The sequence below is a fragment of the Rhizobium sp. WYJ-E13 genome (genome assembly GCF_018987265.1).
Lineage (GTDB): Bacteria > Pseudomonadota > Alphaproteobacteria > Rhizobiales > Rhizobiaceae > Rhizobium.
The window spans coordinates 3,127,501-3,184,868 of sequence record NZ_CP076853.1; the positions used below are offsets into that span (position 1 = coordinate 3,127,501).

At 60.1% G+C, this 57,368-nt stretch carries 50 protein-coding genes, 1 tRNA gene, 1 pseudogene and 1 riboswitch (2 of these 53 only partly in view); of the genes and pseudogenes, 28 read left to right on the forward strand and 24 right to left on the reverse strand.

Features of this window, described 5'->3' with window-relative positions; all coding sequences use genetic code 11:
* The 15 genes from KQ933_RS15705 to KQ933_RS15775 all read left to right on the forward strand — a co-directional run.
* Window positions 1-414, forward strand: the 3' portion of a protein-coding gene (locus tag KQ933_RS15705; protein WP_216755747.1) for a pseudouridine synthase. Its footprint begins 393 nt before the window's first position; 414 of the gene's 807 nt are visible here — the last part of the coding sequence; its start codon lies off the left edge, out of view; its stop codon occupies window positions 412-414.
* 11 nt (window positions 415-425) lie between these two features.
* Window positions 426-1,109 carry a phosphoribosyltransferase gene (locus KQ933_RS15710; protein WP_216758923.1) on the forward strand — a complete coding sequence of 228 codons (684 nt, stop codon included), beginning with the start codon at window positions 426-428 and terminating at the stop codon, window positions 1,107-1,109.
* A 108-nt stretch (window positions 1,110-1,217) separates the two neighbouring features.
* A complete protein-coding gene (locus tag KQ933_RS15715; protein WP_216755748.1) occupies window positions 1,218-2,960 on the forward strand; it encodes an SLC13 family permease in 1,743 nt (580 codons plus the stop codon).
* 78 nt (window positions 2,961-3,038) lie between these two features.
* Window positions 3,039-3,983: a phosphoribosylaminoimidazolesuccinocarboxamide synthase gene (locus KQ933_RS15720; RefSeq protein WP_216755749.1), complete on the forward strand. Its 945-nt coding sequence runs from the start codon at window positions 3,039-3,041 to the stop codon at window positions 3,981-3,983.
* Window positions 3,984-4,078: 95 nt separating this feature from the next.
* Window positions 4,079-4,681 carry a TetR family transcriptional regulator gene (locus tag KQ933_RS15725; protein ID WP_216755750.1) on the forward strand — a complete coding sequence of 201 codons (603 nt, stop codon included), beginning with the start codon at window positions 4,079-4,081 and terminating at the stop codon, window positions 4,679-4,681.
* 151 nt (window positions 4,682-4,832) lie between these two features.
* A complete protein-coding gene (locus KQ933_RS15730) occupies window positions 4,833-6,050 on the forward strand; it encodes an efflux RND transporter periplasmic adaptor subunit (protein WP_216755751.1) in 1,218 nt (405 codons plus the stop codon).
* 50 nt (window positions 6,051-6,100) lie between these two features.
* Window positions 6,101-9,211, forward strand: coding sequence for an efflux RND transporter permease subunit (locus tag KQ933_RS15735; protein WP_216755752.1), 3,111 nt, complete (start codon window positions 6,101-6,103; stop codon window positions 9,209-9,211).
* A gap of 154 nt (window positions 9,212-9,365) precedes the next feature.
* The gene (locus KQ933_RS15740) at window positions 9,366-10,799 is read left to right on the forward strand and encodes an efflux transporter outer membrane subunit (RefSeq protein WP_216755753.1); all 1,434 of its coding nucleotides are present in this window, start codon (window positions 9,366-9,368) and stop codon (window positions 10,797-10,799) included.
* 167 nt (window positions 10,800-10,966) lie between these two features.
* Entirely contained in the window at window positions 10,967-12,010 is a 1,044-nt protein-coding gene (locus tag KQ933_RS15745) for a LacI family DNA-binding transcriptional regulator (protein ID WP_216755754.1), read from the forward strand.
* A gap of 1 nt (window position 12,011) precedes the next feature.
* On the forward strand, window positions 12,012-13,034 hold the full coding sequence (locus KQ933_RS15750; RefSeq protein ID WP_216755755.1) for an ABC transporter substrate-binding protein: 1,023 nt from the start codon (window positions 12,012-12,014) through the stop codon (window positions 13,032-13,034).
* A gap of 64 nt (window positions 13,035-13,098) precedes the next feature.
* Window positions 13,099-13,926: an ABC transporter permease gene (locus KQ933_RS15755; protein WP_216755756.1), complete on the forward strand. Its 828-nt coding sequence runs from the start codon at window positions 13,099-13,101 to the stop codon at window positions 13,924-13,926.
* Window positions 13,923-14,702 (forward strand): ABC transporter permease, encoded by a 780-nt coding sequence (locus KQ933_RS15760; protein WP_216755757.1) that lies wholly within the window; start codon window positions 13,923-13,925, stop codon window positions 14,700-14,702. Before KQ933_RS15755 ends, KQ933_RS15760 begins: the two co-directional genes overlap by 4 nt.
* Window positions 14,695-15,720, forward strand: coding sequence for an ABC transporter ATP-binding protein (locus KQ933_RS15765; RefSeq protein ID WP_216755758.1), 1,026 nt, complete (start codon window positions 14,695-14,697; stop codon window positions 15,718-15,720). The genes KQ933_RS15760 and KQ933_RS15765 overlap by 8 nt, the downstream gene beginning before the upstream one ends.
* A 4-nt stretch (window positions 15,721-15,724) precedes the next feature.
* Window positions 15,725-16,645: a nucleoside hydrolase gene (locus tag KQ933_RS15770; RefSeq protein WP_216755759.1), complete on the forward strand. Its 921-nt coding sequence runs from the start codon at window positions 15,725-15,727 to the stop codon at window positions 16,643-16,645.
* Window positions 16,642-18,429, forward strand: coding sequence for an adenine deaminase (locus KQ933_RS15775; protein WP_216755760.1), 1,788 nt, complete (start codon window positions 16,642-16,644; stop codon window positions 18,427-18,429). Before KQ933_RS15770 ends, KQ933_RS15775 begins: the two co-directional genes overlap by 4 nt.
* 6 nt (window positions 18,430-18,435) lie before the next feature.
* Here the strand turns inward: KQ933_RS15775 and KQ933_RS15780 are convergent, their stop codons facing one another.
* The 7 genes and pseudogenes from KQ933_RS15780 to KQ933_RS15810 all read right to left on the reverse strand — a co-directional run bounded on the left by KQ933_RS15780 (window position 18,436) and on the right by KQ933_RS15810 (window position 26,361).
* On the reverse strand, window positions 18,436-19,611 hold the full coding sequence (locus tag KQ933_RS15780; protein ID WP_216755761.1) for a M20 aminoacylase family protein: 1,176 nt from the start codon (window positions 19,609-19,611) through the stop codon (window positions 18,436-18,438).
* 93 nt (window positions 19,612-19,704) lie between these two features.
* Window positions 19,705-21,210, reverse strand: a complete 1,506-nt coding sequence (locus KQ933_RS15785; protein WP_216755762.1) for a tripartite tricarboxylate transporter permease — start codon at window positions 21,208-21,210, stop codon at window positions 19,705-19,707.
* Window positions 21,211-21,219: 9 nt separating this feature from the next.
* Window positions 21,220-21,681 carry a tripartite tricarboxylate transporter TctB family protein gene (locus KQ933_RS15790; protein WP_216755763.1) on the reverse strand — a complete coding sequence of 154 codons (462 nt, stop codon included), beginning with the start codon at window positions 21,679-21,681 and terminating at the stop codon, window positions 21,220-21,222.
* Between the two features lie 101 nt (window positions 21,682-21,782).
* Window positions 21,783-22,766, reverse strand: a complete 984-nt coding sequence (locus KQ933_RS15795) for a tripartite tricarboxylate transporter substrate-binding protein (protein WP_216755764.1) — start codon at window positions 22,764-22,766, stop codon at window positions 21,783-21,785.
* Window positions 22,767-22,970: 204 nt separating this feature from the next.
* Window positions 22,971-23,090 (reverse strand): annotated as a pseudogene (locus KQ933_RS15800) (ATPase); the annotation flags it as partial.
* Window positions 23,091-23,134: 44 nt separating this feature from the next.
* Complete coding sequence (locus KQ933_RS15805) at window positions 23,135-24,490, reverse strand: sigma-54 dependent transcriptional regulator (protein ID WP_216755765.1); 1,356 nt, start codon at window positions 24,488-24,490, stop codon at window positions 23,135-23,137.
* Window positions 24,487-26,361: a sensor histidine kinase gene (locus tag KQ933_RS15810; RefSeq protein ID WP_216755766.1), complete on the reverse strand. Its 1,875-nt coding sequence runs from the start codon at window positions 26,359-26,361 to the stop codon at window positions 24,487-24,489. The genes KQ933_RS15805 and KQ933_RS15810 overlap by 4 nt, the downstream gene beginning before the upstream one ends.
* A 108-nt stretch (window positions 26,362-26,469) precedes the next feature.
* On the opposite strand from KQ933_RS15810, the gene KQ933_RS15815 reads away from it, so the two are divergent.
* Window positions 26,470-27,132: a sulfite oxidase-like oxidoreductase gene (locus tag KQ933_RS15815; RefSeq protein WP_216755767.1), complete on the forward strand. Its 663-nt coding sequence runs from the start codon at window positions 26,470-26,472 to the stop codon at window positions 27,130-27,132.
* Here KQ933_RS15815 and KQ933_RS15820 read toward each other — a convergent pair.
* The 3 genes from KQ933_RS15820 to KQ933_RS15830 all read right to left on the reverse strand — a co-directional run bounded on the left by KQ933_RS15820 (window position 27,117) and on the right by KQ933_RS15830 (window position 28,766).
* Window positions 27,117-27,722, reverse strand: a complete 606-nt coding sequence (locus KQ933_RS15820) for a hypothetical protein (RefSeq protein WP_216755768.1) — start codon at window positions 27,720-27,722, stop codon at window positions 27,117-27,119. The genes KQ933_RS15815 and KQ933_RS15820 overlap by 16 nt on opposite strands.
* Before the next feature lie 86 nt (window positions 27,723-27,808).
* Complete coding sequence (locus KQ933_RS15825; protein ID WP_216755769.1) at window positions 27,809-28,543, reverse strand: CbtA family protein; 735 nt, start codon at window positions 28,541-28,543, stop codon at window positions 27,809-27,811.
* 13 nt (window positions 28,544-28,556) lie between these two features.
* A complete protein-coding gene (locus KQ933_RS15830; RefSeq protein WP_216755770.1) occupies window positions 28,557-28,766 on the reverse strand; it encodes a CbtB-domain containing protein in 210 nt (69 codons plus the stop codon).
* A 50-nt stretch (window positions 28,767-28,816) separates the two neighbouring features.
* Window positions 28,817-28,891, reverse strand: a riboswitch (cobalamin riboswitch).
* A gap of 103 nt (window positions 28,892-28,994) precedes the next feature.
* Between KQ933_RS15830 and KQ933_RS15835 the strand changes: the two genes are divergently transcribed.
* Complete coding sequence (locus KQ933_RS15835; RefSeq protein WP_216755771.1) at window positions 28,995-29,540, forward strand: histidine phosphatase family protein; 546 nt, start codon at window positions 28,995-28,997, stop codon at window positions 29,538-29,540.
* A 337-nt stretch (window positions 29,541-29,877) separates the two neighbouring features.
* Here KQ933_RS15835 and KQ933_RS15840 read toward each other — a convergent pair whose 3' ends face one another.
* Complete coding sequence (locus KQ933_RS15840) at window positions 29,878-30,231, reverse strand: hypothetical protein (protein WP_216755772.1); 354 nt, start codon at window positions 30,229-30,231, stop codon at window positions 29,878-29,880.
* Window positions 30,232-30,643: 412 nt separating this feature from the next.
* Between KQ933_RS15840 and KQ933_RS15845 the strand changes: the two genes are divergently transcribed.
* The 3 genes from KQ933_RS15845 to KQ933_RS15855 all read left to right on the forward strand — a co-directional run bounded on the left by KQ933_RS15845 (window position 30,644) and on the right by KQ933_RS15855 (window position 36,063).
* Window positions 30,644-32,215: a bifunctional diguanylate cyclase/phosphodiesterase gene (locus KQ933_RS15845; protein WP_216755773.1), complete on the forward strand. Its 1,572-nt coding sequence runs from the start codon at window positions 30,644-30,646 to the stop codon at window positions 32,213-32,215.
* A gap of 212 nt (window positions 32,216-32,427) precedes the next feature.
* Complete coding sequence (locus tag KQ933_RS15850; protein ID WP_216755774.1) at window positions 32,428-33,606, forward strand: acetate/propionate family kinase; 1,179 nt, start codon at window positions 32,428-32,430, stop codon at window positions 33,604-33,606.
* Between the two features lie 69 nt (window positions 33,607-33,675).
* Window positions 33,676-36,063 carry a phosphoketolase gene (locus KQ933_RS15855; RefSeq protein ID WP_216755775.1) on the forward strand — a complete coding sequence of 796 codons (2,388 nt, stop codon included), beginning with the start codon at window positions 33,676-33,678 and terminating at the stop codon, window positions 36,061-36,063.
* Window positions 36,064-36,243: 180 nt separating this feature from the next.
* Here KQ933_RS15855 and KQ933_RS15860 read toward each other — a convergent pair whose 3' ends face one another.
* Window positions 36,244-36,636, reverse strand: a complete 393-nt coding sequence (locus tag KQ933_RS15860; protein WP_253958248.1) for a hypothetical protein — start codon at window positions 36,634-36,636, stop codon at window positions 36,244-36,246.
* Window positions 36,637-36,794: 158 nt separating this feature from the next.
* Between KQ933_RS15860 and KQ933_RS15865 the strand changes: the two genes are divergently transcribed.
* Both KQ933_RS15865 and KQ933_RS15870 read left to right on the forward strand, forming a co-directional pair.
* Window positions 36,795-37,697: a LysR family transcriptional regulator gene (locus KQ933_RS15865; protein ID WP_216755776.1), complete on the forward strand. Its 903-nt coding sequence runs from the start codon at window positions 36,795-36,797 to the stop codon at window positions 37,695-37,697.
* Window positions 37,698-37,895: 198 nt separating this feature from the next.
* Window positions 37,896-38,084 carry a hypothetical protein gene (locus KQ933_RS15870; protein WP_216755777.1) on the forward strand — a complete coding sequence of 63 codons (189 nt, stop codon included), beginning with the start codon at window positions 37,896-37,898 and terminating at the stop codon, window positions 38,082-38,084.
* A 6-nt stretch (window positions 38,085-38,090) separates the two neighbouring features.
* Here the strand turns inward: KQ933_RS15870 and KQ933_RS15875 are convergent, their stop codons facing one another.
* Together KQ933_RS15875 and KQ933_RS15880 are read right to left on the reverse strand one after the other, a co-directional pair.
* A complete protein-coding gene (locus KQ933_RS15875; RefSeq protein WP_216755778.1) occupies window positions 38,091-38,528 on the reverse strand; it encodes a universal stress protein in 438 nt (145 codons plus the stop codon).
* Window positions 38,529-38,648: 120 nt separating this feature from the next.
* Window positions 38,649-38,900: a hypothetical protein gene (locus tag KQ933_RS15880; protein WP_216755779.1), complete on the reverse strand. Its 252-nt coding sequence runs from the start codon at window positions 38,898-38,900 to the stop codon at window positions 38,649-38,651.
* 205 nt (window positions 38,901-39,105) lie between these two features.
* Between KQ933_RS15880 and KQ933_RS15885 the strand changes: the two genes are divergently transcribed.
* Entirely contained in the window at window positions 39,106-39,369 is a 264-nt protein-coding gene (locus KQ933_RS15885) for a DUF982 domain-containing protein (protein ID WP_216755780.1), read from the forward strand.
* 595 nt (window positions 39,370-39,964) lie between these two features.
* Here KQ933_RS15885 and KQ933_RS15890 read toward each other — a convergent pair.
* Window positions 39,965-40,041 (reverse strand) — tRNA-Met (locus KQ933_RS15890).
* Between the two features lie 134 nt (window positions 40,042-40,175).
* Complete coding sequence (gene mnmA, locus KQ933_RS15895; RefSeq protein WP_216755781.1) at window positions 40,176-41,375, reverse strand: tRNA 2-thiouridine(34) synthase MnmA; 1,200 nt, start codon at window positions 41,373-41,375, stop codon at window positions 40,176-40,178.
* Between the two features lie 267 nt (window positions 41,376-41,642).
* Between mnmA and KQ933_RS15900 the strand changes: the two genes are divergently transcribed.
* Window positions 41,643-42,599, forward strand: coding sequence for a DMT family transporter (locus KQ933_RS15900; RefSeq protein ID WP_216755782.1), 957 nt, complete (start codon window positions 41,643-41,645; stop codon window positions 42,597-42,599).
* A gap of 326 nt (window positions 42,600-42,925) precedes the next feature.
* On the opposite strand, the gene KQ933_RS15905 is transcribed toward KQ933_RS15900, so the two are convergent.
* Window positions 42,926-44,050 carry a TDT family transporter gene (locus tag KQ933_RS15905; protein ID WP_216755783.1) on the reverse strand — a complete coding sequence of 375 codons (1,125 nt, stop codon included), beginning with the start codon at window positions 44,048-44,050 and terminating at the stop codon, window positions 42,926-42,928.
* Between the two features lie 106 nt (window positions 44,051-44,156).
* Between KQ933_RS15905 and KQ933_RS15910 the strand changes: the two genes are divergently transcribed.
* Window positions 44,157-45,035 (forward strand): LysR family transcriptional regulator, encoded by an 879-nt coding sequence (locus KQ933_RS15910; protein ID WP_216755784.1) that lies wholly within the window; start codon window positions 44,157-44,159, stop codon window positions 45,033-45,035.
* A 304-nt stretch (window positions 45,036-45,339) separates the two neighbouring features.
* A complete protein-coding gene (locus KQ933_RS15915; protein ID WP_216755785.1) occupies window positions 45,340-46,338 on the forward strand; it encodes a 2-hydroxyacid dehydrogenase in 999 nt (332 codons plus the stop codon).
* A gap of 135 nt (window positions 46,339-46,473) precedes the next feature.
* Here the strand turns inward: KQ933_RS15915 and KQ933_RS15920 are convergent, their stop codons facing one another.
* On the reverse strand, window positions 46,474-48,555 hold the full coding sequence (locus tag KQ933_RS15920) for a bifunctional diguanylate cyclase/phosphodiesterase (RefSeq protein WP_216755786.1): 2,082 nt from the start codon (window positions 48,553-48,555) through the stop codon (window positions 46,474-46,476).
* Between the two features lie 273 nt (window positions 48,556-48,828).
* Here KQ933_RS15920 and KQ933_RS15925 point away from each other — a divergent pair, with 273 nt between their 5' ends.
* The gene (locus KQ933_RS15925) at window positions 48,829-49,047 is read left to right on the forward strand and encodes a hypothetical protein (RefSeq protein WP_216755787.1); all 219 of its coding nucleotides are present in this window, start codon (window positions 48,829-48,831) and stop codon (window positions 49,045-49,047) included.
* A 76-nt stretch (window positions 49,048-49,123) separates the two neighbouring features.
* Here KQ933_RS15925 and serA read toward each other — a convergent pair whose 3' ends face one another.
* From serA to KQ933_RS15940, 3 genes are all read right to left on the reverse strand, one after another.
* Window positions 49,124-50,719 (reverse strand): phosphoglycerate dehydrogenase, encoded by a 1,596-nt coding sequence (gene serA / locus KQ933_RS15930; RefSeq protein WP_216755788.1) that lies wholly within the window; start codon window positions 50,717-50,719, stop codon window positions 49,124-49,126.
* Window positions 50,720-50,799: 80 nt separating this feature from the next.
* A complete protein-coding gene (locus KQ933_RS15935; RefSeq protein WP_216755789.1) occupies window positions 50,800-51,978 on the reverse strand; it encodes a phosphoserine transaminase in 1,179 nt (392 codons plus the stop codon).
* A gap of 139 nt (window positions 51,979-52,117) precedes the next feature.
* Window positions 52,118-52,738, reverse strand: a complete 621-nt coding sequence (locus KQ933_RS15940) for an NAD(P)H-dependent oxidoreductase (protein ID WP_216755790.1) — start codon at window positions 52,736-52,738, stop codon at window positions 52,118-52,120.
* A 93-nt stretch (window positions 52,739-52,831) separates the two neighbouring features.
* Between KQ933_RS15940 and KQ933_RS15945 the strand changes: the two genes are divergently transcribed.
* A complete protein-coding gene (locus KQ933_RS15945) occupies window positions 52,832-53,452 on the forward strand; it encodes a TetR/AcrR family transcriptional regulator (RefSeq protein WP_216755791.1) in 621 nt (206 codons plus the stop codon).
* A gap of 53 nt (window positions 53,453-53,505) precedes the next feature.
* Here KQ933_RS15945 and KQ933_RS15950 read toward each other — a convergent pair whose 3' ends face one another.
* The 3 genes from KQ933_RS15950 to ftsH all read right to left on the reverse strand — a co-directional run.
* Window positions 53,506-54,351 carry an outer membrane protein gene (locus tag KQ933_RS15950; RefSeq protein ID WP_216755792.1) on the reverse strand — a complete coding sequence of 282 codons (846 nt, stop codon included), beginning with the start codon at window positions 54,349-54,351 and terminating at the stop codon, window positions 53,506-53,508.
* A 406-nt stretch (window positions 54,352-54,757) separates the two neighbouring features.
* Window positions 54,758-56,110: a phosphoglucosamine mutase gene (glmM, locus tag KQ933_RS15955; RefSeq protein WP_183735159.1), complete on the reverse strand. Its 1,353-nt coding sequence runs from the start codon at window positions 56,108-56,110 to the stop codon at window positions 54,758-54,760.
* A 242-nt stretch (window positions 56,111-56,352) separates the two neighbouring features.
* Window positions 56,353-57,368: the 3' portion of an ATP-dependent zinc metalloprotease FtsH gene (ftsH, locus tag KQ933_RS15960; RefSeq protein ID WP_183735160.1), read on the reverse strand. The gene runs 916 nt beyond the window's last position; only the last 1,016 of its 1,932 coding nucleotides appear in the window; its start codon lies beyond the right edge, outside the window; the stop codon is at window positions 56,353-56,355.

Below are 57,368 nucleotides of genomic sequence, written 5' to 3' on the forward strand. Positions count from 1 at the left end.
GGGCTTCTGCTCTTTACCAACGACACGGAGTTTGCGCAGGCACTGCTCGATCCGATCACGCACGTCCCCAAGTCCTATCACGTGCAGATCGACCGGATCGCCGACGACAGCATGCTATCGGCCATGACATCAGGCCTTCGGCACGACGGTGAATTGCTGCGCGCCACATCTGCGCGAAAGCTGCGCGAGGGCGACCGTAACTCCTGGATCGAAGTGGAGCTGCAGGAAGGCCGCAACCGGCAGATCCGCCGGATGTTGGAAGCACTCGATATCGCCTGCCTGCGGCTCGTACGTGTGGCTATCGGCGGGCTGGAGCTCGGCGACCTGCCAAGGGGATCGGTCAGGGCGCTCAACGAGGCCGAACTGAAGGATCTTCGCCGGAAGGTCAGTGCCAGCAAGAAAATACGGGATTGAGAATGAACGAAATGATGCCGCATGATTTCTGGCAGCAAATCCATCCACCCGGCAGTTTCGAAACAGGTGGCGACTTCACATCCTTCTTCGTAGCGGAGCTGGAAGATGGCAGGCAATTGCGGCTGCCGATCCGCGTGCTCGCTGATGGCGAGCATGCGTTGGCCTCGCTGATCATCAATCAGGCGAGCTTCGCGGTGCTGGATGCGCTCGCTGAAAACCTCGCAGCAAAGATAGAACCTTTCGCCATCGACGTGATCGCCGGCCTGCCGACACTCGGTCTCACACTTGCGGCGGCAGTGGCCCAGAAGCTCGGCCATCACCGTTATGTGCCGCTCGGTACCTCCCGCAAATTCTGGTATCGCGAAGAACTGTCGGTCGCCCTCTCATCGATCACCACACCGGAGCAAGAGAAGCGCCTGTACGTCGATCCGCGCATGCTGCCTCTTCTGGAAGGCCGCCGTGTCGCGCTGATCGACGACGTTATATCGAGCGGAACCTCTATTGTCGCCGGGCTCGGTCTGCTGGCAGGCTGCGGCATAGAACCCGTCGTCGTCGGTGCGGCCATGCTGCAATCAGACCGTTGGCGCGCGGAACTCGACAGCGCGGGACCTCAATGGCAGGCACGCACGAAAGGCGTTTTCGCAACGCCTATCCTCGAGCGGACAGCCGAAGGAAAATGGTGTAAACCGGCCTGACCAACGGCAGGACCGCGCATGAGTACCATTCATTCTTTCATCTGAACGGACTATACAGCATCGGACGAAGAGCTACATTCCGCGTGTGATCGAATACAGGAACCGCCGATGACGCCTGAGCAAGCAGCCCTGCTGATCCTGCTGGTGGCGATGCTCTTTCTGTTCTCCCTCGATCGCTTGCGCATCGAAGTTATCGCGATCGGCGGATTGCTTGCGGGCTATGTGCTCGGTCTTTACCCCGCCGACGGCATTTTTGCCGGCTTCGCAAGCCCCGTTGTCATCACCGTCGTGGAAATCCTGCTGATCGTCCAGGTCCTGGCGCGAACCAAACTCTTTGATAGCCTCGCCGAGCGCTTCGTCGTATCGCGCCTTTCGCATTTTCAGGTGATATCTGGTGTCTCCGCCTTCAGCGGTTTCGTCTCGATCTTCATGAACAATATCGGCGCTTTCGCGATTACCCTGCCGCTGGTGCTGCGACTGAGCGCCGTCATGGGCATTCCGCGTCGGCAGCTCGTGATGCCGGTCTCCTTCGCCGCTCTTCTCGGCGGTCTCGTTTCGCTGATCGGCACGCCTGCCAATCTTCTCGTCAGTGATGCGCTTGAAAAAGCCACGGGCAAAGGTTTCCGCTTCTTCGATTTTGCCTATGTCGGCCTGCCAGTCGCCATTCTGGGCATTCTGCTGATTACGCTGATCGCACAGCGATTGTTTTCCGAGCCGGACGAACCCGCGGCAGCGCCCCATCCCCCCGCCCGTCGCATCGTCGTCGAGCGCAGCATTCCCGAACATTCGCCACTCGTCGGCGCAACACTTGCTCAATGTCCGGAACGTTTCGGCATTCAGCCGCATGCCCTCGTCCGCGACGGGGCCTTCGTCTTCGGCCCACTCGAACAGTCAGTCATCCAGCCGGGCGACGTTCTCCTGGCCCAAGGTGCGGATTTGATCTTCGCGAATCTGGCCGCCTGCCAGGCGCTGGTGCCGGAAGCCCATCCGCACGGGCTGCAGCCGGATTTCGCCAGCATCGAAGCCGTCGTCATGCCGGAAAGCACCGTCGTCGGCTCGCGTATCGCATCGCTGGAGGTCTTCCGCAATCGCGGGGTCACTGTCTCGGCACTGTCGATGCGCTCTCCCCGTATTGAAGGACGTTTTGCCGATCTGCAGCTTTCGATCGGCGATATCCTGGTGCTGGAAGGCCCGAAAGCGGCAATCGCGGAGGCGCTCGAGGAGTGCGAATGCCTGCCGCTTGCCTCCGCAGTGCCCTTCCCGACATCGTCGGCCTCGTGGCGACCCTTCGCGATCTTTGCCTGCGGCGTCGGTGCCTCCGCCTTCGGTCTTCGCCCCGATATCGCCCTTGCCTTCGTGGTGCTGGCGCTCGCCCTGGTCGGTTATCTCAATATTCGCCATGCGATGGCGGATCTCAACTGGCCGATCATTATCATGCTCGGAGCGATGATCCCGATCGGTCAGGCGGTGGTGACAACGGGCACGGCCGAGACCATTGCGGCATGGCTAGGCCTTGCCTTCCCGATCGGCCATCCCTTGTGGGGCATCGCGCTGGTTCTGTTTCTCGCCATGGCACTGACACCCTTCGTCAACAATGCGACGGTTGCGATCGTTCTGGCTCCGATAGCGCTGGAGTTCGCACGCGTCGGTCAGCATGCGCCGCAGGCCTATCTGATTGCGGTGGCGGCTGGCGCATCGCAGGATTTCCTGACTCCCTTTGGCCATCACAACAATACGCTGTCGATGAGCATCGGCAGCTATCGCTTCGGCGATTTCCTGCGCGCCGGCTGGCCGCTAACGCTCGCCGGCTATATACTCACGCTCATCCTCATTGCCCTCTTCTGGCTTTGAATGAGCCTTTGCTTGACTTCCCCGGCAATGAAACTAGAGCAGAGACAGTCTCAGACGATAGAAGGACAGCCAAGCGCCGTGCGTATTCTCTCCGAAGCCCATTTCCCGGAACTGCCGAACTACTACCGTGGCAAGGTGCGCGAGAATTACGATCTTGCGGATGGGCGGCGCATCATCATCAGCACTGATCGGCTGAGCGCCTTCGACCGCATTCTGACCTGCATCCCCTACAAGGGACAGGTGTTGACGCAGACAGCCCGCTACTGGTTCGAAGCGACGAAGGACATCTGCCCCAACCACGTTCTCGACTATCCCGATCCGAATGTCGTCATTGGCAAGCGGCTCGATATTCTTCCCGTCGAGATCGTCGTGCGCGGCTATCTCGCCGGCACGACCGGCACGTCGATCCTCACACTCTATAAGAAGGGCGAGCGCGAAATGTACGGCATGCGCCTGCCCGACGGCATGCGCGACAACCAGATTCTTCCAGAACCGGTCATCACGCCGACCAGCAAGGAATTTGACGGCGGTCACGACGAACCGCTGACGCCGGCTGAAATCGTCAGCCGCGGGCTATTGACTGGAGAACAGTGGGAAACGCTTTCCAAGTATGCGCTGGCGCTTTTCGCTCGCGGCCAGGAAATAACGGCAAAACGCGGCCTGATCCTCGTCGACACCAAATATGAATTCGGCACGGACGAGAACGGCAACATCATTCTCGCCGACGAGATCCATACGCCCGACAGCAGCCGCTACTGGGTAGCAGAAACCTATCCCGCTGCTTTCGCAGCGGGCAATCGCCCGGAAAGCTTCGACAAGGACTTTGTCCGCGCCTGGGTAGTCGAACGCTGCGATCCCTACAAGGATGCGATTCCGGAAATTCCGGTCGCGTTGATCGAGCAAACCTCGGCCGTCTATATCAAAGCCTATGAGTGGATCACCGGTGAACACTTCGTACCCGACGACCGCGGCGAAACGCCCGCCGCGCGTGTCCGCACAAATCTCGCGCCCTATTTCCCCTGAACCGCGTGACTAGGCTGGGAGTCGGCTTGCAGCCTTTCGGCCAAACGCGCTAGCATTGAAAAAAGGGGTGTCGGGCCAAGCCCGGCGGGGGACAAATGGCACGCAGGCCCAGACGCAAGGCCGAAGAGACCCGGGAGGATATCCTCTCGATGGCGGAGACGCTGTTTCGCCAGCACGGATTTGTGGCGGTTTCCATCGCCGATATCGCCGCCTCGCTACACATGTCACCGGCCAACGTCTTCAAGCATTTCCACTCCAAGGCGGTCCTCGTCGATGCGATTGCCGAGCGCCATCTCGGCAATGCAACAGAGCGCTTCGCCGCAGTCGACACCAGCCTGCCGCCGAAGGAGCAGTTGCTGAGCTTCGTCCTGCGCCTCCTCGACAGCCATCTGCAGGACATCCAGCAGAACCCCTACATCTTCGAAATGGTGATCTCTACTATCGATGCCAAGCTCGACGCTGGCCATCGCTATCGCGAGCGAATAGAGCAGAAACTCGGCGAGATCATCCGTGAAGGTGTGGCTGTAGGCAATTACCATTGCGACAATACGGACGCGGCAGCCCGCACCGTTGCAGACGTTCTCGCCTGTGTTCTGCATCCCATTCTCATTGCCAAGGACGACAAAAACACGCTTGTCCATCGTGCGGAAACAATCGTGTGTTTCGTGGATGCCGCACTGCAAAATAACCCTTGCTAAGTGACGATTGCTGAATTACGTCACTTCATAAAGCTTTTCTTAATATCGGATAACGGCACCTGTTTCCGGATCAATCATCACTCCTATATAGAGCGGCGCCTCCTAGGGCCGGCGATTGAACCGCTACTGCCAACCGCACAGGAAATTCAGCATGACCAGGCGCGCCCTCATCGTCTCCTCGGCCCTCTTGCTCGTTTTGGGCCTCGCCGCCTGCAACGACAGCGGCAGCAAGCCCGCCGGCAATCCAGGCGCTGGCGGTGCCGCCCAGCAGGCCGCCCCGGTCGGTGTGGTCACGCTGAAGAAGGACACCTATCCGATCACCACGATCCTGCCCGGCCGCGCCGAAGCCTTCCAGGTGGCCGATATCCGCCCGCAGGTGAGCGGTATCATCCGCGAGATCGCCTTTAGGGAGGGCGGTGAAGTCAAGAAGGGCGACCTGCTCTATCAGATCGACGATGCGGCCTATCGCGCCGCTGTCGAGCAGGCCCAGGCGGCCATCTCCAAGGCTCAGGCAAGCGTGCCGAGCGCCCAAAGCAATTTCGACCGCTACCAGCGGCTTGTCGGCAGCGGCGCGACGCAGATCGAGTTCGAAACCGCCCGCACAGCGCTGGCCCAGGCAAATGCCGAAGTCGAAGCGGCCAAGGCCGCGCTGACATCGGCGCAGATCGACCTTGACCACACGAAGATCGTTGCGCCCTTCGACGGCATTATCGACCAGACCGCCTATAATGTCGGCAACCTCGTTGCCGCCAACCAGTCGACCGCGCTGACCACGATCCGCCAGCTTGATCCGATCTATATTTCGCTGACGGAATCGAGCACCAACCTTTTGAAGCTGCGCGATGCGATCGCTGCCGGGGAGGTCAAGGGCGAGGACAACAATGTTGCCTTCCGCCTGATCCTCGAAGATGGCCGCGAATATAATCAGAAGGGCAAGCTGGACATGTCGAAGCAGGTCGTCAGCGAAACGACCGGTACCTTCATTATCCGCGTTGTCTTCCCGAATCCGGACCGTGTCGTCCTGCCGGGCATGTATGTGCGCGCGACGGTCGAGCTCGGTGCCGAGACAGGATATTCCCTGCCGCAGCTTTCGACGACCCGCGATGCCAACGGCCGCCTGACCGCACAGTTCATCTCCGCCGAGGGCAAGGTCGAGACCCGCGTCTTCCAGAATGCTACGCCCTCCAACAATTCCTGGCTCGTAACCGAGGGCGTGAAGGACGGCGATCAGCTGATCGTCAGCGGCCTCCAGTCGATTGTATCAGGCATGCCGGTGAAGCCGGTTCCGATGAAGATCAATGATAACGGCGTGGTTGTCCCTGCCGATCAGCCCGTGGCCGGAGGCGAACCGAAGCCCGCAGCAAAGTGATGCGCAGGCGCTTCCGTTTCGTCACCGTCCCAGCCGCACAGGAATAACTGATGGCCAAGTTTTTCATCCGACGACCGATCTTCGCCTGGGTCATTGCGATCACCATCATGCTCGCCGGTCTGCTCGGCATCTTCACGCTGTCGATCTCCCAATATCCCGACATTGCGCCGACCACGGTCCGCATCAACGCCAGCTATCGCGGTGCAAGCGCCGAAACGGTCGAAAAGTCAGTGACAACCCTCATCGAAGACGGCATGACCGGTCTCGATGACCTGACCTACATGACCTCGACCTCATCGACGGGCTCGGCCAGCATCTCGCTGACTTTCGGAACGAGCATCAATCCTGACATCGCGCAGGTGCAGGTGCAGAACAAGCTGCAGCTCGTCCAGTCGCAGCTTCCGGGCGACGTCATCGATGCCGGTATCAGCGTCACGCGTTCCACCTCGAGCATTCTCCTCGTCGGCTCGCTTGTCTCGACAGACGGCAAGCGCAGTTCCGTCGACCTCGGCAACATCATGTCGACCTCGATCGAAGACCAGATCCAGCGTCTGGAAGGCGTGGGCAGCATCAATGTGTTCGGCTCCGGCTACGCCATGCGCGTCTGGCTGGATCCGTTCAAGCTGCAGAAATACCAACTCACCCCCGGCGACGTGACCTCGGCCATCCAGGCACAGAACACCCAGGTCTCCGTCGGCTCGCTCGGCGCCCAGCCGGCCGTCCCGGGCCAGCAGATCAACGTCACCATCACCGCCCAGAGCCAGCTCACCACGGTCGCCGATTTCGAGCACATCATCCTGAAGGTCGAAAAAGACGGTTCGACGGTACGGCTCAGCGACGTCGCTCGCGTCGAGATCGGCCAGGAAAGCTATGGCGGCAGCTCTCGCTACAACGGCCTGCCATCGTCTGGTTTCGCCATCAACCTCGCAATCGGCGCGAACGCCATCGATACCGCCGCCCGTGTCCGCACCGCTCTCGAAACGATCGGTCGCGGCCTGCCGGAGGGCGTCGAGATCACCTATCCCTACGACACGACCCCCTTCGTCGAGCTGTCGATCGAAAAGGTCGTGCATACGCTGATCGAGGCGATCGTGCTCGTCTTCGTGGTTCTGCTCATCTTCCTGCAGAACCTGCGTGCAACACTGATCCCGACCATCGCCGTTCCCGTCGTACTTCTGGGCACGTTCGGCATCCTCGCGATAACAGGGTACTCAATCAATACGCTGACCATGTTCGCCATGGTGCTGGCGATCGGCCTTCTCGTCGACGATGCCATCGTCGTCGTCGAAAACGTCGAACGCATCATGTCAGAGGAAAAGCTCTCGCCGCTGGAGGCGACCGAGAAGTCGATGGGCGAAATCACCGGCGCCATCGTCGGCATCGCTCTCGTACTGACCGCCGTCTTCATCCCCATGGCTTTCTTCGGCGGCTCGACCGGTATCATCTATCGCCAGTTCTCCATCACGATCGTGTCGGCCATGTTGCTTTCGGCCCTCGTCGCTATCGTGCTGACGCCGGCGCTCTGCGCCACGATGTTGAAGCCGGTCAACGAGCACAAGAAACATCGCATCGGCGACTGGTTCAACCGCAACTTCACCCGCTCGACCAACGGCTATGTCCGCACCATCGGCTACCTGTTGAAGCGGCCGGTCCGTGTCATGCTGGTTTTCCTGCTGGTCGGCATCGGCTGCGCGTATCTCTTCACCCGCCTGCCGAGCTCGTTCCTGCCGCAGGAAGACCAAGGCGTGCTCCTGACCATCGTCACCACGCCGCCTGGGTCCACCACGCAGCAGACCCAAGCCGTCGTTGAAAAGGTCGAAAAATACTACCGTGAAAACGAGAAGGATGCGGTGGAATCCGTCTTCGGCGCGCTCGGCTTCGGATTCAACGGTTCGGGTCAGAACAGTGCCATCGTCTTCACCAAGCTCAAGGACTTCTCGCTGCGCACTGATCACAACCTTAGCGCGCAGTCGGTGGTCAGCCGGGCGCTCAAGAGCTTCTTTGCGATCCGCGAGGCTCAGGTCTTTGCGCTGCTGCCGCCCGCGATCCAGGGTCTCGGCGTATCGAGCGGCTTCTCAATGTATCTGGTGGATACCGGCGGCCACGGCAATCAAGCCCTGACCGCCGCTTCTAAGCGGTTGATCCAGATGGCTGGCGCCACCGGCAAGGTCGTGGCACTTCGCTCGAACAACAAGGAAGTCGAGCCGCAAATGAAGATCCTGATCGATCAGGAGAAGATCGGCGCCATGGGTGTCGATCTTGCCTCGGTCAATTCCATGCTGTCGATCATCTTCACCGGCCGCGACGTCAACGATTTTACGCTGAATGGCGAGATCAAGCCGGTCTACGTGCAGGGCGACGGCCCCTTCCGCATGCAGCCGACCGATCTGAACCACTGGTATGCCCGCAACAACGCCGGCGAGATGGTGCCTTTCTCCGCCTTCACCACCACCCAATGGGTTGACGGCGCGCCGTCTCTTGCCCGCTTCAACGCCGTCAGCGCCATTCCGCTGGATGGTGGCGCCGCACCAGGCGTCTCCTCAGGTGAAGCGATGAACGAGATGGAATCCCTGACTGAACAGCTTGGCGGCGGCTATACGGTTGCCTGGCAGGGTATCTCCTATCAGGAACGCCTCTCGGGCTCGCAGGCGCCGATGCTCTACGCGATCTCGGTTCTCGTCGTCTTCCTGTGCCTGGCCGCGCTCTACGAAAGCTGGTCGATCCCGTTCTCGGTCATTATGGCAGTGCCGGTCGGCGTGCTCGGAGCGCTTACCGCGGCAACGCTCTTCGGGCAGGCGAACGACGTCTATTTCAAGGTGGGCTTGCTCACGACCATCGGCCTTGCGGCGAAGAACGCGATCCTGATCGTGGAATTCGCCAAAGACCGGATGGAAACAGGACTGGGCCTCTTCGAGGCGACGCTGGAGGCAGCAAGGCTGCGCCTGCGTCCCATCATCATGACCTCTCTGGCATTTATCCTCGGCGTCGTGCCGCTGGCGATCGCAACGGGCGCGGGTTCCGCTGCGCAGAACGCGATCGGCATCGGCGTCCTCGGGGGCATGCTTTCTGCGGCGATGCTGGGCATTTTCTTCGTGCCGAGCTTCTTCGTCGTCATCCGCCGCATCTTCGCCACACGGCAAAAAAATGAGGCGGGAGTGTGATATAAATGCACTGTGAGAAAGCTTTTCAGATTGCTACATTGCGCCCGGACTGCTTCGGCATGATGTTTGGCGTAGAGAACGAGGCGCGTTAGCCGATAGTGAAGCATGACGCTTCGGACAAGAATTGACTTGCTCGAGTTACAGGATGAAATGCATGGTACCCCTTCGTTATGCCACACCGGCGCTATTATTATTGCTTTCGGGCTGCGTCTTAGGCCCTGACCACGTACCTCCTGAAATGTCGCTTCCTGGAAAATTCAGCGAAGGTGGCAAAACGAACATCGGCGATGTCGCTACCACGGCCTGGTGGACCGCCTATAACGATCGCAAGCTCGACAGCCTCGTCCAGACCGGCCTTAGCCAGAACCTGACGGTTCAGCAGGCCATTGAGCGCATCAATTCCGCTTCTGCCAACGTGACCATCGCCGGCGCCGGCGCCTTGCCTGCCCTTGATGTCGGTGCGTCCCACACCATCAGTGGCCAGAGCGGCGAACTGCGCACTCAGTTTGACACCCGCAACACCAGCGCCGGACAGCTTTCCCTGTCCTGGCTGCTCGATCTGTTCGGCCTCTACAAGCGCAACAAGGAAAGCGCCCTCGCTTCGCTTGACTCCGCTTATGCAGCAGCCGATGTCGCCAAGCTGTCCTACATTTCGGACCTTGTCTCAACCTATATCGATCTGCGCTTCTTCCAGCAGCGCCTGGCGCTTTCGAAGGCCAACCTGAAGTCCCGTCAGGAAACCTACGACCTCACCAAGTTCCAGCTTGAGGCAGGCGCGGCGTCCCGCCTCGACGTCGTACAGGCTGAAGGTCTTGTCCAGTCGACGCTCGCAGAAATCCCCGGCCTCGAAACCAACATCCGCGTTTCGGCCCATCATATCGCCACCCTCGTCGGCCAGCCGGCCGGTTCGATGGTCGATGAACTGCTGCGTGGCTCCGGCCAGCCGACCTTCCGCGGCGGCATCAATTCCGGCATCCCAGCCGACCTGATCCGCAACCGTCCGGATATTCGCCAGGCTGAGCGTAACCTTGCGGCCGCCACCGCCCAGATCGGTGTCGCAGAGGCTCAGCTCTATCCGTCGATCTCGCTGTCCGGTTCGATCTCGCCGAGCTACATCAACCAGCGCGGCTTGCACGGCGGGCTGTCGGCATGGTCCTTCGGCCCGACCCTAAATCTGCCGATCCTCGACGGCGGCCGCTTGCGCGCCAACGTCGAAGTTTCCAAGTCCGACGCAGCGGCATCCTACCTCGCCTGGAAACAGACCGTCCTGACGGCGGTCGAGCAGGTCGAGAATGCCCTGTCGTCCGTCCGCCGCGATGCCCAGACGGTCGATGCGCTCCGCGCCCAGGTCAGGACGACGCAGGAAACTCTCGAACTTTCGACGGCGTCCTATAAGGACGGCGCTTCCTCGCTGCTCGACGTTCTCGACGCCCAGCGCCAGGTTTCGCTTGCTCAGGCAAGCCTCGCTGCTGCTGTTCAGCAGATGGCCAAGGACTATGCTGCACTCAACATCGCAGTCGGCGGGGGCTTCGCTCCGGGCGGCAAGACCACCGCTCCGGCACCGGCCAAAGTTGCCAAGGGCATGTGAAATCGTCGCCCATTGCTTGTTCAGGCCCCGCGGTTTCCGCGGGGCTTTTTGTTTGCGCTGATGCCGCCAGGACAGATAATCCGCCCACTGAGTAAATTTGGATTCGACAAGCCCTAACCGCTACGCTATGCAATTGCTTAAACGATTAAGCGCAGCGCCTCGAAATCATGGCTTCACAACGCCCGGGTCCCAATCTCAGCAGGATAGCGACGTCGCTCGGCGTCTCCGTTGCTACGGTCTCGAATGCGCTCTCCGGCAAGGGCCGAGTTTCCAATGCCCTGATCGAGAGAATTCGTACGCATGCTGCCGAACTCGGCTATGTGCCGAGCCAGGCCGGACGGGCGCTGCGCACGGGCCGCAGCGGCGTGCTGGGCCTCGTCCTGCCTGATATCGCCAATCCGCTCTTCCCGAAGATTGCGCAGGCCATCGAATTTGCTGCCTCCGCCGCCGGTTATGGGGTACTGATCGCAGACTCCCGCGGTGACATCACGGCGCAGACCGAGGCAATCAACCGGCTGGTGGAACGTGGTGTCGACGGCATGGTTGTCGTGCCTCGCCGCGCCACCCGCATTTCCGCCGCAAGCTGCCCGGTCGCAGTCATCGATACTGCCTCCACGCCCGGCAATACGGTCGCCGCCGACCATTGGCAGGGCGGCAGGGAGATCGCCGCCCATCTCGCCGGCCTCGGCCACAAGCAGATCCTGATCATCGGCAACAATCAGGAATCCAATGTCCAGAATGACCGAGCCGGCGGCATCAGGGCCGGCCTGCAGCCCGGCATGCGCTCTGAAATGCTGTGGATCGAACGCCTGGAGCACGAGATGGGCGCCGGCTGCCGGTTGGGCCTTGCGGAAAAGACGCGTCAGGGCTTCACCGCCTTTGCGGCCCTTTCCGACCTGCAGGCCCTGCGGGCGCTGACCGAACTGCAGCAGGATGGCATCAGCGTTCCGACCGATGTCAGTGTCACCGGCTTCGATGATCTCATCTGGTCGCCTGTCGTCACGCCGTCGCTGACGACGGTGAGGATGGACATGGACACTATCGCCGAAATCGCCATCTCCGCGCTGGTCGACAGAATAAACGAAAGCGGCACTCGGGAGGGCGTGCTGGTCACGGCGGAGACCGAACGCGTGCCCATGCAACTCATCATCCGCCAGTCATCCGGGCTCGCGAACCCGGCACCAAAAACCTCAGAGATGGAGAACATGTAGAATGAAGAAAACCCTCATTGCATCGGCAGCCCTGGCCGCGCTTTTTCCCCTTGGCGCCGCGGCACAGGATCGGACGCTGACCATTTCCGTCTATGCCTTCGCGCAGGATGACTACAAGTCGATCGTCTACGACCCCTTCGAAGCCAAATGCGGCTGCAAACTCGTTGTCGAAACCGGCAACAGCGTCGAGCGCATCGCCAAGATGGAAGCGAACAAAGCCAATCCGGTGGTCGATCTTGCCGCCGTCTCCATGGCTGACGGCCTTGCCGCCGCCCGCGCCGGCCTGATCGACAAGGTCGATACTTCCAAGCTCGAAAATTTCTCCAAGCTCTATGATATCGCCAAGGATCCGAACACCGACGGCATGAGTGTCGGCTACACCTTCTACGCCACCTCGATAGCCTATCGTTCCGACAAGATGAAGATCGAGTCCTGGGCCGATCTCTTGAAGCCGGAATATGTTGGCCACGTTGCCTTCCCGAACGTCACGACCAATCAAGGTCCGCCGGCGCTCTATATGCTGGGCCTTGCACTCGGCAAGGACGCGCCCGACCTCACGGCGCCGATCGAGGCACTCGGCGAAAAGAAGGGCGAGATCGTCACCTTCTACGAAAAGTCTTCCCAGCTCGTGCAGCTCATGCAGCAGGAAGAAATCTGGGCCGCTCCGATCGGCCGCTTCTCCTGGGCAGGCTTCACCAAGCTCAATGTTCCCGTTGCCTGGGCAACGCCGAAGGAAGGCCAGACCGGCGGCATGAACGTGCTGGTCATGACCAAGGGATCGAAAAACCAGGATCTCGCCCTGCAGTTCATGGATTTCTGGCTGTCGACCGAAGTCCAGACCAAGCTCGCCGAAAAACTGATCGACAGCCCGGCGAACAAGGAAGTGAAGGTCTCCGACGAGGTCGCCAACAACATCACCTATGGCGAAGACACCGCCAAGAGCCTGAAGCTCATCCCCGCCGCAGCCGCTCTCGACAATCGCAATGGCTGGCTGAAGGAATGGAACGAAAAGGTCGGCCAGTAAGCCGCTGCCGATAACGGTCCCGGCGCCGGCCGGGACGACCCTTCCTCCGCTCGAAAGGCGTTACATGTTCCAGAACCGCGCCGAAGCACTGGCACTTGCCCTGCCGGCAGCGATCTTTGCAGCCGTGGTCTTTCTGCTGCCTGTCGCGATCCTGCTCTCCGAAGGTTTTCGTAGCGGCGGCGCGTGGACACTTGCTGCCTATACGGATTTCTTCTCCGAAACGCTGAACCGCACCGTCTTCTTCCGCACCTTCCGGCTTGGCCTCGAGGTCACGGCGGTTTCAGCCATCATCGGCTACGCCGCCGCCTTTGCGATCGTCAATCTGCCGCCGAACGGCAAGGGCCGCATGATCGGCCTCGTCACCCTGCCGCTGATGATTTCGCCGGTTGCCCGTACCTACGCCTGGATCGTTATCCTTGGCCGCACCGGCATCGTCAATGAAGCCATTACAGGTCTCGGCTTGAGCGCGGAACCTCTGCGCCTGCTCTTTACCGAGACCGCCGTCTTCATCGGTCTGCTGCAGCTCTTCCTGCCACTGATGATACTGTCGCTCATCAGTGCGCTCGAGAACATACCGAAGGATGCCATTCCCGCCGCACGCGTCCTCGGCGCCAACTGGTTTCAGGTCTTCTGGAAGGTCATCCTGCCACTGACGAAGGAAGGTCTCGTCGTCGGCGGCACGTTGGTCTTCACCGGCTCACTGACTGCCTATATCACGCCTGCCATCCTTGGCGGCTCCAAGGTGCTGATGCTGGAAACGCTGTTGTACCAGCAGGTGTCTGTCGCCAACAATTTCGTTTCGGCGAGCGTCATCGCCTTCATCTTGATCGTCATGAGCTTCGCCGCCAATATCTTGCTCAAACGGCTCGCAACCGCGAGGAACCGCCGATGAGCATCCGCCTCCTCTCACCTGTCGTGCTGTTCTTATTGCTGGTCTTCCTGATCGGCCCCTTCCTGATCATCATCGCCGCCTCGCTTTCGGCCGGAGATACGCTGGCCTTCCCGCCGCAGGGCCTGTCGCTGCGCTGGGTCGCCAAGGTCTTCACCATCGACAGCTTCCGCGACAGCTTCGCCATGTCGATGTTTCTTGCCGTCTTCGGCACACTGGCGGCGCTCGTCCTCGGTGTTCCCGCCGCCTATGCGCTATCGCGCTACAGGCTTCCGGGTTCCGAGACGGTGAGAACCATCGTCTCGCTGCCGATCATCGTGCCCGGCATCATCGTCGGTCTGGCGCTGCTGCGTTATCTGGTGGTTCCTTTCGGCTTCAATATCACGCTGGCGCTCTTCTTTGCCCATACCGCGCTGGTACTGCCCTATGCCGTGCGCGTGGTGTCCGCGAGCCTCGGGAACCTGCGCTCCGATATCGAGGAAGCAGCCGTCTTGCTCGGCTCCTCGCGGCTCGGCGCTTTCCTCCGGGTCGTCATGCCGAATATCCGCGGCGGCATTCTCGCCGCCTTCATTCTCGGCTTCGTCACCAGCTTCAACCAGGTGCCGGTGTCGCTCTTCCTCTCCGGTCCGGGCGTGCGCACGCTGCCGATCGACATGCTGGGTTACATGGAAACCACCTACGATCCGTCCATTGCCGCGCTCTCGGCGCTGCTCGCCTTCCTTTCGATCGGCATCGTCTTTCTCGCCGAACGCTTCCTGGGATTCTCTCGCTATGTCTGACGCATACCTTCAACTCGACAAGCTGACGCTCGCCTATGGCGATATGGTTGCGGTGAAGGACCTCGACCTGTCGATTGCCAAAGGCGAACTGGTGGCACTCCTCGGCCCCTCCGGCTGCGGCAAGACGACAACCATGCGCGCGATTGCCGGCCTGCTCAATCCCGCCTCTGGCCGCATCAACCTTGATGGCGCCGATATCACCCGCGTCTCCGCCAATAAACGCGCCGTCGGCCTTGTCTTCCAGTCCTATGCGCTTTTCCCGCATCTGAGTGTCTATGAGAACGTCGCCTTCGGCCTTCGCCTGAAAGGGCTGCGCGGCCAGGATCTTGACAACAAGGTCAATGCCGGCATCAAATCCGTCGGCCTCACAAAATTCGCCGGCCGCAAGCCCGGCGAGCTCTCCGGCGGCCAGCAGCAACGCGTAGCACTGGCCCGCTCCATGGTCATGGAACCGAAGGTGCTGCTGCTCGACGAGCCACTCTCCAATCTCGACGCCCGACTGCGTCTGGAAATGCGCGCCGAGTTGCAACGCGTCCAGAAGGAAACAGGCGTGACGATGATCTTCGTCACCCACGACCAGGCGGAAGCCCTTGCCCTTGCCGATCGCATCATCGTCATGCTGAACGGCGGTATCGAGCAGATCGGCACACCTGAGGACATCTATAACAGGCCGGTTTCCTCCTTCGTCGCTGATTTCGTCGGCTTCGAGAATGTCTTTGCGCTGAAGGACGGAAAGCTTGCGATGCCGAACGGCCCAGTCGCGCTTTCCGCACCTGCCCCTGAAGATGCGGCGGGCCTGGCATGGCGACCCCGCGCGGTTGTCCTTGGTTCCGGCCCGTTTCAGGGCAGTGTGCGCGGCACGTCTTTTGCCGGCAACAGCCGCGAATACCTGCTGGACAGCGCGCTTGGCCCGATCAAGGCGGAAGTCGACGCTGCCCTGCCGCAGCACGAACTCGGCAGCACGATCGCCTTCGACCTGCCGGTTGCAGCCGCCGCAAGCCTCAAGCGGTTCGGGTGAGATCATGGGCGTTTGGATCGACACAGACATGGGTTTCGACGACATCGCCGCCATCATGGTGGTGATGAACGCCGAGCACGACATCGATGGCGTCTCGTTGGTTTTCGGCAATGCGCCGCTGCCGCAGGTACGCACCAATGCAGCGGGTGCGGCAAAGGCCTTCGGCTGGAAATTTCCCATTCACACCGGCCGGGATATGCCCGTGCTCGGCAAACTTGAGACGGCGCAGGCGATCCTCGGCGAAAGCGGTATTCCGACAACGGGAAAACACCTGCCGCCGGCCCCGATCCTGCCAGACAGCGATGCCTTCCTCGCCCTCTGCCGCTGGCTGGAGCTGGAAGGCCCGCATCGCATCCTGGCGCTTGGTCCGCTGACGAATATCGCCGCGCTGGCGCTCGCCCGGCCCGAACTAGCAACCCGCATCACCGAACTCGTCTGGATGGGCGGCGGCGTCACCTCGGGCAACCACACGGCCTCTTCAGAATTCAATTCGCTCGCCGATCCGGAAGCGCTGGCGATCGTCATCGGCCACAAGCTGCCGCTACGCATGGTCGATCTCGATCTCTGCCGCAAGGTGCTTGCCAAGCCTGAGGATGACGATCCAGTGCGCGCTGCCGGCGGCGCAAATGCCGAACTGATCGCCGACATGTTCGCTGGCTATATCAGAATCGGCACCAGCCGCGGTCGCCCCGCCATGGCGATCTACGACCCTTCGGCTGCCGTCGCCTTCGTCGCTCCGCAGGTGGTGAGCTTCCGCCCTGCCCGCATCGATGTGGAATTACAGGGACAGCACACGCGTGGGCGTACGGTCGTTGAAACCCGTGCCACCCATGCAACGTTCAATGCGCAGTTCGCTGCCGACATCGACGCCGACATGGCGCGTGTCATCATTCTCGCCGCCCTGGTCAACGAGGCCCGCAAATGACCGCCAACTCGCGCCATGAACCTGCCGACCTCAACGAACCGGCCTTACGCGCCCGCGCGGTGGCTGCCGCTCGCGGTGACAGCCCCTTCGATACGCTTATTGCCGGCGGCCGCGTTCTCGATGCCGTCACCGGCCTGATCCGCGAGGCCGATATCGGCCTCGTCGGTGCTTTGATTGCGAGCGTGCACGCGCCGGCAAGCCGCACCGATGCCGCTGATGTAATCGACGCGACCGGCAGCATCATTTCTCCCGGCCTTATCGATACGCATATGCATATCGAAAGCTCGATGGTCACGCCGGCCGAATATGCTGAAGCCGTGTTGCCGCGCGGCGTCACGACGATCGTCTGGGACCCGCACGAGTTCGCCAATGTCCATGGTCTCGACGGCGTGCGCTGGGCGATCGAAGCTTCGCGCAATCTGCCGCTGCGCATGATCCTGCTTGCTCCCTCCTGCGTTCCCTCTGCCCCTGGGCTTGAACTGGCCGGCGCGGATTTCGATGCCGACCTCATCACCGAGCTGCTGCGCTCTCCAGCGATCGGCGGTGTCGCCGAGGTGATGAACATGCGCGGCGTCATCGACAACGATCCGCGCATGACCGCAATCGTCAATGCCGGCCTGACCTCCGGCAAGCTCGTCTGCGGCCATGCCCGCGGGCTGGAGGGGGCCGACCTCAATGCCTTCATGGCCGCTGGTGTCACCTCCGATCACGAACTTACCTCGGGCGCTGACCTCCTGCAGAAGCTCGCAGCCGGGATGACGATCGAGCTGCGTGGCTCTCATGATCATCTGCTGAAGGAATTCGTCGATGCGCTTGATGGCATCGGCCACCTTCCGCCAACCGTCACACTGTGCACTGACGACGTCTTCCCCGATGAGCTCTACCAGAATGGCGGCCTCGACGATGTGGCGCGCCGCCTCGTGCGTTACGGCATGCGCCCGGAATGGGCGCTGCGTGCGGCGACCCTCAACGCCGCCCAGCGGCTGAAGCGCTCCGATCTTGGCCTGATCGCTCCTGGCCGCCGAGCCGATCTCGTGCTGTTCGAGGATATCAGCGAATTCAAAGCCCGCGCCGTCATCGCCAATGGCCGCCTGGTTGCCGAAGATGGCGCAGTGAGGGATCCGATCCAGCCACTCGATGCCGGTCCGCTGATGCAGTCGGTCAAGCTCGCACCGTTTGCTGACGATGATTTCCGCATCCCCGCGAACGGAAGCAAGGTACGCCTCGCAACGATCGACCGCCCGCGCTTTACCCGGTGGGGCGAAGCCGAGGCAGATATTCGCGAAGGTTTCGTCGTGCCGCCGGCCGGCAGCGCCATGCTCGCGGTCGCACATCGCCACGGACTGGCAGATGGCAAGCCGCGTGTCGGCTTCCTGACCGGCTGGGGTGAGTGGCACGGCGCCTTCTGCACCACCGTCTCGCATGACAGCCACAACCTCACAGTCTTCGGCGGAAATGCACGAGACATGGCGCTGGCAGCAAACGCCGTCATCGAAGTCGGCGGCGGCATGGCCGTGGCAAAGGACGGCTGCGTCGAAGTCCTCTTGCCCCTGCCGCTCTCCGGCCTCGTAACCGATGCCTCCCTGCAGGAAACCGCCAACGGCTTCGCTGCCATCCGCAAGGCCATGGAGAAGATCGTCGACTGGAAGCCGCCCTATCTGGTCTTCAAGGCCTGCTTCGGCGCGACGCTTGCCTGCAATATCGGCCCGCACCAGACCGACCGCGGCATTGCCGATGTCATCACGGGCAAGGTGCTGGAAAGCCCGATATTGGAGACCTTCTGAGGCAGCTTACGCCTCAGTCTTGAGTTCCCGCTCCACCAGCGACACCCAATAAGCCGCGCCATATCCGAGCGCCTCGTCATTGAAGTCGTAGGCAGTGTTGTGATGCAGCGCTCCATCGACAGCCGGACCGTTGCCGAGCCAGACATAACAGCCTGGAGCATTTTGCCCGAAGAACGCGAAATCGTCGCCGGCGGTGGATGGCGGAAAGCTCGTGCGCACCTTCTCGCCAAAGACCGCCTGCGCGGCCCGGAGCGCCCGTGCAGTCGCGTCCGCATCATTGATGACGGGCGGAATACGGCGTTCGAATTCATAGTCTACCGAAATACCGAACATCGCGGCCGTGCCCTGCGCCAGGCGGCCAATTTCCGTTTCGAGCTGGTCCCGCACCTCGGGCGAATAGGCGCGCGCCGTTCCGCCGATCTCGACGATATCAGGAATGACGTTCAATGCCTTCGGATTGCCGGCCTGTACCGAACAGGCGCTGACGACAGCCGGCTGAAGCGGATCGACGACCCGCCCGACGATCGTTTGTAGAGACGCAAGGAAAGTGCCGGCAGCCGTGATCGGATCGCGGCCGAGATGCGGTTTTGCTCCGTGCGTACCGATACCCCGGAAAGTGATCCGCCAGCTATCGGATGAGGCAAGCTGCGGCCCCTCGACGACAGCTATCTCATCAACGGCAAGCCCGGGCATATTGTGCAGCCCATAGACGGCATCGCAGGGAAACTGCTTGAACAGCCCCTCCTCCACCATGCGCCTTGCCCCACCACGGCCCTCCTCGGCCGGCTGGAAGATGAAATGAACCGTGCCGGAAAAACCGCGCGTTTCGGCGAGATAACGCGCCGCGCCGAGCAGCATCGTCGTATGCCCGTCATGACCACATGCATGCATCTTGCCCGGCACTGTCGATTTATAAGGGCGATCCGCCGTCTCCGGCATGGCGAGAGCGTCCATGTCTGCCCTCAGCCCGATCGTGCGCGTGCCGTTGCCGATCTGCAGCGTGCCGACGACACCGGTACCGCCGAGGCCACGATGCACCTTGATACCAGCCCCTTCCAGAAGCTTTGCAACGATATCGCTGGTGCGCTCCTCTTCGAAGCCGAGTTCGGGGTGGGCATGGAGGTCGCGGCGGAGGGAGGTCAGAAAGGGCAGATCGTTGCTGATCCGGGCGGGAATGCTCATAAGCCTGGATATCCTGTAAAACGAAAACGGGCGCCCGACGGCGCCCGCATCAGATCATTCTTTTTTCAACAAACAGCCGCGGAGTTCAACCCCTCACGCCTCTTCGACGAAGACCTCTTCACGCTTGCGCTTGACGCTCGGCAGGAAGACGATGATCAGCACCGCCACGGCGATCGCCAGCAGAATGGCACTGATCGGCCGTGTGACGAAGGTCGTCGCATCACCGCGTGACAGGATCATGGCCCGTCGCAGGTTTTCCTCCAGCAGCGGCCCGAGCACGAAGCCGAGCAAGAGCGGCGCCGGCTCGCAGCGAAGCTTGGCGAGCACATAGCCGATGAGGCCGAAGAAGGCGACGGCATAGAGGTCGTAGACGTTGGAATTGACGCTGTAGACCCCGATCGAGCAGAAGGCCATGATGACGGGGAATAGCACGTAGTAAGGCACCGTCAGCAGCTTCACCCACAACCCGATCAGCGGCAGGTTAAGGATGACAAGCATCAGATTGCCGATCCACATGGAGGCGATGATGCCCCAGAAGAGCGCCGGCTGCTCCGTCGCGACGTTCGGTCCGGGTACGATACCCTGAATGATCATTGCGCCGACCATCAGCGCCATGACCGGATTTGCCGGAATCCCGAGCGTCAGGAGTGGAATGAACGACGTCTGCGCACCGGCATTATTGGCCGATTCCGGCCCAGCAACGCCGGCGACCGCGCCATGGCCGAACTCCTGCGGCCTCTTGGAGACACGCTTTTCCACCGTATAGGAGGCGAAGGAGGCGAGGATCGCCCCGCCGCCCGGCAGGATGCCGAGCGCGGAGCCGATGACTGTGCCGCGAATGACCGGCGCGATCATCTCCTTGAACTCTTCCTTTGACGGCAACAGCCCGGAAACCTTCGCCATTAGCACCGTGCGCGTCTTCTCGCCTTCCAGATTGCGCAGGATTTCCGCAATACCGAAGACGCCGACGGCAAGCGCCACGAAATTCAGGCCGTCGGCATATTCGCGGATGCCGAGCGTGAAACGCGGCGTACCGGTATAGATATCCGTGCCCACGAGGCCGAGCAGCAGGCCGAGCGCCACCATTGCCAGCGCCTTGACGACCGAGCCATGTGCCAGCGCGATCGAGGATACGAGGCCGACGATCATCAGCGAGAAATATTCGGCCGAACCGAACTGCAGTGCAATCGCCGTCAGTGGCGGAGCAAAGACAGCCACGAGAAAGGTCGATACCGAGCCGGCGAAGAAGGAGCCGAGCGCGGCAATTGCAAGCGCCGCACCCGCCCTGCCCTTCCGCGCCATCTGATAGCCGTCAATGGCTGTCACTGCCGAGGAAGATTCACCGGGCATATTGATGAGGATTGCCGTCGTCGAGCCGCCATATTGCGCGCCGTAATAGATGCCGGCGAGCATGATGAGCGAGGAAACAGGCTCGAGCTGGAAGGTGATCGGCAGCAGCATGGCGATCGTTGCCGTGGCGCCAATACCGGGCAGCACGCCGATCAGCGTGCCGAGCAGCACGCCGATAAGGCAGAAGAACAGGTTTTCCGGGCTTGCCGCGGTGTAGAAACCGAGAGCGAGATTGCTGAAGAGTTCCATACTCGCCTCCTAGAACCGGACCCAGGGGCCGAAACGTTCGAACGGCAGCCCGAGCGCATAGCTGAAGACCCCAACCGAAAAGACCGCCAGCAGCAGCGAAAGAATCAGCGCGAACAGCACGTTCATGCGACTGGATGCAAAGCAGGCGATGAAGGCCGTCAGGAAGATTGCCGGCGCAAAACCGAGCCCGCGGACCGTCAGTCCGAAAAAGACCGGCGCCGGCAGGATGAAGAGCATGCCACGCCAGGCGAACGGCTCGATCGGCTCACCCTGAACCCGCACTGCCTGCACGAGAATGATGAGGCCGAGCAGCACGAGGATGCCTGACAGGACGAGTGGGAAGTAGCCAGGTCCCATGCGCAGCGCCGTACCGATATCGAGGTTGAGCGATTGATAGGCGAAAAAAGCGCCGGTCGCAGCGAGCAAGGCGCCGCAGATGATATTGGTGGTGTCGAAACTGAGAGATTTCATGATGTCTCCTAGAGTTGGAGATGGAGCGTCGCTGCGGAATCAGGCTGCGCAAATACCCTCCTCCCGGCCCGGGAGGAGGGTGCAAATGCGGCAGTCCGGCTTCAGTCCGCGTATTCGCCGGCAGCTTCGATGACGGGCTTCCAACGGGCGATTTCGCTCTCGAGCTTCGCCTTCAGCGCAGCCGGCGTCGCATCGGCGTCCGAAGAGGGAGCCGTGCCAAGCTCGGCAAAGCGGGCGGCGACGTTCGGGTCCTTCAGCGCGACCTGCAGCGACTTCGACAGACGCTCATTGATTTCGGCCGGCGTGCCCTTCGGCGTGTAGACGCCATGCCAGATACCGACTTCGAAGCCCGGCAAGCCGGCTTCGACCGCCGTCGGAATGTCCTTGAGAACATCAAGGCGAGCCGGCGAGGTCACCGCATAGGCCTTGATCGTACCGCCCTTGATCTGCTTCGTCGTATTGGTCGTCTGGTCGCACATGATATCGACCTGGCCGCCGAGAAGATCTGTCATGGCCGGACCGGTACCCTTGTAGGGAACGGTCGTGAGCGGTGTCTGGATGGCGCTCATGAACATCATGCCGCAAAGGTGGGATGCCGCACCGATACCCGCATTGGCGACGGTAACCTTGTCCTTGTTCGCCTTCACATAGTCGATCAGGCCCTTCAGATCGGCTGGTTCGAAATCCTTGCGGGCGACGATCGTCATCGGAACATCCGTGACGAGACCGACATAGTCGAAGGCGTTCAGCGTGTCATAGGCGAGCTTGCGGTAAAGCGTGGCGCTGGTCGCCATGCCGATATGGTGCAGCAGGATCGTGTAGCCGTCCGGATCGGCATCAGCAACTCGCCCGGCACCAAGCGTGCCGCCAGCGCCGCCGACATTTTCAACGACGATCTGCTGGCCGAGATCCTTCGACATGGATTCGGCAACGAGGCGCGCAACAGTATCGGTCGGTCCGCCGGCGGAGAAAGGCACGACCATGGTGATGCTGCGTTCGGGATAGGTCTGCGCCGAAGCGGTGTGAGCGAGAAGCGAAACGGCAGCGGCGGCAGTCACGCCGAGCATGGCCTTCAGGATTTTCATCGTTTTCCTCCCTGATGAAAATGACTAGTCCCGCCGGCACATCCTCCGCACCGGCTCGGATGGTTCATTTGCACGCCTGGGACTTGCTGCCGCAATCGCGGCGCGAAGAAAGGAACGACGATTTTGCGACAGTGCGCCGCACCATGGGTTGATTTGGACACAATTGGTTAAAGTGATGGGTGGAAATCCACCCATTACCTGTCCTTACCGGTTGCGCGGCAGAACGACCTCGCCGGTTTCCAGCAGCGATTTGAGGTTGGAAAGAATTTGCGGCCACCCACCGGATACGGCACCGATGAACTTGGAGCCCTCGACCGGCATCGAGAACACCCTGAAACAGGCGATCACATTCAAAAATCGGAATTGGATCAGAGCTCGCGGCGCGTCTCGCCGGTCATCTCATTGACCAACAGCTTCTTGTCGAGACCATATTTCTGCATCTTCTCATAAAGCGTCTTGCGCGAAATGCCGAGCGATTCATAGACCGGCTTCAGGCTGCCGCCATGGGCGACAAGCGCATTCGCAATCACGCCGCGCTCGAATTCGGCGACACGTTCGGCAAGCCCCGCAGCCTCGGCCTGCCTGCCGCCGCCGTCGAGGCCAAGCACGAAGCGGTCAGCGGCATTGCGCAATTCGCGGACATTCCCGGGCCAGTCACGCTGCCCGATGTCGGAAATCACATCCGGCGGCACGGCCATCTCATCCTTGCCGTAGCGTGCTGCCGCCTCCCTGACGAGTTGCATGAAAAGCAGTGGGATGTCTGCCCGGCGTTGCGAGAGCGACGGCACATGAAGGGTCGCGACATTCAGGCGATAGAGAAGATCGGCGCGGAACCGGCCGCTCGCGACCTCCGCTTCCAGATCGACCTTGCTTGTCGCGATGAATCGCACATCGAGCGGCACGATCTCGTTCGAACCGAGCCGCGAAATCATTCTCTCCTGCAGCACTCGCAGGAACTTCGCCTGCAGATCGACCGGCATGGAGCCGATCTCATCGAGGAGGATGGTGCCGCCGCGTCCATGTTCGAACTTGCCGTAACGAGGCCGCACCGCGCCCGGGAAGGCGCCGGCCTCGTGGCCGAAAAGCTCGCTTTCGATCAGGTTTGCCGGCAGTGCCGCACAATTGATGGCAATGAATGGTCTGCTTGCCCTTGCGCTGATATCGTGCAGCGCACGCGCCACCACTTCCTTGCCGGCCCCTGTATCACCGATAATAAGCGTGTCGGCATCGCTCGCCCCGATCGCACGGATGCGGTATCGCAGATCGACCATGATCTGGGTGCGCCCAGGCAGCCGGGCCTCGATATCGTCGCGCTTGCCGGCAACTGCCTTCAGCAGCCGGTTTTCAAGCACGAGGCCGCGCCGCTCCATGGCGCGGCGGATGACGCCGGCAAGCATCTGCGGCGTAAAAGGCTTCTCGATGAAGTCATAGGCGCCCTCGCGCATCGCCTTGACGGCAAGCTGCACATCGCCATGCCCGGTGACGAGAATAACCGGCACCTCGGTATCGAGTTCGCGGATCTTCTGCATCAGCGTCATGCCGTCCATGCCGGGCATGCGGATATCGGTGACGACGACACCCGGAAAACTGTAGCCGATCAGCTCCAGCACATGATCCGCGTTCGAAAACGTCTCGACGCTGAAACCTGATAATTCCAGCGCCTGCGCCGTCGAGCGGCGCAGTTCCTCCTCGTCATCGACGAGCAATATCTTCTGTTCGTTCATTCCGCCGCCTCCGGCACCATGCCTGCCGCCGCCAAAAGCTCGATACGGAATACTGCCCCAACCTCCGGATGGTTGGAGACGGTCAAGCTGCCACCGAAATCCTTGATGATGTTGTAGGAGATGGAAAGCCCGAGCCCAAGCCCCTTGCCGACGCCCTTGGTGGTAAAGAAGGGATCGAAGATGCGCTCGGCAATCGCGGCCGGCACGCCCGGTCCATGATCGCGTACGGTCAGAACCACCCTGCCAGCCTCTTCGGATGCCGAAACCTCGATACGCCGATCCTCCAGTCCCTCGACCGCATCGGCCGCATTCGAGATCACATTGACCAGCACCTGCTGCAGACGCACCGAGCCGGCTTTGACCACCGGCGGCCGCGCCCCAAGATGCAGCCGGAGATCGGCATCAGCCGCCTTCAGTCGCCAGGCGATGATCTCCAGCGTGTCGCGGATCGCCTCGTCGAGCGGCACGGGACCGAGCTTCTCATTGGGCTTGCGTGCGAAATTGCGCAGGTGCCTGCTGATCGAGGCCATGCGGTCGATCAGCCCGCCGATGCGCTGGATATTGTCCTGCGCTTCGGCAGTGCGGCCCCTCTCCAGCAGAACGGCGGCACTGTCCGTATAGGTCTTGGCGGCGGCGAGCGGCTGGTTGAACTCATGCGAAAGCGCCGCCGACATCTGCCCAAGCCCGGCAAGCTTGCCCGCCTGGATGAGATCGGCCTGTGTCTGGCGCAGCTGCTGCTCTGTCAGACGCCGCTCGGCGATCTCCTCCTCGATGCGGCTGTTGACGCGGGCAAGATCGGCCGTGCGCTCATCGACCCGCCGCTCCAACTCGTTCTGAGCCTCGGCCTGCAATTGCAGGCGCTCCGCAAGCCGCACGCGCCGCTGCCGCAGAATGGCGAATGTCAGCGCGGCAATGCATAGAACAAGGAACACCACAACCAGCGCCGTGCGGGCCTGCGTCCGGATGGAGCTCGTATCCATGAGCACGTTCACGGTCCAGTCTTCGGCCGGCATGTAATGCGAAAGGACGAGATATTCGCTCTGACCGCGATCGCCAGCGAGCGTCATCAGGTCATGATCCTCGAAGCGATGGCGGATGACCGGCAATTCGACGAGCTTGGCATTGGCATAACGTCGCGATGCCTCGGTGCGCGCCACGCGATCCGCACTCAGGGGCAGGATTGCCCCATAGAGCCAGTCCGAACTGTCAGACATGAAGATGATGCCCTCGGGATCGGAGACGAAGATACGGTACTCACCGCCGCTCCAGGAGGATTCGATCACATCGATATCCACCTTGAAAACGATGACGCCGCGGATTTCTCCATCGACCCAGATCGGGGAAGAGAAATAATAGCCGCGCTTCAGCGAGGTCGTGCCGAGTGCATAGAAGCGTGCATGATGCCCGCCGATCGCCTCCTGGAAATACGGTCGGTAGCTGAAGTTTTCACCGACGAAACTGCCGGGGTTGTCAAAATTGCTGGCAGCAATCGTCTCGCCATCCGGCCGCACGACATAGATGTCGGAGGATTTCAGGAGTCCGTTAATTTCCTTCAGGTAGAGATTGGCATTGTCGCGCAGCGACCGATCATCCGGCCGGGTCACGAGATCCTTGATATCGTTGTGATCGGCGATCAGCGCCGGCAAGGCCTCGTAGCGGCTGAGATGGCCGCTAAGCGCGGAAACCGCAAGCCTGAGCGCGGTACCCGCCTGCGCCGAGGCTTCACCCATATAGGCGCGCGTGGCGACCGCGCTCCCGTAATAGAAGAAAGCGAAAACAAGCAAGGGTGCAGCGCAGAGCGCCACAATGACACGATAGCGCGAAGACAGAGTCTCGCTCCTCCCTTTCAGCCTCCGCTCCCGTGGAGGCATAACCCGACGCTCCGAGTGTAATGAGCACGGTTAAGATTTCCAAGAGGTGCTGAAACTTGACACATGCCAGGCGCGGATGTCTGATTGCTGCACCGCAAGGAGACCTTCATGAGCGACGACCAAATCCCCGATGATAGCAAGCTCACGACGTCCAAGCGCCGCTGGGCGGCCGAGGGAAAGTTTCTGACCGGCCGCATCAGCCGCCCGGAAACCGAGCGCCTGCCACCCGGCCAGCATCTGGTCAAAAACTGGCCGGTCCTCGACCTCGGCCAGCAGCCGATTATTTCCATCGAGAGCTGGCGGCTGGAGGTTCTAGGTCTAGTCGAGACACCGCTCGACCTCAATTGGGCGGCCTTCCAGGCGCTGGAACAGAGCAGCATGGTCAGCGATATCCATTGTGTCACGACATGGTCTCGATACGATAACAAGTGGAAGGGCGTTGCCACCCGCGACCTGCTCGATCTCGCCATGCCGAAAGCGGAAGCCGGTTACGTCATGCTGACCAGCTATGACGGCTATACGACCAATCTGCCGCTTTCCGATTTCGCTGCTGAAGACGCCATTCTCGCCACCGCATGGGAGGGTTTGCCGCTGACCCGCGATCACGGCGGACCGATGCGCCTCGTCGTTCCGCACCTTTATTTTTGGAAAAGCGCCAAATGGCTGCGCCGTATCGATCTGCTGCCGACCGACAAGGCCGGCTTCTGGGAAAAGAACGGCTACCATATGTATGGCGATCCGTGGCGCGAGCAGCGCTATTCGGAAGACTGAAGCCGAAGACACCGCCTGACCGCAAAGACCCCTAAGGCGACGATCGCTGAAAATCCGCTCAGCGAAGCCATGCTCGCCGGATGCCGCGGGATTTCACTCCAGCGCGGACCTACCACATCGGCGGTATTGAAACCTTCTCCACTGAAGCGGCAGGTTACCAGTGAAAGGCCGCGGCTGACCATGTCGGCATCGACGTCCGATGCAATCTCCCCTGCCGCAGCCGCCTCGTGCGGCATGTCGCGCAATGCCATGAGCACCGCCTTTGTCGCGGCAAGGTAGGCATGCGCGCATTCGTTGAACGGGCTTTCTTCATCTGTCACGCTGCCCGGTATCCGACCCCAGAGACAGTAGGAATACTGGATTTCGGCATAATTCAGCACGCGCCGAAAAGGCTCGCTCGTATCCATTGCCTTTGAGGCGAGATCCATGATGCGCGTGCGATAATCGGAAATGACCGCCATCTCGCCGTGAGAGATCTCAGGTACCGGCAGGCCGCCATGACTGCCCTCGCCGCTGCGACTGTGCGCAGATGCGATGCCCGCGGTCAGCAGGGCAAGGCCGAAACAGATGGAGTGCAACGCTATTTTCATAAGACGCCCCAGTCCCGATACGGCTAACCACGAGCCGACAGGCCCATGAGAAAAGAGGGAGCAGTCGAAGCTCCCTCCCCGCCATTCTATCGATAAGCCGAACGAACCCCGGTTCCCACCCCGAGGCGCCGCTCTGCCAGCGCACCGAAGGCAAGGCCGAGCACCGACCACAGGATCATGTGCATAGCGATCGTCGTCGTGCGGAAGCGCCACAGTAACATGGCAGAGAAATTCTCCGGCACTTCATTGATCGGCGGCAACAGATGCTCCACGAGGCCGATGAAGACGATGAAGGCAACACTCGCAATGATCGCAGCATTCCAGGCGCCGTAGTTCAACGTCAGCCGTCGCGCGAGAGCAATTGCTGCAACCATCGAGGCGGTGGAAACGACGATCATCAGGAAGAACAGCTCGGTGCGAACGCTGATCGTATCCGAGTTGCCGACAGCCGGCGGGTTGGCTGGATATTTGATGGCCGGAACAATGTCGATAGCGACGAAAGCAGCGACCGCGATGACAGCAGAAGTGCCGCGTACCGAAAGGCTGCTGAAGCGGCCCTGCACGAAAGCGAAGACAAGCGCGAACAGGCCGCCAATGGCGACACTGTATACTATGACGCCGGTAAAGAGCCCAAGGCCCGCCTGTGTGGCACGGCTGACGATTTCCGGTTCGGCTGCCTGGCCGGCCGCCTGCGATATCGCCTCTTCGAAGGCAATGGCCGCATCGACGAGCGGCTCCCCGAAAAAGCGCGCAAAGGCAAAAACCAAGACGCCAGCAATCAGGCCCGCGACCATGCCGCGGAGCAGAAGATTTCCAACCATGTGAGAACCTCCCTTAGTGGCAGGGGAAGCCGAGAAGATGGCGGGCGTCATGCACGAATTCGTGCACATACATGCCGTTAAAGAGCGCCATTGCGCCTTCTTCAGTACCGACGAAATAGATGGCGACCAGCATCAGCAGGCCACCGAAGATCGCCCAGGGCAGGATCTGGCCCACGGGGATCGGCGCGGGTGATGCGACGGGCGCAAAAGCGGTATCAGACATGTATTCCTCCGGGAATGACGCGTTCAGTCGAAGATCTCGATTGCAGTAGGGTCTGACTTCCAACGCGAAGAACTTCGACACGCTGATCACAGTGGCGCGACCGTGCCGGACTTTCACCGGCTTCCAAACCTGCAACGTCACAGTTATATCTTTTCGTCAAAGAGACTGTCAACGAAACTTCATATGCGGGCGGCGGCCATCCCGCCCTATCTCCGGAGGGCGCGTAATATGACCACCCGGCTCACATGGATAAACCACGGCGCCACGGCGGCAAATCGCACCGCCTCCTTTCCGGTCGATGAGCCACTGGAGGAAAAGACCCTGGGCGAGGCCGCGATGCCGACACCAGGAAGGGCAGACAGGGTTTTTACGAGCCCGGCGTTGCGCGCCCGGCAGACGGCCGAGATGCTGGGTTTCGAAGCGACCGTTGCGCCGTCTCTGCGAGATTGCGACTACGGCCGCTGGGCCGGCAGGCCGCTCATGAGCCTTCACTCCGAAGAGCCCGAAAACATTGCTCTCTGGATGTCCGATCCCGAAGCCGCCCCCCACGAGGGAGAGAGCCTGCAACAGCTTGGCAAGCGCATCGCCGGCTGGATGAATGAGGAAATGCCGCTCGGCGGCCATGTCATCGCGGTTACCCATACGGTCGTCATCCGCGCTGCGATTCTGAACGTGCTGAAGGCACCGCCGGTCGCTTTCTGGACGATCGATATCCAGCCGCTCGGCATGGCGCGCATGACGCATGACGGTCGCCGTTGGTCGCTCCGTTTCTGAACATTCCTCGTAAATTAGTCCAGCCTTACACAAGCAAACGCAGTCATACATATTGGACCCGGAATTCCGGGCTCTACATCCTTCCCCGAGGAGACGAAAAATGACCTATGACTGGAGTGGGGAGCGTACGCGGCGTCTGCGCATCGTGCGTATCGCAACTGTTGTCGCCGTTCTCGTCGGCGTAATAATCAGCCTACCATTGCTGATCAATGTCGCCTGAAAGTCAGAGTACGTCAAAGGCGGGCGCGCTACGGCCGCTCGCCTTTCTCTTTGCCGATCTTATTGCCGGACCTGAGTGACCTAGGCGAACGGGCTGAGCCGGCCCGGGATCGGCGGATCAGTGTTTGCTGCCCTTGGGTATTGCGGTGTGGGTGATCGAGACCGGATCGCTGGCAGGAAAAGTACCTTCCAATCCCTCGTCCAATTGCTGTTCCATCTCCTCCTCGTCATCCCGCGAACGAGCATTCCCTAACCCAGCTGGTTGCACCTTATCGCCCTCGCGGATTGGTGCCGTAGCGAAGCGCCTCATAACCTCTCTCGCCTTTTCCACCGCATTCAGCCGGTTCAATTGCTGGCCGCGATCACTCTTGATCTGCACGGAGACGACTTCGCCCCCGTCGCCCACGAACTCAACCGTGAAACCGCCTTTACCGCCATAGGCGGGGATGACCTGGGTGCCAACAAGCTGCATGGGATCGTCCTCTCTCCTGGATAGTCCCGAAAAACGGCTTGAGCAGCGCATTGGTTCCGCTTGGGACGGTCGGAGGTAATCAACTTTCAGCTCCAGTTCGTCCGACACGTGCTTTGCCTCTCCCAGGGCCGCGAAAAGGTCAGGAAATTCGAACGGCAGATCGCCGGAGCCATGACATCCGGATACATCCGTTGGAAGGCATAGAGCGGCTAACGGTCGGAGGTTTGAAATTGCGGGAAAATTCGATGTATCTTGCGACATGGCAAAGCCTGCGCAACACGAAAAGCGTGCTTGCTTTCGATGAAAGCGCTACCGAATGCGTGGCATGTTCTCCAACAATTCGCCTTCAGGTTTCAATAAACATTTCAGACTTTCATGATATTTCCGCCGCGGGATGGAGATGGAGATGCTGATGCCAGAGTTCTTCAGGACCAGGGCGGGAAGGCAATGTCTGACGATCATGACGCTCGGTGCGGCGCTATGGATTTCAGGTGCCCTGCTGGATGTCGATAGCTCGCTCGTCACCTTCATGAGCAACTTCGAGGACTACGGCGCCGACAAGTTTGTGCTCGCCCTCGGCATCGCCGGCGCGATGAGTTTCATCTATTCCGTGATGCGCATTGCCGATCTTCGCAAGGAGATGCAGCTTCGCGATGCCGCCCAGGCCCGCGCCGACTGGATTGCCACCCACGACCATCTGACTAAGCTTCCGAACCGCTACGCCTTCGAACGTAAGATTCTGCCCAAGATTGCCGACAAGGAAGGCAATATTCCCGACGAGGCAAGGAACAACGTCACGATCTTCTCCGTCGATCTCGATGGTTTCAAGAAAGTCAACGATCTCGTTGGCCACAAAGGCGGCGATGTCCTGCTGGTCGAAGTCGCCAAGCGCATCTGCGCGCTGGGCAACGCCGATTGCGTCTACCGCTTCGGTGGCGATGAATTCATCATCATCGCCCTCGGCATGACCGCGGCGCGGGAGGAATGGTTTGCCAAAGTGCTCATCCAGGCCGTCACCCGCCCCATTCTGATCGACGGTTTTGCCGTCGAGGTCGGCGCCAGTGTAGGCTACGACCGCTGGAGCGAAGGGGCAGAGCCGCTGGAGGATGCTGCTCACCGCGCCGACCTTGCCATGTACGAGGCAAAATCCCGCGGCCCCAATCATCAACTGGTCTTCGAACCGTCCATGCAGGACAAAGTAGCGGAACGCGCATCGCTGGAAACCAAGCTGCGCGGCGCCATCAAGAACAAGGCGATCAAGCCCCACTACCAGCCGCTGATCGATCTCAGGAGCGGCAGGGTCTGCGGCTTCGAGGCACTGGCCCGATGGACCGACGAAGACGGCATGCATATTCCGCCGCCGGTCTTCATCGGCATCGCCGAAGAAACCGGCATGATCACCGAACTGTTCGAAAACCTCCTCACCCAGGCCTGCAGCGATGCGCTTGCCTGGCCTGATCACGTCAGGCTTTCGTTCAACGTGTCGCCTGTGCAGATGGAGGACAAACTGCTTGCCTCGCGGATCCTCAAGGTGCTTGCGGCAAGTCGCCTGCCTGCCAGACGGCTGGAGGTGGAAATCACCGAAAACGCGCTGATCCAGGATCCGGCGATCGCGGCCCATATTCTCGATGAACTGCATGAGGCGGGCGTACAGATCGCGCTTGATGATTTCGGCACGGGCTATTCGAGCCTTGCGCAGCTCGCCCGCTACCGTTTCGACAAGATCAAGATCGACAAGAGCTTCATAGCCACCTGCCGGGAAGACGAGAAGCAGGAAAAAATCGTCCGCGCCATGCTTGCTCTCGGAAAAAGTCTCAACATCAAGACGACGGCAGAAGGTGTCGAGGAGCATGCCCAGCTCACGTATCTGGTGCAGCTTGGCTGCGACATCGGCCAGGGCTATCTCTTCGGCAAAGCGATGCCCGCCGCAGAGGCGGGCATCTTCATCGAAAGTCAAAATGCCAGCCTGGCCTCCACGGCCTGAACCAGGCAATTCCAGCAGCAAAAGTGCGAGAAGGTTTTGCGTCCGGAATTGCGTGAACAAAAGTGGCCAGCCACGCGTCATCCCTCGCCTGACGCCTTCCGGGGACTGAATCGACAACCAAAAACTGCTCGCCAGGACAGAAGAGGCTTCCCACCCGACGCGATGACGCTAAGTTCGTTCATCGTCACGATTGCCGGGGAGCATCAAGCAACATGTCGTCGACCGATCTTCTCCTGACCTTCAATGCCGGTTCCTCAACGGTGAAGATCGGCATCTTTTCCATTGGGGATGGCAAGGTGCGGCGCATCGGCAAGGGCGTGATCGATTTCCGCGCCGAACCCCTCGCCTTCAGCCTGAAGGAAGGTCCGCAAACCTTCGACATGCCGCTGAAGGCCGAACTCACCGATGACCTGCATGCCGTCATCGACGAGACGTTCGAGCTGCTGTCGAAGCATTTCGATATCCGCACCGTGCGCACTGCCGGCCACCGCGTCGTTCACGGCGGCGATCGCTTCACCGCAGCGACGGCGCTCGATGATACCGCGATCGAAGCGATTGACGCGCTTACGCCGCTGGCACCCCTTCATCAACCGCAGGCGCTTCGCTTCATCCGCGCGCTGAAGCACCTGAAACCACATCTTGCCCAAACGGCCTCATTCGATACCGCCTTTCATGCCACGCAGATCGACCTCGTCCGCCGATTCGCCATCCCGCGCGCGCTTCACGACGAAGGTATCAAGCGCTACGGATTTCACGGCCTCTCCTACAAATTCATCGCTGGCGAGGTCGGCCGCAGGCTGTCGAATAAAGCGAAAATCGTCGCCGCGCATCTCGGCAGCGGCGCAAGCCTCTGCGCTCTGGAAAACGGTATCAGCCGCGACTGCAGCATGGGGTTTTCCACGCTGGACGGCATACCCATGGCCACCCGGCCCGGCTGGCTCGATCCCGGCGTGATCCTGCATCTGCTGCAGCAAAAGAAGCAGTCCGTCGATCAGCTGGAAGACATGCTCTACCATCGCTCCGGCCTGCTTGGCGTCTCCGGCATCAACGCAGATACTCGCGACCTTCTTGAGGACGGAAGCCCGCAAGCGCGCGAGGCGCTCGACCTCTTCACGCTGCGCATCGCTGGCGAGATCGGCCGCATGTCGATGACGCTCGGCGGGCTCGACGCGATCGTCTTTACCGCCGGGATCGGCGAGCACCAGCCGCAGATCCGCTCGGCGGTCATCCGGCATCTCGGCTGGCTCGGCCTTACGGTCGACGAAAAGGCAAATGCAGCCAATGGCTTCACGATCACGACACCCTCGAGCCGCATAACGGCGCATGTCATTGCCACGGACGAGGAACAGATCATCGCGCAGGAGGCACTCTCTATTCTTCGCTCCCGATGATCCAGATCAAGTGCGTGCCGGCGCTGGCCGCTAGAATTGACGTTGAACAAGTTTAAACGGGAGAAATCCATGGAAAAGCATGTCTCGACTCCATCCGTTCTTTCAGACGCAGAACTCGCGCTCATCGACCGCTACTGGCGCGCCGCCAACTATCTCTCAGTCGGCCAAATTTACCTTCTTTCCAATCCTCTCCTGCGCCAGCCCCTGAAGCCCGAACATATCAAGCCCCGCCTGCTCGGCCATTGGGGCACGACACCTGGCCTCAACTTCATCTACGCGCATTTGAACCGTGTCATCCGCGCCCGCGATCTCGATATCATCTATATGTGCGGTCCCGGTCACGGTGGGCCGGGCATGGTCGCCAATACCTATCTGGAAGGCATCTATAGCGAGATCTATCCCGATATAGCCGAGACGGAAGAGGGCATGCGCAAGCTTTTCCGCCAGTTCTCCTTCCCCGGCGGGATTCCGAGCCACGCGGCGCCGGAAACGCCCGGCTCCATCCATGAGGGTGGAGAGCTCGGCTATGCGCTCGTTCATGCCTATGGCGCAGCCTTCGACAATCCCGATCTGATCGTCGCCTGCGTCATCGGCGACGGCGAAGCCGAAACCGGCCCGCTGGCAGCAAGCTGGCATTCCAACAAGTTTCTGAACCCTGCCCGCGACGGCGCCGTTCTGCCGATCCTGCATTTGAACGGCTATAAGATCGCCAACCCGACCGTTCTCGGTCGTGCCGGTGACGAGGATCTGATGCATCTCTTCGAAGGTTATGGCTACGAGCCTTTCTTCGTCGAAGGCCACGAATCGGCCAAAATGCATCAGCAGATGGCCGCGACCTTCGAGACGGTCTTCGACCGTATCCGCGCCATTCAGAAGGAAGCGCGCGACGGCAAGGCGCCGCAGGACTGCCCGCGCTGGCCGATGATCGTGCTGCGCAGCCCCAAGGGCTGGACTGGCCCGAAGGAAGTGGACGGCAAGAAGGTCGAAGGCTTCTGGCGCGCCCATCAGGTGCCGGTCTCCAATTGCCGGGAGAACGACGGACACCGGAAAATCCTCGAAGACTGGATGCGCAGTTACGATCCGGAAGACCTCTTCGATGCCTCCGGCACGCTGAAGCCGGAACTGCGGGCACTGGCCCCCTCGGGCGAGCGCCGCATGGGTGCCAATCCACATGCCAATGGCGGTCTGCTGCGCAAGGAATTGATCGCACCCGATATCCGCGCCTATGAGGTGAAGGTGGAAAAGCGCGGCGATGCCATGGTGCAATCCACCGAAATCCTCGGCCACTACCTGCGTGATACGCTGACGCTCAACGAAGCCAATGCGAACTTCCGCATTTTCGGCCCCGACGAAACGGAATCAAACCGCCTTGGCAGCGTCTTCGAGGTCACCGACCGCGTCTGGATGGAGGAGATCGAACCTTATGATGTCAGCCTCTCCCGCGATGGCCGCGTCATGGAGGTTCTGAGCGAGCATCTTTGCCAGGGATGGCTGGAAGGCTACCTGCTGACGGGCCGGCACGGTCTCTTTTCCTGCTACGAGGCCTTCATCCACATCATCGACTCGATGTTCAACCAGCATGCCAAATGGTTGAAGGTCACCCGAGAGCTGGAGTGGAGGAAGCCGATCTCCTCGCTGAACTATCTGCTGACCTCGCATGTCTGGCGGCAGGACCACAACGGCTTCTCGCATCAGGACCCCGGCTTCGTCGATCTCGTCGCCAACAAGAAGGCCGATATCGTTCGTATCTACCTGCCGCCGGATGCGAACACGCTGCTCTGGGTCGGCGACCATTGCCTTAGGACTTATGACCGCATCAACGTCATCGTCGCCGGCAAACAGCCCGAGCCGCAATGGCTGACCATGGATGAGGCGGTGAAGCATTGTGAGGCCGGTATCGGCATCTGGGACTGGGCGAGCCATGAGGAGGACACGGTGGCGCCCGATGTCGTCATGGCCTGTGCCGGCGACGTGCCGACCATGGAGACGCTCGCCGCCGTCGATCTGCTGCACCAGCATGTCCCGGAACTGAAGATCCGCACCGTCAACGTAGTCGACCTGCTTGCCCTGCAATCGCAGGATCAGCATCCGCACGGCCTAACGGACGATGTCTTCGACGCGATCTTCACGTCGGACAGGCCCGTGATCTTCGCGTATCACGGCTATCCCTACCTCATCCACCGGCTGACCTATAAACGTACCAACCACCGCAACATCCATGTGCGCGGTTTCATCGAAGAGGGAACGACCACCACACCCTTCGACATGACCGTGCTCAACGAGCTCGACCGCTTCCACCTCGCGATCGAGGCGATCGACCGCGTTCCGGGCCTGAAGGAAAAAGTGCCGGAAGTGCTGGAAAGCCTGAGAGCCAAGCTCGTCGAGCATCATGCCTATGTCCGCGAGTATGGTGAGGATATGCCCGACGTTCGCAACTGGAAATGGGCCGCGGCCTGAGAGGAAGGGACAGCATCGGCCTGAAAATCGGAATCGATTTTCGGAAAGCCTGATGCGTCAAATCGAAGCGTTAGAGTATCCGTTGCCCGTCCGAACGGACACACGGCGCTCTAACCTCCATGAAAAGGACTGCACGGAAACCGCGCAGCCCTTCCCCAGCCGTGATGCAGGGTCACAATATTATTGTCCGTTCTGCGTGCCGCTCGGCGTGGTCACGCCCGTCGGACCACCACCGCTGCCGTCAGGTGTCGGATCCCGGTCGGTGGCTTCCGGCGGCTTGATGGAGCCGGTTGCCGGATTATTGTCGAATGTGCCCTCGCCCGAGGGCTGCGCGTTGATCGGGTCCTGAGTTGTGGACGCGGTCGAAGCCGGTTCGTTGGTCGTGCCTGGCCAGATGGCGAAACTCGCCGCAGCGATCAGAATGACCAGAATGCCAGCTGCCAGCACGCCCCAGAGCGAAAGGCTGCGCCGCTCATCGGCAAGCGTTTTTTCCTCTTCATAGGATGTCTGCCCGAGCGGCGTGCCTGTATTCTCATCCACAATTCGGTTCTTGTCGTCACCATATTGGGTCATCGCTTGATCCTCCAATCTGTGCGAGAGAAACCAAATGCGCGGGAAGATGTTCCATCGAGCAGGTTTTCTCGATCCATGCGGGCAGTGACAAGGACTTGCGTTCTTGACCGGACAGCACTTCCTCAACATCATCCATGACATCAAATCAGGAGTGATCCATGGCATTCGACGGCCGCCTGCTTTCCGGTGTCAGCACGCTTGCCGCAGTGGTCGAAAGCGGTAGCTTTGTCAAAGCGGCCGATGCACTCGGTCTTTCCGCCTCCGGCGTCAGCCGCGCCATATCAAGGCTGGAGGGCCGTGTCGGCGTACGCCTGCTCGACCGCACCACCCGCTCGGTTCGGCTGACGGATGAAGGCGCTCATTTCTATGAACAGGTCGCTCCGCATCTGGATGGCATCGAAGAAGCCGCAACGCTTGCATCAGGCTCATCGCTGGCCGTTCGCGGCCGCCTGCGCGTCGATGTCGACCCGATCTTTTCGCGCATGGTGCTGGCGCCGCATCTGAGACAGTTCATGACCCGCTATCCGGGGCTCGAACTCGAATTGATAACCCGCGACCTGATGAGCGATCTCGTCGCTGACGGCATCGATATCGCCATCCGCTTCGGCCAGCAGCCGAGCTCTTCACGCATCGCCCGCAAGCTGATGGAAACCCGCGTTCTGACCGTCGCGACGCCAGCCTATCTCGCTGAGCATGGCACGCCGAGGACACCCGCCGAGATCGCCAGCCACTCCTGTATCCAGTTCCGCGATCCGCTGACCGGCCGGACCTTCGAATGGGAACTGCACAGAGGCAAGAAGATCGTGCCGCTCGACGCCCGTGGTTCGCTCCTGATGAGCGACCCCGGCACCATGCTCGATGCCTGCCTTGCCGGTGCCGGCATCGCCCAGGTGCTTGGCCTCAGCGTCAAGGATCTGCTTGCCGAAGGGCGCCTTGTCGAGCTCTACCCGGACTGGCCGGGCGAGACCTTCCCACTCTACGCAGTCCATCCCTCCCGGCATCACGTACCAGCCAAGGTCAGCGCCTTCATCGAATTCTGCCTCGAAATTATCAGCGACTAAAGAAGATCCAGCAAAAATGTACAGCGGTTCTGCGTCCGGAATTGCATGGAAACAAAGAGATGGAGCATTCCGTATTCAGGGAAAATGGAAATGCTCATCGGTCTTTGAAAGTTGGTGACAACCTTTCAGCCCATGTTCCGAACCCACCGGAACGTAGGTTATGAAATTCCACAACTGGAAACACCGCCGAGGAAAGCCATGAAGGGTTTAACCACCAGCCTCACTGCCTCCCGCCTGGAGGAAACGCTGGCCTTCTACATGACACCGGAGGCAGGCAGCCGCAACGAAGCCGACGACAAGAGCGAGAAAAGCGGAGCGGTGTCCACCAAGACGGCAGATCACATCGCCAAGCGCACGACACACCTCACGGCGCTGACGGAAAACTGAGCTTTTTTACTTTACGACCAGGACTGGAATACCCGCCTCGGAAAGAACCTCGGACGTCTGGCTGCCGAGCATGAGCCGCGAGATGCCGCGGCGGCCGTGCGAAGAAATAACGATCAGGCCGCAGCCCCGCTCCGCCGCCGTTTCCAGAATGGCCGTGGCCGGCGAAAGATGCACCTTGCTGACGAAGTCGGCAACCACACCGGCGCTCTTCGCCTTTTCCCTAATGATCTGCTCCAGATCCTCGATCTCTTTCCGACGACCCTCGTTGTAGCTGTCCATCGCCTCCGCCTGCACGATCCCCTGGAGCGCAAAACCGGTCAGCGGCACGATGACGCTCACGACTGTCACGGGAAGGTTGAGCGCCTTGGCAAGTGCAAGACCATGATCGACGCCCCGAGCGGCGAGTTCCGAACCGTCGGTGGGCAGCAATATGCGATTGTACATGGGAGATCCGTTTGCTGGCTGAATTCAGATGTAGAGGGAATTCAACCGCAATCGTAATCCCGCGCCTTGACGCAGGTCAACGCCGAGTCCTCGTTCAATAGGACGCCAGGACATGCCTCATCAATTCCAGAGGAAATCCTCGCTCGTGATCCGCGTGGCAAGCTTCAGCGTGCCGTCGGGCTGGACGACATAACGCTCGAACTCCCGATAACCGAACTCTCCGAGAAACGTGTGCTTGATGACAGTGCCGGGTTTATAAGGCGAATGGATAACCTTGCCGCCATAGGTCAAGCTGCCCGGGATCGGCTGGTCCTGCGTCGTCGTGCTGCAGCCGGCAGCCACAAGAAGCATTGCGACAACTGCGTATTTCATTGCAGATCCCCGGTACAGTGCACCTGTCGGTCGAAATTATAGCGTCTGCGCCGCTGCGGCGCACTTATTGTTTTGCTTTTGGGGACAAGTGGCAGCGGACGCCCGTTGTGGTCATGACGGCGCCTGCCTCAAAATAAACCGTCGCGTGCACTGGTACGTCTCTTGCATCGTTAACAATACGCCATCCCATCAGGAGTATTGTGTAATGGAATGGGACACCTCGATCGAATTTGATCCGGTGATTCTTGTCTTTAAGGATCCCGACAGGATCCTTTCCATCAGGACGGCCATGGGAGCCGCAAACGCACTCATAAACGAGTTCCCCTGCAATGACGGAGAGGCGTTTCTTGCTGCGATTGAAATCTGTCTGGAGGTCGTGAAGGGCAACGCCGGACCGGAGCAACTCAGATCGGCGATAATTCGTGCAGCAAACGAGGCTGGCGTTACGGTTATCGATGTGCTGAACTGACTGTTCAACACGACAACGCTCGCTACCTTTGGGTGCGGGCCTCCGCCTCCCCCATATCTGCGTTGTGTGTTGCTTCCAACAATGTTTCGCCACTCTAGCGTCAGGCTCCGGCATCCCTCGTATTCCGGTGCCGAGGTCGCTTTGAGGAAGGCTCTGATTGTCATAGATCTGCTTCTCGTTGCGGCCACTGAACTCTTATAAAAACGGTGCGGTATCAGACCTTGGTCCGATTGTAGACCGCGGTCCGTCCGCTAGTTTCCGTTCTGCTGTTCGTCCAGAGTCAGTACGAAGAGGGTGTCTCTTCCTGACCGGAAGCTACCCTTTTCAATTTCTTCTTGAGATTTCGCCAAATGGCCTTGGCAGCTTCTTCGCCCTCGGGCAGTGCCCCCACCCATTTGAATGTTGGTGGCGATAGGGCCTATGCTCTCAATTTCGTCTTTTCTGATTAGGGAGACGAGGGACGATCCAATTGTCCATATAGCCGTTGAGAGGATGAAATACCTCTTGGCTAACCGCCCAATAGAGAGACGCCTGCCATTACGAAATCAAGGGATGGCTATCGGGAATAACCGGGCCGGACTTGTCGGCTGTTTGATGGTAGCGGAGGAGGGATTTGAACCCCCGACACAAGGATTATGATTCCTCTGCTCTGACCTACTGAGCTACTCCGCCACTGGTCAAACGATACCGTTCGCGAAGCGCTTCCGGTTCGTGGGATGTGCGGCTTATAAGGTGCGCTTCCGCTTTGTGTCAAGCACATGATGGAGAAAAACGGTGGGCTTTCCGCAGCGCCGTTCTTAGCCGTTTCAGGCCATGGCGTGATTGGAAAGCAGAGCCTTCAGAGAGGCTTCCGCAGCCGGCTCGCGCTCGGAACGCTCGATGAAGCCGCCGCCGAAGACGCGGGCGTCGTCGCCGGGCGCCGAATAAAGCGCACAGGCCTGGCCGGGCGCAATGCCAGCCTCGCCAATCGTCAGGTCGACATAGATGCCGCTTGCATCGATATGCAGCACGGCAGGCGCCGGCGCGCGGGTGGAGCGCACCTTTGCGTAGCAGGCAAAGCCTTCGCCTGAGGCTGCGACCTGAAGCGTCTCGTCACCCAGCCAGTTGACGTCGCGCAGGTAGACGCGATGCGTTTCCAACGCTTCCTTGGGGCCGACGATGACACGGCGCGAACGGGCGTCGAGAAAGACGACGTAGAGCGGTTCGCCGGTGGCAATGCCGATGCCGCGGCGCTGGCCGATCGTGTAATGCAGGATGCCTTCGTGCTGGCCGAGGATGCGGCCATCGAGATGAACGATATCACCGGCCAAGGCCGAATTCGGCTTCAGCTTGGTGATGATGTCGGAATATTTGCCCTGCGGCACGAAACAGATGTCCTGGCTGTCGGCCTTCTTGGCGACGACGAGGCCCATCTCTTCGGCCAGTCGGCGGGTTTCCGACTTCGGCAGACCGCCGAGCGGGAAGCGCAGATAGTCGATCTGCTCCTGCGTCGTGGCGAAGAGGAAATAGCTCTGGTCGCGGTCGGCATCAGCAGGGCGATAAAGCGCGCGACGGCCGGGATTGCAGGACGATGGATTTGGACGCGAGCGGATATAATGGCCGGTCGCCAGCGCATCGGCGCCGAGTTCCTTGGCGGTGGCCAGAAGATCGGCAAACTTGACCGTCTGGTTGCAGGCAACGCAGGGGATCGGCGTCTCGCCGGCGACATAACTCTCGGCAAAGGGATTGATGACGGTTTCGCGGAACCGCTTCTCGTAGTCGAGCACGTAATGCGGAATACCCAGCGTCTCGCAGACACGGCGTGCATCGTCGATATCCTGGCCCGCGCAGCACGAGCCGGCGCGGTGGACCGCAGCGCCATGATCGTATAGCTGCAGCGTGATGCCAAGCACATCGTACCCCTGGCGTTTGAGAAGCCCAGCCACGACGGAGCTGTCAACGCCGCCAGACATGGCGACGACGACACGGGTGTCTTCCGGCTTCTTGTCAAAATCCAGTGTGTTCACGGGTGCTGCCAAATTCTATGCTGTTTCGATCCGCCTTTTCTCACGTTGGAATGTGGCGGATTTCCTGTATGTCCGGCGGGATCGGCCGCCAGCTTGCATGGGCGACGGATATAGAAACTATTGCGTCTCCGCGCAAGGCCCGGCTTTTCTGGCCTTGCCGGCGGCGTCATGCGCGGGTCACGCATTGCAGCTATTCGCAATCGACCTTTGATCGGCCGCATTTCATCCCGTAGATGAAATGACCCACCTTTTTGTAGATTCGGATAAATGACAGCCGCCTCCACCACGCTTCGTGGCGTCCTTGTCGCATTTGCGGCCTATGCCGTCTTTGCCTTCAGCGATGCATCCATCAAGGCTCTGCACGGCACGGTTCCCTCCTTCCAGGTCGCTTTCACGGGTGCGATCCTCAGCTTTGCTGCGCTGCCTTTGATCAAAGGACGAGGAGATTCATGGCTCGACATTTTCAGGACGACGAACCGGCCGCTCTGGATGGTGCGCTTTGCGGCTGGCGCGACCGGTGCAATCGCCTCCATCATCACGTTCACCAAGCTGCCGATGGCGGAGGCCTTCTGCCTGCTCTTCCTTCTGCCCTCCTTCGTCACCATCCTCTCGGTCATCTTTTTGAAGGAAGATGTGCGCTGGCAGCGCTGGGCCGCCGTCATCGTCGGCTTCCTGGGTGTGCTCGTGGTTCTGAGGCCAGGTTTCCGCGAACTATCCGTCGGCCATCTGGCCGCGACCATCGGCGCGATCGCGGCGGCCATCGCCATCGTCATCCTTCGCAAGCTCGGCCCGGCCGAAAAGCGTCTCTCGCTTTATGGCGCCTCGCTGCTTGGCACGCTCATCGTCAGCGGCCTGCTCATGCTCTCGCAGGTTGTCGTGCCAAGCCCACAGCAATGGCTGTTCCTTGCGAGCTACGGCCTGCTCGGCGCAGCCGGTAACGTGATGCTGATGACCGCCGCGCGGCTCGCCCCTGCAACGCTGGTCGCGACACCGCAATACAGCCAGATGATCTGGGCGATCGCCTTTGGCTATCTCTTCTTCAACGACAGCGTCGATCTGCCGATGGCTTTCGGCATCGTGCTCATCATCTGCTCGGGCCTGCTGACGCTGATCCGTGAACGCAAGCGCCAGGTCCCTTTGCCTGCAGCCGTTGCCTCCGGCGACGCACAGTCGCCGATCGCAACGACGCCAGTGGAAGGTGACAGAGAAGCCCCGACGCGATAGGCCTATTTCCCTGCGCGCGCCTGATGCGCAGACCCAGTTGGGGCGCAGCGCAGCATGGGAACGGAAAAGGCATCAAAAAAGACGCAGCCGGAGCTGCGCCTTCAAGAAAGAGGTGGATATTACCGGCTCAGGTGCCGATCAATTTGTTGCAGGCAAGTGCGATGCCCGGATTGGCGATGATGGCCGCCATGAGCGCCAGACCGATCATCGACAGTGTGTAGCGTTTCATGTGCATCCTCCTTTTCCAGCCCCGCAGAGAGTATGCAATGCTGACTGGCATTCTCAAAATAACGAATGATTGAGAAAGTTGTGTAGGCAATAGACCATCAGCCCTCCAGGCTGGGATCGACAAAGAGCGAACCATCATAGGCGCCGCAGCACGTGCGGAAGGCGACGACGATCCAGATTGCGGCAAGGGCTGCGACCAGAACTTCCCCGAAACCGGCAAGCGCCGGTAGCGGGAAGATACTGGAAAGCCGCAGCGTCGCGACGGCATAGACACCGATCGGGAAGGTATAACCCCACCAGCCGAGGTTGAAGGGCAGGCCCTGTCGGAAGTGGTTGATGGTGATCGCGACCGCCAAACCAAGCCACCAGAGGCCATATCCCCATAACAGGACGGCACCCAGCAGAGCCGCACCCGAAATTGCCGGTGCCAATGCACCGAGCCCGCCTGTAACGAGAGCTTGCTCACCATTGACGGAAAACAGAGCAAGACCAAGCGCACCGGTACCAACGGGACCAAGCGCCAGGAAGCTCGTTGCCGCCATGCCGGCCGGCGGTAACTTGTGCAGGGCCAGGCGCAGGAAGAGGATGATGAGAATGCCGAGAGCGAGTGGCACCGAGCAGGACCACAGCACGAAACTTGCAAAGAGCACCGGAAGCTGCGTGCCTTCGGCAAGATGCGGCACCAATAGTCCGCCGCTGGCGGCTGCGACCTCCGATGCGACGATCGGCAGAAGCCAGATGGCACTCATATGCTCGATTGCATGCTGCTGTCGCGTGAACATGACCAGCGGAATGGCAAGGCCCGCCAGAACCGCCAGCCCCGCATCCGCCCACCAGAGTTCCGATGCGATAGCAACTGCTGCGTCACCGAAGAGAGCCGGCCCGAAGATCAGGAAGCCGTTGACGATGGTCGCAAGTCCCATCGGTATACAGCCAAAGAACATCGAGACCACCGGATGGTCGAAGGCCTTCAGCGCAGCGCCGGGATGCAGCAGCCACTTTCCCGCATATATGCAGGCCAGGACCGCAAACAGCCCAATATTCGCCAGCCACAGCGCCTCGCCCGCAGCATGGAGTGGCGGTGAACCGGAAAACTGGCCAAGACAGACGGCAAGGATACCGGTTCCCATCGTCGTCGCGAACCAGTTCGGCGTGAAGTGGCGCAGGACTCGCGCCCACCGGCGAACAGCCGGGACGGAGGAAGATAGATGAAGAACGGCCATGACGAATTCCTTTCGTTGACCGCTTTCATATCGCCGCAAAATAATCGATTCCAACGATTTATTTTTATCTATTTGTTCGATAAAATCGAATAATTCTGGAGGCGGCATGACACTGGAACAGCTTAGAATATTCATAGAAGTGGCAGCGCATCAGCACATCACAAAGGCCGCCAATCATCTGAACATGACCCAATCGGCCGTCAGCGCCGCAATTGCTGCCCTGGAGACACGCCACAGCGTCACCCTGTTCGACCGCGTCGGCCGCTCGATCGCGCTGAATCGGACCGGCCAGTTATTCCTCAGGGAAGCACAAGCCGTTCTCGCGAGTGCAAAGGCGGCGGAAGCGGCCCTCATGGACCTTTCCGGGCTCATGCACGCCGAGCTCACCATCATGGCCAGCCAGACGATCGGCGGCTATTGGTTGTCGCCGCGGCTTGCCGAATTCCGGCGGGATTATCCCGGTATCGAACTGGCAATCCGCATCGGCAACACGGCTGAGGTGTCTGATGCCGTCGCCAATGGCGAGGTGGAAGTGGGTCTTATCGAGTGGCCGAGCGACAGGCGCGGCGTTTCGGCAAGACAGGTCGCCTTGGACGAGATGATCGTCGTCGTCGCCCCCGATCACCCCTGGGCGGACGGCAAACCACACAGTCCGGCCGATTTTCCTCAGACGCAATGGGTCCTGCGCGAACAGGGGTCCGGCACCCGGCTCGCCTTCGAAAGTCTTCTGCAACAGGCCGGCCTTGATATCGATGCTCTTGATGTGGCGATGGTGCTGCCGGAAAACGAACCGCTCGTCGGTGTCGTCGAAGCTGGCATCGGCGCCACACTGACGTCGCGTAGCGTCGTGGCCATGAAGCTGCACAACGGTCTTCTCACCGAGGTGAATATGCCGCCCCTGCCCCGCCCCTTCTTCCTGCTGCGTCACGAAGAGCGCTATCGCAGCAAGGCGGCCGATACTTTCGATATGATGATCTCAGGCTGACGTCCTTTTTGACTGCAAGCGCCGCCCACGCCGATAGAGGCTACGCGATGCTACAGGCTTCATCATGTAATAGATGCTAGCGTCTAACCTGGAATACTTTTGCCTGGGCGATAGTTGGAGGGCCTCCATGTTACTTGGCGTCCCCTTATTTTCCTCCTTCTCACAAGCTGTAGAAATCCTATGGCCTCGGTATCCACTTGCTTGACAACGAAGACGCTGGTTGGGCCTACGCGCAAGCATTCCGGCAGTCCTACGCTTTTCATTAAAGACGAGCGCATTCTCAAGCACAACGATAGGATTACCCATGAAAATAGCCGTTTTCAGCGCTCATACCTACGACAAGAATTTCCTGGACGAAGCAAATCGGCGTGAACCGGTGCCCTTCGACCTGATTTACCAGGAAGCCAGTCTGTCCTTGCAGACGGTAGCCTTTGCGCGGGGCTGTGATGCCATATGCGTCTTCGTCAACGATGTGGTGAATGCACCCGTCCTTGAGGCGTTGTACAGGCTCGGTGTGAAGGGGGTCTTTCTCCGTTGCGCAGGCTTCAACAATGTCGATATCGCTGCCGCCCAAAAGCTTGGTCTCCTCGTCGCGCGCGTGCCCGCCTACGCTCCGGAGGCCGTCGCGGAACACACGGTAGCGCTGATCATGACGCTTAATCGCCACACACATCGCGCCTATAACCGCGTTCGGGAAGGCAATTTCATGCTCAACGGCCTGTTGGGTATGACCCTTCACGGAAAGACGGTCGGCATCATCGGCACAGGCAAGATCGGCCTCGCTGTCGCGAAAATCATGAACGGTTTTGGCTGCCGTGTTCTGGGGTTCGATCCAACGCCCTCCCCGGAATTTACAGCTATAGGCGAAATGGTGAATCTGGATAGCCTGCTGGCACGGTCTGATATCGTCACGCTCCACTGCTCGCTCTTTGAACACAACCGACACATGATCAACAGAGAGAAACTGGGTTTAATGAAACCTGGCGCAATGCTGATCAATACGTCCCGCGGAGCACTCATCGATACGCGCGCGGTCATTCTGGCACTGAAATCCCGTCGCCTGGGCGCTCTTGGTATTGATGTCTACGAAGAGGAGAGCACACTTTTCTTTCACGATCGGTCGTCCGATATCATCGATGACGACGTCTTTCAGCGGCTGATGACTTTTCCCAATGTTCTGGTGACGGGGCATCAGGGCTTTTTTACCACCGAGGCCTTGCGCGAGATTGCAGACGTCACGTTTCAAAACCTGAATTGCCTGGTCAATGGGACAAGCTGTCCGAATGCCGTTCTGAAGGCATGAAGCCTCCTTCTGACACCAAACCTGAATTCGAACGAACCAGGAAGGGCCGATGTGAACAGCATTCTTGGTTTGCTGGCAATTAAGCTTTCAACATAAATCAGGACCGCGCACCGAGGCTGATCCTATGTCACGATCTCAGGCTGACGCTGTCTTCAGCTGTCGGCCGTAGATCAATGCTTCAGCCTCATGTTGCGGCATGGGTCTGCCGAGAAGATAGCCCTGCACTTCGCCGAAGCCTTCGGCCCGGAGCTTCTGTAACTGCTCCTCGGTCTCGATGCCCTCGGCAAGAGTAACGGCATTGAAGCCAGAGCCAATGCCGGCCACGGCCCGCACGATGGCCAGATTGCCGGGATCCGTCTCGATGCCGGACACAAAACTGCGGTCGAGCTTGATCTTGTCGAATGTGAAGGCGCGCAGATAGCTGAGTGACGAATAGCCCGTACCGAAATCATCGATCGCAATACGCACGCCGAGTTCTTTCAGCGCCCGAAGCAGCGGCAGGCTCTGCGCCACATCGGCCAGGAAGACGGATTCGGTGATCTCGATTTCCAGCCGCTCGGGACGCAGTCCCGCCTCATTGAGCGCACCGACGACGCCGGAAAGCAGACTTGCATGGCGGAACTGGCTGACAGAAAGATTGACCGCGATCTTCAGATGGTCCGGCCAGGAAGCTGCGACGCGGCAGGCCTGCCCCAAGACCCAGTCACCGATCGGAATGATCAGTCCCGTCTCCTCCGCCAGCGGAATGAATTCCATCGGCGGCACAAGACCGCGCACCGGATGCCGCCAGCGGATCAGCGCCTCGAAACCGCCGATGCCATCATCCTCGAGCTGGACGATGGGCTGATAATAAAGTTCGAACTGCCCGTGTTCCAGCGCATCACGCAATTCGCCGGTCAGATGATGTCGACGCTCGGCCTCGAGCCGCATCGCAGGCTCATAGAAACGATAGGTCGAGCGGCCGCTTTCCTTGGCGGCATAGAGCGCGAGATCGGCATGTCGCATCAGCACATCGGCCTCGCCGGCATCGACAGGCGCCAGCGCAATCCCGATGCTGCAGGTGATATGCTCCCGCGTGCCGTCAAGATCAAAAGCCCTGGCAAGTGACTTGAGCAGCCGGTCGGCAAAACGCTCTGCTCGATCTGGCTCGACAAGCTGCAGCACGACTGCGAATTCGTCCCCACCCAGACGAGCCACGAGGTCGCCCTCATCGGCAAGCGCCAGCAGACGTTCCGCCACTTGGCAGAGAAGCGCATCACCGGCGGCATGGCCCTTGCTGTCATTGATCGTCTTGAAGTGGTCGACGTCGATGTAGAGCAGTGCCACCGGCTTGTCGATGGAAGCAGTAATGGCCTGCTTGCGGATATGTTTGGAGAAGGCGGCGCGGTTCGCCAGGCTCGTCAGCGAGTCATGCATGGCAAGATGCGCGAGCCTCGCCTCCACTGCGCGCTCCTCCGTCACGTCGTGCGAGATGCCGAGCAGATAACGCGGCTCCTTCCCTTCAGGCGCCGGCAGGGCACGCTTGACGGTGCGAAGGATCCGCTGGCCACCGTCGGCCCGTTCCATTGTCTCCTCGAAGCTGATCGTCGCGCCGGCGGCGAACGCCTCATGATCCTGCTCACGAAAGATGGCGGTCTGCTCGGAGGGGAAAAAGTCCCGGTCCACATGTCCGACCACGTCGCCGGCACGAAAGCCCATGATCTCGCCGCACGCCTCGTTCAGCAGGATATAACGGCCATCTTCTTCCATATCCTTCACGAAGACGCCGATCGGCAGATTGTCGACGATGCTGTCCAGCAGCGAACGCGTATCGGTGATCTGGCGGTGGGCGGCATTCACCTCGGTGCGGTCCTGCACGATCGCCAGGATCGCAGTCCTTCCTTCAAAGCGCACTTCCCGGCCGTAAGTCAGAACCTCGATGGTCTCGCCATTGGCCTTCAGATGCGTCCAGCGCTCGGCCTTCTCCATGTCGGTACGATCATGAACAGCGCTGAGCATCCGCTCCCGCTCGGCAGCCGGGCGGATATCGAGCACGGTCATGCCCTGATAATCCTCTGCGCTGTAGCCATAAAGCACAAGCGCAGCATCATTGACGATCAGGAAGCGAAGCGTATCCGGATCGTAGACCCACATCGGAGAGGGGTGGGTCGCAAACAGCGAACGAAAATCGTCAACAAGAGCTTCGGACTGCTCGGATATCGTCTGAAACGAGGCCATTGAGAAATTCACGCGAAATTAGAACCAATATTGAAAGCAGCATAACCAGGAAAGCTAAATAAAATCACAATCATAGGCGGCAAAAACTTTGAGCCGATGCCTGTTAAACAAGCAGTGAGAGCTTCGACGCTACTCGTATCGAGATTTGATTGAAAGCTTCCGCCGTTCAAACCAACGTGTGGTTTGGGTGCGAACCCGATCCGGCAAATGGAACCAATCCATCCCGCAAAGAGTTACTTATGCTGAAATTGCAACCGCATCTGCAGGGAGGCGATGATGCGCGCATTGGCAATGACAGATCATGGTAGAATTCGCGAATGGATCGAAGCACGCGGCGGCCACCCCGCCCGCATGAGAAGCGGTACGATTTGCATCGATTTCGCCAAGCCGGCAAATGCTGTCGAAGATATTTCCTGGGACGAATTCTTCAGGGTTTTCGATGAGAGCCGGGACGCTTTCCTTCATCATGACAATGAAGCCAGCCGCCACTGAACGACGCCCGTCGATAATATAAAAACCCGACGCGGAGATCGCGCCGGGTTTTGCACATCTTCCTTGGGAGGAAAACTCAGTCGACGTTAAAGGCGAGCAGCTTTGCCTGGCGGATCGCCGGATGTGCTGTCAACTTGTTCAGAACGGCTTCGTCAACCGCAGCATCGACATAGAGCAGAGCGATGGCGTCGCCGCCCTGCTTGTCGCGGCCGAGCTGGAAGTTGGCAATGTTGACGTCAGCAGCACCGAGCGTCGTGCCTATGAAGCCGATCATGCCGGGAACGTCGGTATTGGCGATGTAGATCATATGGCTGCCGACATCGGCGTCGAGGTTGATGCCCTTGATCTGAATGAAGCGCGGCTTACCGTCGGAGAAGACCGTGCCGGCAATCGAGCGCGTCATGGATTCCGTCGTCACGGTCAGCTTGATATAGCCGTCGAAGACGCCAGTCTTGTCGCGCTTGACTTCGGAAAGGATAATACCTTTTTCCTTGATCATGATCGGCGCCGAAACCATGTTGACGTCGGCAACCTGCGAGCGGATCAGGCCTGCGAGAACCGCAGAGGTCAGCGCGCGGGTGTTCATGCTGGCCGTGACGCCGTCGTAGAGGATCTCGATTTCCTTGATCGGCTCTTCCGTAACCTGGCCGACGAAGGCGCCGAGAACATCGGCGAGCTTGATGAACGGCTTCAGGATCGGTGCTTCCTCAGCTGTTATCGAGGGCATGTTGATGGCGTTCGAAACCGCACCCTTAACGAGGTAGTCCGCCATCTGCTCGGCAACCTGCAGAGCGACGTTCTCCTGCGCTTCCGTGGTCGAAGCACCGAGGTGCGGCGTGCAGACGACGTTCGGCAGGCCGAAGAGCGGGCTTTCCTTGGCGGGTTCGACTTCGAAGACGTCGAAGGCAGCACCGGCAACATGGCCGGACTTGATCGCATCGGCAAGAGCCGCCTCATCGACGAGACCGCCGCGGGCGCAGTTGATGATGCGAACGCCGGGCTTGGTCTTGGCAAGCGCTTCCTTGTTCAGGATGCCGCGCGTCTTGTCCGTCATCGGCACGTGCAGCGTGATGAAATCGGCCTGGGCGAGCAGCTCGTCGAGCTCGACTTTAGTGACGCCCATTTCCTCGGCGCGCTCCTTGGAGAGGAACGGATCATAAGCGACGACGTGCATCTTCAGGCCGATGGCGCGAGCGCAGACTATGGAGCCGATATTACCGGCACCAATGACGCCAAGCGTCTTGCCGGTGATTTCGACACCCATGAACTTCGACTTCTCCCACTTGCCGGCCTGCGTCGAGGTGTCGGCAGCCGGAAGCTGACGTGCGACGGCAAACATCAGGGCGATTGCGTGTTCGGCAGTCGTGATCGAGTTGCCGAACGGCGTGTTCATGACGATGATACCGCGGCGCGATGCGGCCGGGATATCGACATTGTCGACGCCGATACCGGCACGGCCGACGACCTTGAGGTTCTTGGCCGCTTCGATGATCTTCTCTGTCACCTTCGTGGCGGAACGGATGGCGAGACCGTCATAATTGCCGATGACTTCGAACAGCTTGTCCTTGTCCTTGCCGAGCTGCGGCTGGAAATCGACTTCGACGCCGCGATCGCGAAAGATCTGGACGGCAGTTTCCGACAATTCGTCGGATACGAGAACGCGAGGTGCCATGAGGGCCTCCTTCAAAGAGTTCAGCGATGAATGAATGGAATGCGGGGCTTCGCCATCAGGCGGAGCCGGATGCGATCACGTCAGGCAGCAGCCTGAGAAAGCGCGGCTTTCTGGGTTTCAAAAGCCCAGGAGAGCCACGGCATCAGCTTCTGCATGTCTGCAGTTTCGATCGTAGCACCCGCCCAGATGCGCAGGCCGGACGGAGCGTCACGGTAAGCGCCGATGTCGTAAGCGACGCCTTCCTTTTCGAGGAGAGCGACGAGGCCCTTGGCGAAATTCGCCTGGCCATCGGCATCGAGAGCAGCCACATCCTTGTCGACGATCTTCAGGCAGATCGAGGTGTTGGATTCGATCTCCGGTTTGACAGCCAGATTGGCGATCCAGTCGTTTGCGGCAACGAAATCGGCGATAACCTTGGCATTCGCATCGGCGCGACCGATAAGTGCCTTCAGACCGCCGAGCTGCTTGGCCCAGAGAAGCGCGTCGATGTAGTCCTCGACGCAGAGCATCGACGGCGTGTTGATCGTCTCGCCCTGGAAGATGCCTTCGATGAGCTTGCCGCCCGAGGTCAGGCGGAAGATCTTCGGCAGCGGCCATGCCGGCTGATAGGAGACGAGACGTTCGGCGGCGCGCGGCGACAGGATGAGGATGCCATGCGCACCCTCGCCGCCCAGAACCTTCTGCCAGGAGAAGGTGACGACATCGAGCTTGGCGAAATCGAGATTCTGCGCGAAGGCGGCAGACGTCGCGTCGCAGATCGTCAGGCCCTTGCGGTCGGCAGGGATAAAATCGGCATTCGGAACGCGAACGCCCGAGGTTGTGCCGTTCCAGGTAAAGACCACGTCACGGTCGAAATCGACAGTGGAAAGGTCGGGAAGTTCGCCGTAACCGGCTTCGATCTTGCGAACGTCCTTCAACTTCAGCTGCTTGACGACGTCGGTAACCCAGCCGGCACCGAAGCTTTCCCAGGCGACCATGTCGACGCCGCGCTCACCGAGCAGCGACCAAAGCGCCATCTCGACAGCGCCGGTATCGGAAGCAGGAACGATGCCGATGCGGTAATCCGCAGGTACTTCCAGAATTTCACGGGTAAGATCGATGGCCTGCTTCAGCTTGGCCTTGCCGACTTTCGCACGGTGCGAACGGCCAAGGGCCGCATCGGAAAGAGCTTCGAGCGTCCAACCAGGACGTTTCGCGCAGGGGCCAGAAGAAAAATGAGTGCTTTGCGGACGCACGTCCGGCTTTGCGGTATTTGCCATATTGCTACCCTTCCAGATAGATGGCTCCTCGTTGGGGAGGAGTGTCCCGCCGCCGTGTTTATGGGCGAAGCCCGTCATAGTCAAGCGGCTGACGTCGTTTCTGGAGGATATTTTGCCGCAGTGGCGATCGCCTTTCCGGTTACGCCGCACTGCTTGCGGTACAGCGGCCCTGAAAATTGAAGATGTTGCGACCAATGCAAGACGCCGCCTCGATATGGGCAGCAGCATTTCCTGAATCCGAGTCGAGAAACAGTTCCGACATCACCACATGGGCGCCGCAGTAGTCGAAAATGCCATGGTCGATCTGCGTCCTCATCGCGTTGAGATAGCCGTGCCGCTCATAGGTGCTGACATCTGCACCACCGATACCGACGAGATGCACCCGCAGATGCCCGAGCTTCTTCACGACCTTGCTGCCGGGTACGTCGTCATAAGCCCAGCCATTCGCAAAGACGCGATCGATCCAGCCTTTCATCAGGGCCGGCATCGACCACCAATAGACCGGATAGACCAATATAAGTGCATCAGCGCGATCGATTCTCGCCTGCTCGGCGACGATATCGGCGGGGGGCGCAGCTTTCCGGCGATGGGCAGCAATATCGGCCTCGCTGAATCTCGGATCGAAAGCCTCATCCGTTAGATCCGCGATGTCGAAGGAGTTGGCGCCGTCGAACGCCAATATGCTCGCGGCAATTTGCGCGGCAACGCCATGGCTAAGAGAACCAGAATCGGGATGAGCGAGAACGATGAGTGCGTGCATGTCGAAACCTCCTGATCGACGCTTGCGAGCAAGGTCGACGGCTTATATACTTTTCGTAAGTTACCTTTAGTAAGTTACTTTTCGTAGGTTATGATGTCAAGCGTTGACAACCGACATAACAGCACCACCGCGCGCCCGCGCCGCCGGCTTTCGAGAGAGGAACGGCATCGACAGCTTCTGGACGTGTCGTGGCGGTTGATCCGGGAAGAAGGGACCGATGCGCTGACGCTTGGCCGACTCGCCGAACAAGCGGGCGTGGCGAAACCCATCGTCTACGATCATTTCGGCACACGGCCAGGACTGCTTGCTGAACTTTACCGCGAATTTGATGATCGGCAGACGGCGCTGATGAATACTGCGCTTCGTGAAAGCGGACAGGCACTGAGCGACAAGGCAAAGGTGATGGCCACCTCCTATATCGATTGCGTTCTCACACAGGGGCGTGAAATTCCCGATGTGATCGCAGCTTTGGCAAGTTCCCCGGAATTGGAAAAGGTCAAGCACGAGTGTCAGGTGGTTTTCATGAACCAATGCAGATCCGTGCTCACGCCCTTCGTTGGTGCAGGGACGATCGCTTCAGCGAGCCTTTGGGCAATGCTCGGCGCGGCCGAGACTCTCTCCTATGCCGCAGCAACAGGCGAGATTACTGCTACGCAAGCCGAAAGCGAGTTGTTCGAAATCATCCTAGGCATGGTTTCGAGAAGCACTTGCTGAAACGAAAAAGCCGCCTTTTCGGACGGCTTTCGATAATCTCTAAAACTTCGCTCTTATTTGTAGACCGGCTGCTGCAGCGGAATTTGCGGCGGCTCGTAGGCAACCGGCTGGGCGCAGCCGTCGAAGAGATAACGGGCACCGATGCGGGCTTCGTGGACGTTGATACCACGGTCGCGACCCGGGCCGCCGTTTTCGTTGTAGCCAAACATGTCGCCGCCATTGATATGCAGATAGCGGTAGCCGACATCGGCCTTGACGTTGCAGGTTACGTCGATCGAAGCACCGGCCATGAGAGCGTAGCTGAAGCGCCAGCCGCCGCGGCCGCCATGGACGACCTCGTCGTCGCACCCGCTGCCGTCATCGGCGCAGGCAACGTTGTGAAGATCCTTCCACTTGACGTAGGAACCACCGATACCGGCGCCGAGATAAGGCGTGAAGTAGGCGTAGGTGCCGAGATCGACGTAGGCGTTTGCGAGCAGCGTATAGGCCGTCATCGACGATACGTCCGTCGACGTACACGCGACAACGCAGGCACCGAAAGCAGCGCCGCCGCCAACCGTCGAACCACGGAAGTCCGATTTCGTGAGGTAGTCAAAGGTCAAGTCGGTGCGCAGATAGTTGTTGATCTGATAACCGACACCGCCGCCTATCATCCAGGCATCGTCTAGATCAGCATCGTCGAAATCGGCTTCCAGAGCATTGCTCCCCTGGAAGAATTTCGCGCCACGCAGATCAGTGAAGGCGTAACCGATATCACCGCGCAGATACCAGCCGGTCGACTCGGTAACGGCGACTTCCGGCGGCTGTTCCGGCACGGGCTCGACCGGAGCAAGATCGGCAGAATAGGCGTTCGACGCGATCAACAGCGCGGCGAAGATACCGGACAAGGTTCGTTTCATGGATTCACTCCAGTCGGTTGCGTCGGCGTGCTGGCGCCAAAACGGTTACGCTTTTTATGGATAATGAATCGGAAACGTTAAAAGCTGCTTAACCATAAGAAGTAATTCGAATATGCACGGCAGAACATGTTTCGAATAAGTAAATATGGGCCATCTGCCTGTTTCGACGTCTGGAATCAGCAAGACGATAAATAAAAGCGTCGTGGATTCGCGATGGCGGACGAAGAAAACAGAAAGACATGCAACCCTCATCGCCCGCATGTTCTTTCGGCAGCGAACCGGTTAAGATAAACCGAAGATTTTTCCACGCGGGAGCTGATGTTCACCAGCAGCCCGGCGCATGGCTCGCGCAGCGCCAATAGAAAAGCCGGCACGAAGGCCGGCTTTCAATCTTTTTGCGGAGCTTTCAGGCGGCGCTGCGTACGCTCGAAATCGTGCCGATCAGATCGTTGACTATGCGCTCGATCTGCGCCCGGTCGTCGCCTTCCGCCATGACGCGGATCAGCGGCTCGGTGCCGGACGGGCGAATGACGAGACGGCCATTCTTGGAAAGCTCGGCTTCCGCATCGGCAATCGCCTTGACCACCTGCAGGTCCTCCAGCGGCTTGCCGCCGGCAATGCGGACATTGCGCAGAAGCTGCGGCACCGGCTCGAAGCGGCGGCAGATTTCGCTGACCGTCTTGCCGGTACGCTTGACGGCCGCCAGAATCTGCAGGGCGGCAACGAGACCGTCGCCGGTCGTGCCGTAATCCGAAAGCACGATATGGCCGGACTGCTCGCCGCCGACATTGTAATTGTGCTGGCGCATATGCTCGACGACGTAACGGTCACCGACCTTCGTGCGGGCAAGGCCGAGGCCCTTGTCCTCAAGGAAACGTTCGAGGCCAAGATTGGACATGACGGTCGCAACGATACCGTTGCCGCGCAGCTGCTGGCTCTCGGCCCAGCTTTCGGCAATGACGGCCATCAGCTGATCGCCGTCGACGATCGAGCCGTTTTCATCGACGATGATGACGCGGTCCGCATCGCCATCGAGCGCGATGCCGATATCGGCGCGCACCTCGTCGACTTTCTTCTGCAGGGCGACCGGGCTGGTGGAGCCGCAATTCAGGTTGATGTTCGTGCCGTTCGGATCGTTGCCGATCGTCACCACATCGGCGCCGAGCTCCCAGAGAACGGCAGGCGCCACCTTGTAGGCCGCACCATTGGCGCAATCGACCGCGACGCGAAGGCCCTGCAAGGTCACGTCGCGCGGCAAGGTGCGTTTGACGTGTTCGAGATAGCGGTAGATATCGCCGTCGACACGCTTGGCTCGGCCGATTTCCTCAGCCTTGGCAAGCTGTCCCGATAGATCCTTGTCGAGCAGGTCCTCGATCTGTGCTTCGATGTCATCGGAGAGCTTGTAGCCGTCAGGACCGAAAAGCTTGATACCATTGTCCTGGAACGGATTATGCGAGGCCGAAATCATTACGCCGATATCGCATCGCAGCGAACGCGTCAGCATGGCAACAGCAGGGGTCGGAATAGGGCCGAGCAAGAACACGTCCAGTCCCGCCGCGGTAAAGCCCGCCACGAGGGCATTCTCCAGCATGTATCCTGACAGGCGCGTGTCCTTGCCGATCACCACACGATGACGGTGAGCGCCGTTACGGAAAATTGTTCCTGCCGCGATGCCGACCCGCATCGCAAGGTCCGGCGTCATGGGGAAGATATTGGCTTGGCCTCGGATGCCGTCCGTCCCAAAATAGCGTCTTTTCATATGCACTCCTGCGCTTTCCGCGCGCCGTAGAAGCTTACGCATTCCTCAAGCAAGAATCCGGCTTCAAAGATTGGTGCTGCGCCCAAAATCTTGATCAGACTTGTCTTTAATCAGCGGAATGCCACAAAACCGCGTAACCGGCACGTAAATTACCAAGAAAGCTGATTATATCCTGTTACTAATATTAAAAGGGCCGGATTCCCTGTGGAAATCCGGCCCTTTAAGCAAATTCCTGCTCAATTTCAGTGAGGCTGAGGTTCCAGCCCACCCTCGGGTTCATCACCCTTGGAAGCTGGGCGCACACCGGCCTTCGGCACGGCCGAGCCGCGGCTCGGAGGCGAATCATCGCCAAGATCGCGTGCAGGCTTTTCGCCACGGATCAGCGCTTTGATCTCTTCGCCGGTCAGCGTCTCGTATTCGAGCAGGCCTTCGGCGAGCGCGACGAACTCGTCATGCTTTTCCGTCAGGATCGTGCGGGCTTGGGTATAAGCCTCGTCGATCAGGCGACGCACTTCATTGTCGATCTTCTGCGCGGTCGCTTCGGAGACATTCTTCGATTGCGAGACGGAATGACCGAGGAAGACCTCCTGCTGGTTCTCGCCATAAGCAACCTGGCCGAGCTCATCGGAGAAGCCCCACTGGGTGACCATCGCACGGGCAAGCTTGGTCGCCTGCTCAATGTCGGAGGAGGCACCCGAAGTGATGTTCTCCTTGCCGAAGGTCAGCTCTTCGGCGACACGGCCACCCATCATGATGCAAAGGCGCGAGATCATCCATTTGTAGCTCATCGAGTAGCGGTCGCCCTCAGGAAGCTGCATGACCATGCCGAGCGCACGGCCGCGCGGAATGATCGTTGCCTTGTGCAACGGATCGGCGACGGCTACGTTGAGCGCAGTGATGGCGTGACCGGCCTCGTGATAAGCGGTGAGCTTCTTTTCCGCTTCGGTCATGGCCGAAGAGCGGCGCTCGGCGCCCATCATGATCTTGTCCTTGGCGTCTTCGAATTCCTGCATGGTCACGACGCGCTTGTTGCGGCGGGCGGCCATCAGAGCAGCTTCGTTGACGAGGTTCATCAGGTCGGCGCCCGAGAAGCCGGGCGTGCCGCGAGCCAAGACCTTGAGATCGACATTCGGCGCCAGCGGAACGTTGCGGGCATGAACCTTCAGGATACGTTCGCGGCCGACGATGTCAGGGTTCGGAACGACGACCTGGCGGTCGAAACGGCCCGGACGCAAGAGTGCCGGATCGAGAACGTCGG

Excerpts from the sequence above, each read along its gene's own strand:
- KQ933_RS15725 (WP_216755750.1), top strand. The coding sequence starts at position 4,079 with ATGGCACGCAGGCCCAGACGCAAGGCCGAAGAGACCCGGGAGGATATC.
- KQ933_RS15885 (WP_216755780.1), top strand. The coding sequence starts at position 39,106 with ATGGAATGGGACACCTCGATCGAATTTGATCCGGTGATTCTTGTCTTT.
- KQ933_RS15840 (WP_216755772.1), bottom strand. The coding sequence starts at position 30,231 with ATGCAGCTTGTTGGCACCCAGGTCATCCCCGCCTATGGCGGTAAAGGC.
- KQ933_RS15765 (WP_216755758.1), top strand. The coding sequence starts at position 14,695 with ATGTCTGACGCATACCTTCAACTCGACAAGCTGACGCTCGCCTATGGC.
- KQ933_RS15950 (WP_216755792.1), bottom strand. The coding sequence starts at position 54,351 with ATGAAACGAACCTTGTCCGGTATCTTCGCCGCGCTGTTGATCGCGTCG.
- KQ933_RS15805 (WP_216755765.1), bottom strand. The coding sequence starts at position 24,490 with ATGAACGAACAGAAGATATTGCTCGTCGATGACGAGGAGGAACTGCGC.
- KQ933_RS15710 (WP_216758923.1), top strand. The coding sequence starts at position 426 with ATGATGCCGCATGATTTCTGGCAGCAAATCCATCCACCCGGCAGTTTC.
- KQ933_RS15915 (WP_216755785.1), top strand. The coding sequence starts at position 45,340 with ATGAAAATAGCCGTTTTCAGCGCTCATACCTACGACAAGAATTTCCTG.
- KQ933_RS15785 (WP_216755762.1), bottom strand. The coding sequence starts at position 21,210 with ATGGAACTCTTCAGCAATCTCGCTCTCGGTTTCTACACCGCGGCAAGC.
- KQ933_RS15780 (WP_216755761.1), bottom strand. The coding sequence starts at position 19,611 with ATGAGCATTCCCGCCCGGATCAGCAACGATCTGCCCTTTCTGACCTCC.
- KQ933_RS15855 (WP_216755775.1), top strand. The coding sequence starts at position 33,676 with ATGGAAAAGCATGTCTCGACTCCATCCGTTCTTTCAGACGCAGAACTC.
- KQ933_RS15740 (WP_216755753.1), top strand. The coding sequence starts at position 9,366 with ATGGTACCCCTTCGTTATGCCACACCGGCGCTATTATTATTGCTTTCG.
- KQ933_RS15815 (WP_216755767.1), top strand. The coding sequence starts at position 26,470 with ATGAGCGACGACCAAATCCCCGATGATAGCAAGCTCACGACGTCCAAG.
- serA (WP_216755788.1), bottom strand. The coding sequence starts at position 50,719 with ATGGCACCTCGCGTTCTCGTATCCGACGAATTGTCGGAAACTGCCGTC.
- KQ933_RS15920 (WP_216755786.1), bottom strand. The coding sequence starts at position 48,555 with ATGGCCTCGTTTCAGACGATATCCGAGCAGTCCGAAGCTCTTGTTGAC.
- KQ933_RS15770 (WP_216755759.1), top strand. The coding sequence starts at position 15,725 with ATGGGCGTTTGGATCGACACAGACATGGGTTTCGACGACATCGCCGCC.
- KQ933_RS15945 (WP_216755791.1), top strand. The coding sequence starts at position 52,832 with ATGTCAAGCGTTGACAACCGACATAACAGCACCACCGCGCGCCCGCGC.
- KQ933_RS15905 (WP_216755783.1), bottom strand. The coding sequence starts at position 44,050 with ATGGCCGTTCTTCATCTATCTTCCTCCGTCCCGGCTGTTCGCCGGTGG.
- KQ933_RS15745 (WP_216755754.1), top strand. The coding sequence starts at position 10,967 with ATGGCTTCACAACGCCCGGGTCCCAATCTCAGCAGGATAGCGACGTCG.
- KQ933_RS15755 (WP_216755756.1), top strand. The coding sequence starts at position 13,099 with ATGTTCCAGAACCGCGCCGAAGCACTGGCACTTGCCCTGCCGGCAGCG.
- KQ933_RS15795 (WP_216755764.1), bottom strand. The coding sequence starts at position 22,766 with ATGAAAATCCTGAAGGCCATGCTCGGCGTGACTGCCGCCGCTGCCGTT.
- KQ933_RS15715 (WP_216755748.1), top strand. The coding sequence starts at position 1,218 with ATGACGCCTGAGCAAGCAGCCCTGCTGATCCTGCTGGTGGCGATGCTC.
- KQ933_RS15865 (WP_216755776.1), top strand. The coding sequence starts at position 36,795 with ATGGCATTCGACGGCCGCCTGCTTTCCGGTGTCAGCACGCTTGCCGCA.
- KQ933_RS15810 (WP_216755766.1), bottom strand. The coding sequence starts at position 26,361 with ATGCCTCCACGGGAGCGGAGGCTGAAAGGGAGGAGCGAGACTCTGTCT.
- KQ933_RS15790 (WP_216755763.1), bottom strand. The coding sequence starts at position 21,681 with ATGAAATCTCTCAGTTTCGACACCACCAATATCATCTGCGGCGCCTTG.
- KQ933_RS15825 (WP_216755769.1), bottom strand. The coding sequence starts at position 28,543 with ATGGTTGGAAATCTTCTGCTCCGCGGCATGGTCGCGGGCCTGATTGCT.
- KQ933_RS15750 (WP_216755755.1), top strand. The coding sequence starts at position 12,012 with ATGAAGAAAACCCTCATTGCATCGGCAGCCCTGGCCGCGCTTTTTCCC.
- KQ933_RS15870 (WP_216755777.1), top strand. The coding sequence starts at position 37,896 with ATGAAGGGTTTAACCACCAGCCTCACTGCCTCCCGCCTGGAGGAAACG.
- glmM (WP_183735159.1), bottom strand. The coding sequence starts at position 56,110 with ATGAAAAGACGCTATTTTGGGACGGACGGCATCCGAGGCCAAGCCAAT.
- KQ933_RS15860 (WP_253958248.1), bottom strand. The coding sequence starts at position 36,636 with ATGACCCAATATGGTGACGACAAGAACCGAATTGTGGATGAGAATACA.
- KQ933_RS15820 (WP_216755768.1), bottom strand. The coding sequence starts at position 27,722 with ATGAAAATAGCGTTGCACTCCATCTGTTTCGGCCTTGCCCTGCTGACC.
- KQ933_RS15735 (WP_216755752.1), top strand. The coding sequence starts at position 6,101 with ATGGCCAAGTTTTTCATCCGACGACCGATCTTCGCCTGGGTCATTGCG.
- KQ933_RS15760 (WP_216755757.1), top strand. The coding sequence starts at position 13,923 with ATGAGCATCCGCCTCCTCTCACCTGTCGTGCTGTTCTTATTGCTGGTC.
- KQ933_RS15775 (WP_216755760.1), top strand. The coding sequence starts at position 16,642 with ATGACCGCCAACTCGCGCCATGAACCTGCCGACCTCAACGAACCGGCC.
- KQ933_RS15925 (WP_216755787.1), top strand. The coding sequence starts at position 48,829 with ATGATGCGCGCATTGGCAATGACAGATCATGGTAGAATTCGCGAATGG.
- KQ933_RS15900 (WP_216755782.1), top strand. The coding sequence starts at position 41,643 with ATGACAGCCGCCTCCACCACGCTTCGTGGCGTCCTTGTCGCATTTGCG.
- KQ933_RS15940 (WP_216755790.1), bottom strand. The coding sequence starts at position 52,738 with ATGCACGCACTCATCGTTCTCGCTCATCCCGATTCTGGTTCTCTTAGC.
- KQ933_RS15880 (WP_216755779.1), bottom strand. The coding sequence starts at position 38,900 with ATGAAATACGCAGTTGTCGCAATGCTTCTTGTGGCTGCCGGCTGCAGC.
- KQ933_RS15845 (WP_216755773.1), top strand. The coding sequence starts at position 30,644 with ATGCCAGAGTTCTTCAGGACCAGGGCGGGAAGGCAATGTCTGACGATC.
- KQ933_RS15850 (WP_216755774.1), top strand. The coding sequence starts at position 32,428 with ATGTCGTCGACCGATCTTCTCCTGACCTTCAATGCCGGTTCCTCAACG.
- KQ933_RS15835 (WP_216755771.1), top strand. The coding sequence starts at position 28,995 with ATGACCACCCGGCTCACATGGATAAACCACGGCGCCACGGCGGCAAAT.
- KQ933_RS15910 (WP_216755784.1), top strand. The coding sequence starts at position 44,157 with ATGACACTGGAACAGCTTAGAATATTCATAGAAGTGGCAGCGCATCAG.
- KQ933_RS15830 (WP_216755770.1), bottom strand. The coding sequence starts at position 28,766 with ATGTCTGATACCGCTTTTGCGCCCGTCGCATCACCCGCGCCGATCCCC.
- KQ933_RS15730 (WP_216755751.1), top strand. The coding sequence starts at position 4,833 with ATGACCAGGCGCGCCCTCATCGTCTCCTCGGCCCTCTTGCTCGTTTTG.
- KQ933_RS15875 (WP_216755778.1), bottom strand. The coding sequence starts at position 38,528 with ATGTACAATCGCATATTGCTGCCCACCGACGGTTCGGAACTCGCCGCT.
- KQ933_RS15935 (WP_216755789.1), bottom strand. The coding sequence starts at position 51,978 with ATGGCAAATACCGCAAAGCCGGACGTGCGTCCGCAAAGCACTCATTTT.